The following is a 56143-nucleotide window of genomic DNA, read 5'->3' on the forward strand; positions in this document are numbered from 1 at the left end:
GTGCTCGATCCACGGGTGTTCGCCGCCGGCGTGCAGCTGGTCCGTGCCGGCATTCCCCTGCAGGTGCTGCTCGAACAGTTCGCCGCCATCCGCCAGCGCCTGCAGCCGGTCGCCAACGGCATCGTGCAGATGATCGTCGCGCATCTGGTCAACCCCTTGCTGAGCACCAGCCTGCCGCATGTCGAGCAGTTGCAGGGGCTCAACCAGCAACTCCTGCAACTGCGTCCGCTGGTCGAGCAAGTGGTCGATAGCGAGTTGGCGCGGGCGCTGCACAGTTCGGCGAACCAGGAGCTGGGCGAGCGGGTCAGCGAACTGCTGGCCGGCTTTCTGCAACCCTCAAAGCAGCCCTAGAGCCAGCAGCCCCGCCAACAGGGCGATGGCGATCACAGCTAGTGGCCTGTGTGGTTAGTTCAATTAGTCAATTTCGGCGTCTGAGGCCCTGATACTGCGTTGCTGCTCCTCGCCATAGCCCTGCTATGACTCGTCGCAGCGCCTGGTTTCAGAACCTCAGTCATCCGAACTTGAGTTAACCAACTAACCGTACAGGCCACTAGATGCTGTTCTCAGCGGGCTCAACGCAGGGGCAGATGGCGGCTCAGCAGTGCGCGCAGGGCGGCCGGCTTGACCGGTTTGGCCAGGTAGTCGAGGCCGGCGGCATGCACCTGGGCGATCAGCTCGGGGCGGCCGTCGGCGCTGATCACCACGCCTGGCACCGGTTCGCCGAGCTTGGTGCGCAACCAGGCCATCAGCTCGGTGCCGGTCTCACCCTCGTCCAGGTGGTAATCGACCAGCGCCACCTGTGGGCGCACGTCCTCGTCGAGCAGGTGTTCGCATTCCAGGCGGTTGCGCGCCGTCCACACCTGGCAGCCCCAGCGCGACAGCAGGCTGTGCATGCCGGTGAGGATGCTGTCCTCGTTGTCGATGCATAGCACCTGGGTGCCGCTCAGGGCCTGGCCATTGAGCTCGGCCGGGACGCTCTTGGCTAGCGGCACGGCACTCTTGGCCAGCGGCACGCTGACGCTGAACACGCTGCCCTTGCCCGGCCAGGAACGCACTTCCAGGCGATGGCCGAGCACTCGGCAGAGGCCGTCGGCGATTGCCAGGCCGAGGCCGAGGCCTTTTTCCGCGCGGGTCTGGTGGCTGTCGAGGCGCTTGAATTCCTCGAAGATCACCTTGCGCTTGTCCTCGGGGATGCCCGGGCCGCGGTCCCAGACTTCCAGGCGCAACTCGCCGCCGCGGCGGCGCACGCCGAGCAGCACATGGCCCCTGGCGTAGCGGAAGGCGTTGGTGAGGAAGTTCTGCAGGACCCGGCGCAGCAGCTTGATGTCGCTGTCGACGCGCAACTGGCTGCCGCGCAGGCGGAAGTCCATGCCCTGTTCCAGGGCCAGCACCTTGAACTCGGCGCCGAGGGCATCGAACAGGCTGTTGAGCGGGAAGGGCGTGCGCTCCGGGGTGACGCGGCCGTTTTCCAGGCGCGAGATGTCCAGCAGGTCGCTGATCAGGTCTTCGGCCGAACGCAGCGAGCTGTCCAGATGGCGCACCAGTTCCTGAGCCTCGTTGGGCAGGGCGTCCGGCTGGTGGGCGAGGGCGGCGGAGAACAGCCGCGCGGCGTTCAGCGGCTGCATCAGGTCATGGCTGACGGCGGCGAGGAAGCGGGTCTTCGACTGGTTGGCGGACTCGGCCACGCCCTTGGCGGCGCCCAGCTCCTGGTTCAGCTGCGATAGCTCCTGGGTGCGCTCGCTGACCCGCTGCTCCAGGCCTTCATTGGCGTCCTTGAGCGCCTGCTCGGCTTGGCGGAAGGCGGTGATGTCGGTGAAGCTCATGACGAAGCCGCCGCCGGGCATCGGGTTGCCGATCAGCTCGATCACCCGGCCGTTGGGGAACAGCCGCTCGGAGGTGTGGGCGTTGCCCTGGCGCATCCAGTACAGGCGCTTGTCGATGTGTTGCTCGACTTCGCCGGGGCCGCACAGGCCGCGCTCGGCGTTGTAGCGGATGATATCGGCGATCGGCCGGCCGACGCTGATCAGGTCGTCCGGGTATTCGAACAGTTCCAGATAGCGGCGGTTCCAGGCCACCAGGCGCAGCGACTGGTCGACCACGCTGATGCCCTGGGTGATGTTCTCGATCGCCCCCTGCAGCAGGGCGCGGTTGAACTGCAGCACCTCCGAGGCTTCGTCGACGATGCGTACCACATCCTCGACCTGCATCTCGCGGCCCTCGATGGCCGCCTTGACCACCGCGCGGGTCGACGAGGCGCCGAGCACGCCGGCCAGCAGGTGCTCGGTATGGGCGATCCATTCGCTATTGGCCGGCTGATTGGGGTTGAAGCCCTTGCCCTGGCGGTAGGCGTAGCGCAGGAAACTCTGCCGCGCGCGCTCCTCACCGACGAAGCGGCTGGCCAAGGTCAGCAGGTCTTCGACCTGGACCGCCAGCAGGCTGCGGTTGCTGGGTTTGCTGCCGGCGAACTGGCCGATGAAACGCCCGGCCTGCCAGTGCTCGGCGACCCGCGTGCGCGAGAAGTAGGAGACCCAGCCGAACAGCAGGAAGTTGCAGGCCAGCGACAGCACCACGCCACGGGTCAGCGGATCGACGTGCCAGCCGATCGGCTGGTAGAGCAGGGCATGCAGGCCGGGGAAGCTGTCCAGCGACCAGCCCAGGCCACGGGCCACCAGCGGCAGTACCAGGGTGTAGAACCACATCAGGGAGCCGGCGGCGAGGCCGGCGAATACGCCGCGGCGGTTGGCCTGTTTCCACAGCAGGGCGCCGAACATGGCCGGGGCCAGCTGGGTGACGGCGGCGAAGGAGATCTGGCCGATGGTCGCCAGGCTGGCATTGGAGCCGAGCAGGCGGTAGCTGACGTAGGCCAGCAGTAGGATCAGCACGATGCTGACCCGCCGCGCGGTGAGCATCCACTGGCGGAACAGCTCGAACGGCCGCTCGGCGTTCTGCCGGCGCAGCAGCCAGGGCAGCAGCATGTCGTTGGAAACCATGGTCGACAGCGCCACCGCCTCGACTATGACCATGCCGGTGGCCGCCGAGGCGCCGCCGATGAACGCCAGTAGCGCCAGCGCCGGATGCGCCTCGGCCAGCGGCAGGCTGATGACGAAGGAGTCGGGAATGATCCCGGCCGGCAGCAGCATCTGCCCGGCCAGGGCGATGGGGACCACGAACAGGGCCGCCAGCAGCAGGTAGAGTGGGAATACCCAGCGCGCCACCCGCAGGTCCTTGGGTTCGATGTTTTCCACCACGGTGACGTGGAACTGTCGCGGCAGGCAGACGATGGCCATCATCGCCACGCCGGTCTGCACCAGCATCGCCGGCCAGTTCAGCGTCTCCGCCCAGAACCCTTCCAGCGCCGGGCTGCCCTGGGCCTGGCTCAGCAGGTCGTCGAGACCGTTGTACAGGCCGTAGGTGACGTAGGCGCCGACGGCGAGAAAGGCCAGCAGCTTGACCAGCGACTCGAAGGCAATCGCCAGCACCATGCCACGGTGGTGCTCGGTGACATCCAGGTTGCGGGTGCCGAAGAGGATGGCGAACAGCGCCAGGATCAGCGAGACGATCAGCGCCGTGTCCTGGGCGCGGGTGCCGGTGGAGTCGGCGCCGGCGCCGGTCAGCAGGTTCACGCCGAGGACGATGCCCTTCAGCTGCAGGGCGATGTAGGGCAGCACGCCGACCAGGCAGATCAGCGCCACCACCACCGCCAGCGCCTGCGATTTCCCATATCTGGCGGCGATGAAGTCGGCAATCGAGGTGATGTTCTCCTGCTTGCTGATCATCACGATCTTCTGCAGCACCCAAGGGGCGAACAGCAGCAGCAGGATCGGCCCCAGGTAGATCGGCAGGAAGGCCCACAACTGCCCGGCCGCCTGGCCGACGGCGCCGAAGAAGGTCCAGCTGGTGCAGTACACCGCCAGCGACAGGCTGTAGACCCCGGCGCGGATCGACGCCGGCATGGGCGTACGCCGGCGGTCGCCATAAAACGCGATGGCGAACAGGATGGCCATATAGGAAAGGGCGACCGCTGCGATCAGCCCGCCGGACAGCGACATGCGTACTCCAGGTAAAAGCGCTTGGGGTGGCCCCAGGTCAAGCAGGGTGCCTGGCGAATCCGTGCCGCTGGACTGCGGAGGCTCGTCTAGTCCGGCAATCGGCCGGGAATCTCAGGCGCCTGTTCACGATCTGCTGCGCGTCGGCCATACGGCGTTAAAAATGGCCTCGGGATGCTCATTTACCGCTCGTAAACTCCGCTCCCTTGGCCATTTTTGCCTTGTCTGGCTCTAGCTCGCGAGATCGTGAGCAGGCTCTCAGGCTCCCAACAGTGTCGCACCAAAGTACAATTCAGTCAGGGCGACTAAGGTAGAAGGCGCCCAGTGGGGGTTTTGCCCCGTTTGCACGACGCCGAAGCGTCAATGAGGAAGTTCATGTTCAAGCCGCAATTGATCGCACTGCAGCGTGGCGCGCTGCGTCTGGAACCCATGGTCGATGGCGATATCCCGGCGCTGGTGGAGCTGGCCGAGGCCAATCGCGACGAGTTGGGCTATATGAGCGGGCCGTTGCGCCTGGACTGGTATCGTAGCGCGCTCAACGATCAGCGCAATGGCCTGGCCCTGCCACTGTGCATCCGCCTCGGTGATCGTCTGGTCGGCACCACGCGCTATGCCGAGTTTCTCAACACCTTGCCGGCCGCCGAGATCGGTTGGACCTGGTTGGAGCGCGGCCAGCACGGCACCGGCCTGAACACCACGATCAAGTACCTGATGCTGCGCCATGCCTTCGAGAGCTGGCGCATGGTCCGTGTGCAGTTGAAAACCGCCGGCAGCAACCTGCGCTCGCAGCGCGCCATCGAGAAGCTCGGCGCGGTGCGCGAGGGTGTGCTGCGCAATCACCGGCGCCTGGCCGACGGCCGCCTGGACGACACCGTGATGTACAGCATTACCGACGGCGAGTGGCCGGCGGTGAAGCAGCAGCTGGAGGCGCGCTTCGGCGCCTGAGGCATGGCGGCGGTCGATAAGGAGCGCACGCGCTTCTGGCGGGCTGAAGGGCTGGGTGGCGTCGAGTTGTTGCATGCGCGTTACATCGAGCAGCGTTTCGCCCCGCATGTGCACGAGGGGTTCGTCTTTACCGTGATCGAGCATGGCGCCCAGCGCTTTCGCCATCGCGGCAGCGAGCATCTGGCGCCGGTCGGCAGCATGGTGCTGATCAGTCCGGACGAGGTGCATACCGGCTCCAAGGCCCATGAACAGGGCTGGCGCTACCGGGCCTTCTACCCGGATATCGAGCGGGTCAGCGGGGTGCTGGCGGAGCTCGAGTTGGGGCGCAATGGCTTGCCGTCGTTCGCCGCCAGCGTGCTGCAGGACCCGCAGATGGCCCTGGTGTTTATCGGCCTGCACCGCCTGCTGGACAGTGGCGCCAGCGCGTTGCAGCAGCAGACCGCCTGGCGCGAGGCGATTCTCCTGCTGTTCCAGTGCCATGCGCGGATTCCCGCAGCGCCAGCGCCGGGGCAGGAGCCACAGGCCGTGGTGCGGGCCAAGGAATTGCTCGCCAGCCGCTTGCTCGCGCCACCGTCGCTGGAGGAGTTGGCCGCCGCGGTGGCCTTGTCGCCGTTCCATTTCTCCCGGGTATTCCGCCGCGCCACCGGCCTGCCGCCGCATGCCTGGCTCCAGCAGCGCCGGCTGGAGCAGGCGCGGACGCTGCTCAAGCAGGGCTGCGCGCCACTGGCGGTGGCCATGCAGCTGGGCTTCGCCGACCAGAGCCACCTGAGCCGCCAGTTCAAGCAGGCTTACGGCGTGGCACCCGGCGAATACTGCAAGGCCTGCGGCCGTTCGTAGGCGCGCGATTACGTAGGATGGGTTGAGCTTGGCGATACCCATCGATCCGCGCCGCATGGGTATCGCCAAGCTCAACCCACCCTACAAGCGCCGCACGTGCCGGCGGCTCCCGTAGCAAGATCGTTCAAGACGGCCCTGTCTTGCCGCGCTAACCTCCTGTGCTCTAGGAGGCCCCATGTCCCGTCAACACGAATTCCTGCAAGGCGCGCGCGATATCGTGCCCCTGGTGGTCGGTGCGATCCCGTTCGGCATCATCTTCGGCACCCTCGCCGGCGCCTCTGGCCTGTCGACCTGGCAGACGCTGGGCATGTCGCTGCTGGTGTTCGCCGGTTCGGCGCAGTTCATCGCCATCACCCTGCTCGGCGGCGGCGCAGGCCTGGCGGTGCTGCTGCTCACCACCTTCGTGGTCAACCTGCGCCATGCCTTGTACAGCGCCACTCTGCAGCCCTTCGTCCGCCACTTGCCCAAGCGCTGGCGCATGCCGCTGGCGTTCTGGCTGACCGACGAGGCCTTCGCCGTGGTCCAGCATCGCTATGCCGAGCGCGATGCTTCGGCGCACAAGCACTGGTACTACCTGGGCGCGGCGCTGACCATGTACCTCAACTGGCAACTGTGCACCCTGGTCGGCGTGCTGTTCGGCCAGGCGGTGCCGAACCTGGCAGCCTGGGGCCTGGATTTTGCCATGCTCGCCACCTTCATCGGCATCGTCGTGCCGATGCTGAAGAACCGTCCGCAGGTGGCGGCGGCACTGGTCGCCGGCGCGGTGGCGCTGCTGTGTAACGACCTGCCGTACAAGTTGGGTTTGATGGCGGCGGCGCTGGCCGGTATCGCCGTGGGCATCGTCCTGGAACGGCACGAAGCCTGGAAGCAGGAAGAGGAGTGGCTGTAATGCAGACCTGGTTACTGATCCTCGGCATGACCGCGATCACCTTCGCCATTCGCTACAGTCTGTTCGCCTGGCCCGACCTGCGCTTCCCGCCCGTGGTGCGCCAGGGCCTGCACTACGTGCCGACCGCGGTGCTCACCGCCATCGTCGTGCCCGGCATGCTCATGCCGGATGGCCGGCACCTCGCCCTGGCGCTGGATAACGCCTACCTGCTCGCCGGCCTGGCGACCATCCTGATCGCCGCGCTGAGCCGTCATCTGCTGACGACCATCGTCGGCGGCCTGCTGATGTTTTTCCTGCTGCGCTGGGCTTTGGGCCAGCTGCCTATTTGAGCCGTGTGAATAATTGTTATTTGACATGGCTTCTTATTTACGCCTGAGAGCCTTTCGCGTAATTTGCCCCCTTTTTTGCTGGCCAGCGCATGGCCGCTGATTGGGGAAGACAAGTTATGCAGTCTGTCGGCAAACCTTCGCGCCTGGCTCTGGGCGTGGCTCTGGCGCTCAGTTCACTGACTCTTTCGGCGGCCGAGACCCTGGAACTGGGTAACGTCGAAGTGGTGGGGGACTGGCTCGGCGATGCTGCCGACCAGGATGTGCAGAACCACCCGGGGGCCCGCACCGTGGTGCGCGAAGAAACCATCCGCGAAAGCGGCGCCAGCAATGTGCGTGAAGTGCTGCGCCGGGTGCCCGGCCTGCAGGTGCAGGACAGCAACGGCACCGGCGGCAGCGACATCTCGCTCAACGTCGGCAGCCGCGGCCTGACCTCGCGGCTGTCGCCGCGGGCGACCATCCTGCAGGACGGCATCCCGCTGGCGGTCGCGCCCTATGGCCAGCCGCAGCTGTCGCTGGCGCCGACCTCCATCGGTAATCTGGAAGCGATCGACGTGGTGCGCGGCGGCGGTGCGGTGCGCTATGGCCCGCAGAACGTCGGCGGCATCATCAACTTCGTGACCCGCGGCATTCCCGAGGAGTTGGTGCGCGAGTTCAGCTACCAGACCGAGTCGGCGCCGGCCCAGGGGGGCTTCCTCAATCGCAGCAACGCCTTCATCGGTGGTACCGCCGACAACGGCCTGGGCGTGGCCCTGCTGTATTCCGGCGTGCGTGGCGACACCTACCGCGATCACAGCGACGAGCAGATCGACGACGTGATGCTGAAGACCAGCTACAAGCTCAGCGACATCGACGAACTGTACGCCAGCCTGCAGTACTTCGAGGCCGATGCCGACATGCCGGGCGGCCTGACCGCCGCCGAGTTCGACGCCGACCCGTTCCAGAGCAGCCGGCCCTTCGACCGCTTCGACGGCGAGCGCAAGCAGGGGGTGGTGAAGTACACCCGTACCCCGGACGCTGACCGCAAGTTCGAGCTGACCAGCTTCTACAACACCAGCCACCGCGGTAGCACCCTGACCAACGGCAACCCGCGCAGGATGACCTGGTTGCGCCAGTTCCCGCGTGATTACGAGGTGTTCGGCATCGAGCCGCGCTACTCGCAACTGTTCCTGGTCGGTGAGAGCAGCCACGAGCTGGGCGTCGGCTATCGCTACATGGAGGAGGATTCGTCGGAGAAGCGCTACGACCGCAACTTCGCCGCCGGCGGCAACCCCTGGGCAGCCAGGAAGGTCCTCAATACCTCCAACAGCGCTGCGACCGAGGCCCATGCCGCCTATGTCGACGACCGCATCGATATCGGCCGCTGGACCCTCACCCCGGGGGTGCGTTACGAGCAGGTACGGGTCAGCTCGCACAACCGGCTGACCGACGAGCACCGCCAGCAGCGCTTCAGCGAGCCGCTGCCCTCGCTCAATGCCCTGTATCACCTGTCCGATGCCTGGAAGCTGTACGCCAACTACAACACCTCGTTCGGCAGCATCCAGCACATCCAGCTGTCCCAGGACGACAACCTGACGGCGGAGAAGGCGCACACCTACGAACTCGGCACGCGCTACCAGGACCGCTTCTGGAGCGCCGAACTCACCTACTTCCACATCAAGTTCGACGACCAGCTGGAAATCGTCCCCGGCTCGTCGCCGAGCGCCTGGGCCAACGCCGGCGAGACCCGCCACCGCGGGGTGGAAATGGCCGGCAGCTATGAGTTCGCGGCGCTCGATCCGCGCCTCGCCGGGTTGTCCGCCTATGCCTCGCTGGCCCTGACCAAGGCCACCCGCGAGGAAGGGCTGAACCAGGGCAACGACCTGCCGTTCTACTCTCGCGAGATCGCCACCCTCGGCCTGCGCTACAGCACCGGATCCTGGACCTGGAACTTCGACGGCTACGCGCAATCGCGGCAGTTCGCCGATGCGGCCAATACCGATGCGGAAAGCGCCAACGGCTCTATCGGCGAGATCCCCGGCTTCGGCTACTGGAACGGCCGCGGCGAGTATGCCTTCGGTCCGCAACTGGCCAACCTGAAGCTGGCGGCGGGGGTGAAGAACCTGTTCAACCGCGAGTACTACACCCGTTCCACCGACAATAACCTGGGCAAGTACCTGGGCCAGCCACGCACCCTGTACCTGCAGACCAGCGTCAGTTTCTAAGCTCCGTTCGGTCGAACCAGCGGGCGCCCACGGGCGCCCGTTTTTGCATCTCCACGCAAAAATGCCGCTGACCTGTGGCTTGCTGCATGCTCAGGCAGTCCAATGGGGACGGCCGCTGCGGCCTCAGACAGGTGCATAAGGGACCATGACCACACACTCGCAGTTCGCTTTGCTGGGCAAGAAACGTTTCCTGCCGTTCTTCGTTACCCAACTGCTCGGCGCCTTCAACGACAACATCTTCAAGCAGTCGCTGATCCTCGCCATCCTCTTCAAGCTCAGCGTTGCCGGCGACCGCACGGTGCTGGTCAATCTCTGCGCGCTGCTGTTCATCCTGCCGTTCTTCCTGTTCTCTGCGCTTGGCGGCCAGTTCGGCGAGAAGTTCGCCAAGGATGCGCTGATCCGTGCGATCAAGTTGGCCGAGATCGTCATCATGTTGGTCGGCGCGGCGGGCTTCCTGCTGAACAATCTGTGGCTGATGTTCCTCGCCCTGTTCGGCATGGGCACCCACTCGGCGCTGTTCGGCCCGGTGAAGTACTCGATCCTGCCGGCGGCGTTGCGCGAGGAGGAACTGGTCGGCGGCAATGCGCTGGTGGAAATGGGCACCTTCCTGGCCATTCTCGCCGGCACCATCGGCGCCGGCATCATGATGTCCGGGCAGGCCTATGCGCCGCTGGTGGCGACGGCGATCGTCGCGGTGGCCTGCGCAGGCTACCTGGCCAGTCGCGGCATTCCGCGTGCGGCGGCGGCGCTGCCGTCGTTGCGGCTGGACTGGAACATCTTCCGCCAGTCCTGGGCGATCCTGCGCCTGGGCCTCGGCCAGCGCCCGGCAGTGTCGCGCTCGCTGGTCGGCAACTCCTGGTTCTGGTTCCTCGGCGCCATCTACCTGACGCAGATCCCGGCCTACGCCAAGGAGTGGCTGCACGGCGACGAGACCGTGGTGACGCTGATCCTCACCGTATTCTCGGTGGGCATCGCCCTCGGCTCGATGCTCTGCGAGCGACTGTCCGGGCGCAAGGTGGAGATCGGCCTGGTGCCGTTCGGCTCGATCGGTCTAACCGTGTTCGGCCTGTTGCTCTGGTGGCATTCCGGCGGTTTTCCGCAACAGGCCGTGGCGCACGACTGGCTGGCGGTGCTGAGTCACGGCCAGGCCTGGTGGGTGCTGGGCGATATCCTCGGAATCGGTGTGTTCGGCGGCTTCTACATCGTGCCGCTGTACGCCCTGATCCAGGCGCGCACCGCCGAAAGCGAGCGGGCGCGGGTGATCGCCGCCAACAACATCCTCAATGCACTGTTCATGGTGATTTCGGCGATCGCCTCGATCCTCTTCCTCAGCGTCGCCGGGCTGTCGATTCCGCAGCTGTTCCTGGTGGTGTCGTTGATGAACATCGCGGTGAACAGCTACATCTTCAAGATCGTCCCCGAGTTCACCATGCGCTTCCTGATCTGGCTGCTCAGCCACTCCATGTACCGGGTCGAGCACCGCGGGCTGGAGCGCATCCCGGACGAGGGCGCGGCGGTGCTGGTGTGCAACCACGTGTCCTTCGTCGATGCGCTGCTGATCGGCGGCGCGGTACGCCGGCCGGTGCGCTTCGTCATGTACTACAAGATCTACCAGCTGCCGGTGCTCAACTTCGTATTCCGCACCGCCGGCACTGTGCCGATTGCCGGGCGCAGCGAGGATCTGCTGATTTACGACGCGGCGTTCAAGCAGATCGGCGAGTACCTGCGCGCTGGCGAATTAGTGTGCATCTTCCCCGAGGGCAAGCTGACCGGCGACGGCGAGATCGATGAGTTCAAGAGCGGCATCGCGCGTATCCTCGAGGAAAACCCGGTGCCGGTGATTCCCATGGCGCTGCAGGGTTTGTGGGGCAGCTTCTTCAGTCGGGATCCGGGCAAGGGTTTGTTCCGCCGCCTGTGGTCGCGCATCACTCTGGTGGCGGGCACCCCGCTGACGCCGGAACAGGCCAGCCCGTTGGCGTTGCAGGCGCAGGTGGCCGAGCTGCGTGGCCGCATGCGCTGAGTACAGAGACAAAAAGCCCGCCGATTGGCGGGCTTTTTGTTGGCTCGGGTTCAGTGGCTGAGCTTGAGGCCAAGCAGGCCGGCGACGATCAGCGTTACGCTGGCCAGGCGGATCAGCGCCATGGACTCGCCGAACAGGATGATCCCGGCGATTACCGTGCCGACCGCACCGACACCAGTCCATACCGCATAGGCGGTGCCCAGCGGCAACTCCTTCATCGCCAGGCCGAGCAGGCCGAGGCTGACCAGCATCGCGGCGATGGTCAGGGCAGTGGGCAGGGGGCGGGTGAAGCCATCGGTGTATTTCAGGCCGACGGCCCAGCCGACTTCGAACAAGCCGGCGAAGAACAGAATGATCCAAGACATGGGAACCTCCACAGCAAGAACAATGCTAGGGGTCGTCCCCGCTGGGTCACTCGATGAGTGGTGAGGTCGTCCTCACGAGAGAGGCTGATTTTGCCAATTGCTGTCCGTTGAGGCAAGTTTAAATGCCCCGTTTCGGTGCGAAGGGTGGGCGCCGCCGAGGACGACAGCGCCCGCTGGGCTTAGATGCCTTGCGGAATCTCTTCGCCGCCGAGCGCCTCGAACAGCGCCGGGAGGAACTCGCCGAACGTCAGCATCATCAGGGTGAAGCTGGCGTCCTGTTGGCTTAGCGCGTCATCGCCACCGTCCTGCTCGGCCTGCTCGGTGAGCAGATCCTCGAAGCGCAGGCGTTTGATGATCAGCTTGTCGTCGAGGACGAAGGACAGCTTGTCCTGCCAGGCCAGGGACAACTGGGTCACCAGCTTGCCGGCGGACAGGTGCAGTTGGATCTCTTCGCTGGTCAGGTCCTGGCGCTTGCAGCGCACCACGCCGCCGTCTTCGTCGGTGTCGCGTAGTTCGCATTCGTCGAGCACGGTGAAGTCGGCGGCGGCCTGCTGGGTTTTCACCCAGTCGGTGAGGGTGGCGGTCGGCGCGATTTTCACCGACAGCGGGCGCACCGGCAGCGAGCCGATGGCTTCGCGCAAGGTGGAGAGCAGATCTTCGGCGCGTTTCGGGCTGGCGGCATTGAGCAGAATCAGGCCCTGCTTGGGCGCAATGGCGGCAAAGGTGGCCGAGCGGCGGATAAAGGCGCGAGGCAGGAAGGCCTGGATGATTTCATCCTTGATCTGATCGCGTTCCTTCTTATAGACCTTGCGCATCTGCTCGGCCTCGATCTCGTCGACTTTCTCCTTCAGTGCTTCCTTGACCACGCTGCCGGGCAGGATGCGTTCTTCCTTGCGCGCGGCGATCAGCAGGAAGTCCTGGCTGACGTGCACCAGCGGCGCATCTGCACCCTTGCCGAACGGCGCGACGAAACCGTAGGTGGTCAGCTCCTGGCTGGCGCAGGGGCGGGCGGGTTTGCTGGCCAGTGCTGTCTCGAGAGCCTCGGCATCGAAAGACATATCCTGGGTGAGGCGATAGACGAGCAGGTTGCGAAACCACATGACGGGCGAATCTCCAATGACGCAAAGCGCGCATTATTCCCCCCCTCGCGGTGATAGGCCAACCCTGAGCTAAGCCTTTGGTGCATCAGTAAAAATTATTTTAAAAAGGTGCTTGCCAGGATCTGGGGCGCTCCGTAGAATGCGCGCCACACCGAGAGTGAAGGGTGATTAGCTCAGCCGGGAGAGCATCTGCCTTACAAGCAGAGGGTCGGCGGTTCGATCCCGTCATCACCCACCAATCCTTCTTAGTGTTACGCGCAGCGGTAGTTCAGTCGGTTAGAATACCGGCCTGTCACGCCGGGGGTCGCGGGTTCGAGTCCCGTCCGCTGCGCCATTTTCCCTCCTCGTTTCACCTCTGCTTTATCTTCGCTTAAACCCTAAAAAGCCTACCAAATACCTGAACTTATTCGGGTTTTCTCGTTCTCATCACCATAGCCAGTGATTGTGGTGGCCTGTTAAGCTCGCGCTTTCACTCGATGCCTTTGGCGCACAGACAAGGAAATAGCATGAGACAACATCGTTTAGCGGCGGCGGTGGCCCTGGTTGGCCTGGTTCTCGCGGGTTGCGACAAGCAGGCCAGCGTGGAACTGAAGACCCCGGCGCAAAAAGCCTCCTATGGCATCGGCCTGAATATGGGCAAGAGCCTGGCGCAGGAAGGCATGGATGACCTCGATTCCAAGGCTGTGGCTCAGGGCATCGAAGATGCCATCGGCAAGAAGGAGCAGAAGCTCAAGGATGAAGAGTTGGTTGAGGCTTTCGGTTTCTTGCAGAAGCGAGCCGAAGAGCGGATGGCCAAGCTCAATGAAGAGTCAGCTGCCGCCGGCAAGAAATTCCTCGAAGAGAACGGCAAGCGCGAAGGCGTAGTGACCACCGCTTCCGGCCTGCAGTACGAAGTCGTGAAGAAGGCCGACGGCCCGCAGCCCAAGGCCACCGATGTGGTGACCGTGCATTACGAGGGCAAGCTGACCGACGGCAAGGTGTTCGACAGCTCTGTCGAGCGTGGTAGCCCGATCGATCTGCCGGTCAACGGCGTGATTCCAGGCTGGGTCGAAGGTCTGCAGCTGATGCACGTTGGCGAGAAATACAAGCTCTATATCCCGAGTGAGCTGGCCTACGGTGCGCAGAGTCCGAGCCCGGCAATTCCGGCCAACTCGGTGCTGGTGTTCGACCTCGAGCTGCTGGGGATCAAAGATCCGGCGGCACAGCAACAATAAGCCGCAGTGATTGCACGACAACGCCCCGTTTCGACGGGGCGTTGTCGTTTCAGGGGGATATAAAACGAACCCGCGTGTGCCCGGCGCATCTGAGCGAGAGAGGAGTAGCAGTTGAGGTGTTACGGTTATGCACATTGGACGTACGTTCCGTATTGGATTTACTAGATCTCCTAGTGCGGCTTTTATTCTTTTTTAAAATATTGATTTTATTGATTTTTTTGCTGTGTTTAAAAAATGCCCGATCTGACCGGGAGCCGCATGGGCCGGGCATTTGCTCGACAAATTCAGGATTTGCTAACAGATTTATCCACAGCTTTAGTGGATAACCTGCTCAAGCCCTTTAGCTCGGGGCTAGCGAGGCATTGCGATGAAAGCGCCATGGAATTTCAGTAGTTACCTACCAATCGCGCAGCGTTTCCTTGCGCGGGGTCGACTACCGCTACTGCTGTTGGCGGTAGCACGAAAGAGTCTGCGGCAGGGGCGGCGCCTGACTGGCGTCAAGGAAGATTTGCAGTTACTGCAGGCACTCTGCGTCGCCTGGTGGCGGGGCGAATACCGGGCGATCAGCCGGCAAGCGCTGCTGGCGGTGGTCGCTGCGCTGCTGTACTTCCTGTCGCCACTGGATGCCATACCCGATCTGCTGTTCGGCGTAGGCTTTGTCGATGACCTCGCTGTGCTCGCTTGGCTGATGAGTACCTGGCGGCAGGAGCTGGATGCCTTCCGCGTCTGGTGTGCCGTCCAGTCGCCGGAACAGCAGGCGGCTTTGCATGTGTTACCGGCGCCAGAGCGCACCGAGCGCGGGGGATAGATGCACGGGCGCTGCTGCCATCACGTCTGATAGCGGATTTGTCCTGTTAAGATGGGCGCTTGCAACGGATGGTTGGGAAAAAGATGAACGTGCAAGTGATCATGCGTGACGGCGAAGCTGAATACGCCGTGCTGCCTTGGGCTTATTACCAGGAGCTGCTGCAGGCAGCTGGCCGAGCTCCGCAAGCTGAGCCCGTCCAAGCGCCTGGCCTTTCTGCCCGGCCAACCCTGGCCCAACTTGGTCTGCTGCGTGAGCAAAAGGGCATGACTGCCGAGCAATTGGCCCAGGCGGTGGGGATCAGTCCGCATTACTTGGCTATGATCGAAAAAGGTGAGCGTCAACCAGATGCGGCAATCCAGCGAGCCTTGGCCTGGAGTCTGGGTGTGGATGGTTGGGGGAGCGAGACTTGAGCGTACGTATTAGCCGTCAGCATTGGCAGGCGCTTCTAGACGAGCTCGAAGATGCGCGGCGGCAACGCCACTTATTGACCTATCGGGCCTTGATCGAGCGTTTGGAGCTGCCCACTCCCGCCATGCAGACGCTCACGGCCGCCTTGGAGCATCTGGCTGCACTGGATGCCCGGGCCGAACGGCCGTTGCGCAGTGCGCTGGTCATCAGTCAAGGCGCCAGCCGGTTGCCACGCCCCGGCTTCTTCGACAGCGTAGTCCGCCTCGGCCGTTTCGCCGGCCCTTCCGATGGAGTGGCGGCGGCTTCCTGGCATGCGGCAGAAGTGGTGCGGGTATTCGAGTTCAGCTATCCCGAGGAGTTCTAAATGTGGCTGTGGGATCTGCGCGCACGCCTCGGCTATTTCTGTGCCCGTCGCCTGTTCCGCTGGTCCTGGCTGGTTAAACAGCCGCGCGCCTGGCAGTGGATGCAGGGACAGTTCGCCCGCATGGCAGCCTTGGGTGATCGCTCGGCACAAAGTTTCTACGGTCATCTCCTGCTGTTTCGCGGCCAGGGCTTCGGCTCGCGCGAGGAGGGCATTCGTTTGCTGCGTCTGGCCGCGACGGCCGGCGATGCCAAGGCAGCGTATCAACTCGGTGTCCTGAGTCTGGCCGGCGATGGTCGCCAAGCCCCTGATGGTCTCGAGGCCGCGCGCTGGTGGGCGATGGCGGCTGGCGCCGGGCATCCGCTCGCGAGCCGGCGGTTGGCCGAACTCTACCGTCAGGGTGGTCATGGCTTGCAGGCTGATCCGCAACAGGCTGCACACTATGCGGCCCGTGCCGAGGAGTTGGGGCTCTAGCCTAGGCCGAGAGTTTCTGTGTATCGATGATATGCAGGCTGTAACCCGGCAGGGCCTTGGCGTGGCGCTTGGCTTCCGAAGCCAGGCTGGCCAGCTGACTGGCATCCAGCTGTGGGCAGCTTTCCGGATGCAGTTGGACCACCCCCAGTGACAGCGATAGCAGCTGATACTCCTGGCGCTGGCCCTGGCGATTGTGCGCGATGATGCAGCCTGCCTCGAGATGTTCGGCTTTATAGAAATGCCGGCATTGCCCCTGAAAGTCCTCCAGCAGCTTGTTCAGGCGAGCCCGCCAGTCTTGCGAACCCAGTACCAGCAGAAAGTCGTCGCCGCCGATATGGCCGACGAAGTCGCGCGCCGGGTCGACCCGTTCGCTCAGGCACTGCGCGAGGCAGAGCAGTACTTCGTCGCCCTTGGCATAGCCATACAGATCGTTGAACGGCTTGAAACTGTCGATATCCACGTAGCAGATCACGGCTTGGCGGTTCTGTTGCAGTAGGCGGGTCAGGCACAGCTGGATCGGCACGTTGCCGGGTAGCAGGGTCAGCGGGTTGGCGTGGCGCGCCTGCTGGATCTTTAGTTCGGTGATCAGCTTGAGCACGTCGATCACCCGGCCGAGACCCAGGTAGCGGCCGTGCTGGGTAATGATGAAGTCTTCCTCCATGCGCTGCCGTGCCCGGCTGGTCAGCAGGCGGCTGGCCTTCTGCAGGGATTGTCCCTGTTCGATGGCGAGAAAGTCCGTGTTCATCAAGCGGCTGATCGGTTTGCGTGCCAGCAGGTCGGTGGCGAAGGGTTTCAGCAGGGCCTCGGAAAGTGAGTGGCGATGCACGATGCCGACCGGTTGCTGCTGTTCGTTCAGCACCGCCAAGGAGTTCAGATTGGCCTGCTGGCGGAAGGCCTCCAGTACCTCGGCGATCGGCTGGTCCTGGGCGACGGCGGGTTGCTCGTTGAGCAGGGCCGAGAGATCGCTGCCTTCCTCGCTGAGGGGCACGCTAGTGGCTTGCAGTTTCGGCAGCAGGCTGCGCGCCTCGCGGACCGGTTGTTCCAGTGGACGGCTGAGCAGATAGCCTTGAACCAGATCCACCCCCATTTCCGCCAGCACCGCTAGCTCTTCCGGTAGCTCGATGCCCTCGGCAATGACTTGCGCTCGCGAGGCTTTGGCCATCTTCAGGATGGAGTCGACGAACTCGCGCTTCACCGCGTCCTGATGGATGCCGTCGATGAAGTGGCGATCGATCTTCACGTAGTCCGGGCGCAGCTCCGACCACAGGCGCAGGCTGGAGTAGCCGGCGCCCAGATCGTCGAGGGCGATGGAGAAGCCCATGGCACGGTAGTGGTGCAGGGCGGTGTCGAGCAGGGCGAAGTCTTCGGTGGGCGATTGTTCGGTCAGTTCGATCACCACCCGGCTCGGCGCAATGCCGAAGTTCTGCAGCAGCTGTAGGGTGCGCCCAGGCTGGTGGCTGGGCTCCAGCAAGGATTCCGGGGAGACGTTGAGAAACAGCTTGCCGTCGAGCTGCTGCTCGCTGAAGCGGCGGCAGGCGCTTTTACGGCAGGCCAGTTCCAGTTCACTCAGGCGGCCGGCGTGACGGGCGACGCCGAACAGGTTGATGGGGGAGTGCAGCGGGCTGTTGGAGGGGTCGCGGGTCAGCGCTTCGTAGCCGAGAATGCGTCGCTCGGAAAGTGACACTATGGGTTGGAACAGGCTGTGCAGGTCGCCGTGAGCGAGGATCAAACCCAGTACGCTCAACTGCTCGGTGACGGTCATGGAGGGTCTCAGTCTGCTGGAAAAACAAAGGGGCCGATATCGCTATCAGCCCCTTATTTCACGACAGATTGGTGACGCTATGATGTCAGTGCTTGGCGACCGCCGAGTTCAGACCGAGGAAGTCGAGCATGATCTGACCGCTTTCCACCAGGTAGGCGTCGTCTTCCGGTTTGAGCTTGTCGTCCTCGCTCGGCAGGGCGTCTTCGTCCTCTTTTTTCAGCTCCTTCAACGGTTCTTCACCCTTGGCCTTGCGGCGGGTGTTTTCCATCGTCAGCTGCTGGGTTTCGATCTCGGTATGCAGGGCGCGACGCTGGGTCTCGTTGAGGCTGACCTTGGTTTCGTGCAGCAGCTTCTGCGCTAGCGCCAGGCGGTCGCGGGTGAAGACGAAGTCCGGGTTCTGCGCCGCGCGGGCATCGTGGCGGGCCTTCAGCTCGGTAAGGAAGGGCTTGAACGGATCGCTTTCCGGTTTGATCGCCGGGCGGATGCTGTCCCAAGGCATGGCTTCCGGTAGTGCGCTCTCACCGATTTCCTTGGTGTCGACCACCGCCGGATACTCGATGTCCGGAATCACCCCTTGGTGCTGGGTGCTCTGCCCGGAGACGCGGTAGAACTTGGCCAGGGTCAGTTTCAACTCGCCGTGGTTGAGCGGCTGGATGGTTTGCACCGTGCCCTTGCCAAAGGTTTGCCCGCCGAGGATCAGCGCACGGTGATAGTCCTGCATGGCGCCAGCGAAGATTTCCGAGGCCGAGGCCGACAGGCGGTTGACCAGCAGGGCCAGTGGGCCGGTGTAGTAGGCGCCCGGGTTGTCGTCGGCGAGCACGTCGACGCGGCCGTCACTGTTGCGTACCAGCACGGTGGGGCCCTGGTTGATGAACAGGCCGGTCAACTCGGTGGCTTCTTGCAGGGAGCCGCCGCCGTTGTTGCGCAGGTCGATGACGATGCCATCGACCTTGTCTTTCTGCAGTTCGCCGATCAGGCGTTTGACGTCACGGGTAGTGCTCTTGTAGTTCGGGTCGCCAGCGCGGAATGCCTTGAAGTCGAGGTAGAAGGCTGGGATTTCGATCACCCCGAGGCTGTACTGGCGGCCTTCATGGTCGAGTTTGAGAATGGATTTCTTCGCCGCCTGATCCTCCAGCTTGACCGCCTCGCGGGTGATGGCCACCACCTTGCTGGTCTGGTTGTTGGGTGCATTGCTGGCTGGAATCACCTCCAGGCGCACCACCGAGCCTTTCGGTCCGCGGATCAGTTTGACCACCTCGTCCAGGCGCCAGCCGATCACGTCGACCATTTCGCCGTTGCCCTGGGCCACGCCGATGATCTTGTCGGCTGGAGCGAGCAGCTTGCTCTTCTCGGCCGGGCCAGCCGGTACCAGGCGCACGATCTTGACCTGATCGTTGTCGCTCTGCAGCACCGCGCCGATGCCTTCCAGCGACAGGCTCATGTTGATGTCGAAGTTTTCCGCGCTGTCTGGCGACAGGTAGTTGGTGTGCGGGTCGTAGGACTGCGCGAAGGTATTGATGTAGGCCTGGAAGATGTCTTCGCTGCGGGTTTGCTCGAGGCGCGACAGTTGATTCTTGTAGCGCTTGGTCAGCAGTTCCTGAATGGCCTTGGGCTCTTTTCCGGCGATTTTCAGGCGCAGTACTTCATCCTTGACGCGCTTGCGCCAGAGATCGTCCAGTTCGGCCGAGTTTTTCGCCCAAGGGGCCTTCTCACGGTCGGTCTGCAGGCTTTCGTCGACGCTGAAGTCCATCTTGTCGATGCCCTTGTTGAGTTCGCCGAGGGCGAAGTCCACCCGCTGCTTCACCCGATCCAGATGGCGTTTGTAGATAAGGAAGCCTGGATCGAGGTCGCCGCTTTTCAGCAGGTCGTCGAATTTGCTCCGCCATTTGTCGAATTCGGCGATGTCCGCGGCAGTGAAGTAGCTGCGCGCCGGGTCCAGCAGCTTCAGGTAGCTGTCGTAGATGATCACCGAGCGCGCGTCGTTGAGTGGCGGCTTGCTGTAGTGATGGCGCTTGAGCAGCTCCACCACGTTGAGGCTGGCGATCACCTGCTCGCGGTCAGGCTGAAGGCTGCCCCAAGGGTTTGCGCTGCTGGTGGCGGCAAAGGCCGACGCGGCAGTGAAACCCAGGAAGAGAGCTAGGGTGGTGCTAGGGAGGAAGCGCTTCATGCTGATTCGACGTGATGGCGGTTGATAACGCATATTAGGCCGTCTTTGAGTGCGACGGTTCAATGGCAGCCGTCGCTTAATGCAGAAAGCCCAGCGTCCTGCGCCGGGCCCAGTCTTAAATCACTATGGAGGCAGCGTGAAGGCATTGCAAGGCGTTGAAGGACGCGTGGAGTGGGGCGAAAGGGCCAGCCCAGCCTGTGATGTCGGGCAGGTACGGATTCGGGTGGCGGCCGCCGGGCTCAATCGGGCGGATTTGCTCCAGCGTGCTGGGCTTTATCCGCCGCCGCCGGGGGCCAGCGACATCCTTGGTCTGGAGTGCTCGGGAGTGATCAGCGAGGTCGGTGCAGGCAGTGCTTGGCAGGTCGGTGATCGGGTCTGCACCCTGCTGGCCGGCGGTGGTATGGCCGAGGAGGTGGTGGTCGACGCCCGGCATGTGCTGCCGGTGCCGGAAGGCTTGAGCCTGGCGGAGGCGGCGGCCTTGCCGGAGGTGTATGCCACGGCCTGGCTGAACCTGTTCCAGCTGGCCGCGCTGAAGCCGGGGGAGAAGGTTCTGTTGCATGCCGGCGCCAGTGGTGTCGGCTCGGCGGCGATCCAGCTGTGCAAGGCCTTCGGCAATCCTTGCTGGGTGAGTGTGGGTTCGGCCGAGCGGCTGGCCTATTGCGAGGCGTTGGGTGCCCAGGGCGGGGTGATCCGCGGCGAGGGCCTGCAAGGCCTGCGCGATTTCGGGCCGTTCGATCTGATCCTCGATCCGGTTGGCGGCAACTACGCCGCGCTCAATCTGGAGCTGCTGGCCCGCGACGGCCGCTGGGTGAACATCGGTCTGATGGGCGGACGCAAGGCCGAGCTGGATCTGGCGCTGCTGCTCGGCAAGCGCCTGCAGCTGATTGGCTCGACCCTGCGCACCCGTGACGATCGGTTCAAGGCCGATCTGCTCGGCGATCTCGGTCAGCAGGTCTGGCCATTGTTCGCCGAAGGGCGGCTGCGCCCGCAGTTGGAGCGCAGTTTCCCGATCGAGGAGGCGGAAGCGGCCTTTGCCGAGTTGGCGACCAACACGGTGGCCGGCAAGTTGGTGCTGGTGATCGACTCCAGCCTGATTTGAGCGGCGCGAGTCAGCGCCAGAGGAGGACCGGCCAGCCGGCCTCCTCGGCGTGCTGGCGCAGCACCGGGTCGGGGTTTATCGCGTGGGGGCGGCCGACGCGCTGTAGCAGCGCCAGGTCGTTGCGTGAGTCGGAGTAGAAACTGGCGCCTTCCAGGCTTTCCTCATGCTCAGCCAGCCAGGCCTGCAGGCGGGTGACTTTGCCCTCACGGTAGGTCAGCACGCCTGTGGTGCGGCCCGTGTAGCAGCCATGCTGCTCTTCCAGATCTATGGCCAGCACCTCGTCGATGCCCAGGCGTTCGGCGATGGCGCTGACCAGGAAGTGCGCGGAGGCGGAGATCACCAGCAGTCGGTCACCGGCCGCGCGGTGTTCGGCCAGGCGCTTGCAGGCATCGCTGTAGATCAGTGGCTCGATCACGTCCTCGACGAAGGGTTCGACTACATGCGCCACTTCTTCGGCTGTGCGACCGACCAGCGGCGAGAGACTGAAATCCATGTAGTCCTCCATGGCCAGCTTGCCTTCGGCATACAGGTTCATCAGTTCGTGTTCGCGGGCGAGGAACGACTCGCCGTCGACCCATTCGAGGTCGGCCATCTGTTTGCACCAGAGGCTGGCGCAGTCGCCGTCAATCAGGGTTTCGTCTAGATCGAAGATTGCCAGGGGCATGGTGTCACCTTGTATTTCTGTCGTGGATGCGCAGGCCAGTCTCAGAACCTGTCTCGGATCTGCTGCGCGTCGGCCAAACGGCGTTAAAAACGGCTTCGGAAGCCGCTTGCGGCTAACGTACTTTAGTGCGGCCCCGAAGGGGCGAGCGAAGCGAGTCATGCTCATTTACAACTCGTAAACTCCGCTTCCTCAGCCGTTTGACTCGCTATGCTCGCCCTTTGGGCCAGCCTTCGGCTGTTACTCCCGTTGGTCGTTGCGCCTTGTTTGACTCTAGCTCGCGAGATCCGAAACAGATTCTTAGGGCAGCACAGGGCTGGCATAGAAGGCGGTCAGGACTTTCACCAGGTGGGCCAGGTCATGGCTGCCGGCCAGTTCGCGGATCGAGTGCATGGCGAAGGTCGGCAGGCCAATGTCGACGGTGCGCACGCCAAGCTGGCTGGCGGTGAGCGGGCCGATGGTCGAGCCGCAGCCCATGTCGCTGCGGACCACGAAACTTTGTACCGGCACTTCGTTTTCCAGGCACAGATGCCGGAAGAAGCCCGCGGTTTCGCTGTTGGTGGCGTAGCGCTGGTTGGTGTTGATCTTGATCACCGGGCCGGCATTGAGTTTCGGGCCGTGGTTGCCATCGTGCTTGTCGGCATAGTTGGGATGCACGCCGTGGGCATTGTCGGCAGAGACCAGCAGGGATTTCTGGATGGTGCGGGTGAAGCTGTCGCCGGCCGGCAGCAGGCGGCGCAGCACTTGCTCGAGGAACGGGCCATCGGCGCCGCAGGCCGAGCAGGAGCCGACCTCCTCGTGGTCGGTGCAGACCAGCACGCAGCTTTCCTCGCCATCGGCATGCAGCAGTGCCCGCAGTCCGGCATAGCAGGACAGCAGGTTGTCCAGGCGCGCGCCGGCGATGAAGTCGGCGTTCAGGCCAATCACCGCGGCGCTTTGGGTGTCGTAGAAGCTCAGCTCGTAGTCCAGCACCGCGTCGGCGTTAAAGCCATGCTCGCGGGTCAACTGCTCGGCCAGCAGGGCACGGAAGTCGTAGGGCTCGTGGCCGGCGACCTGAGCGAGGATCGGCGGCAGTTCGGTCTGCGGGTTGATCGCCCAGCCCTGGTTGGCCTCGCGGTTGAGGTGGATGGCCAGGTTGGGAATCACCGCGATGGGCTGCTGGAAGTCAATCAGCTGGCTTTCCACCTTGCCGTCACGGCGAAAGGTGACGCGCCCGGCCAGTGACAGGTCGCGGTCGAACCAGGGGGCCAGCAGGGCGCCGCCGTAGACTTCCACGCCCAACTGGAGGAAGCCGTGGCGCTGCAGTTCCGGTTGCGGCTTGACCCGCAGGCAGGGGCTGTCGGTATGCGCGCCGACCAGGCGCATGCCGCCTTCCAGCAGCGGGCGCTTACCGAGGCGGAAGGCGATCAGCGAGGAATCGTTGCGGGTGACGTAGTAGCGTCCACCGGCCTCGGTATGCCAAGCCTCGCGCTCGTCGAGCCGACGGAAACCGGCGGTTTCAAGGCGTTGGCAGAGACTGGTGGTGGCATGGAAGGGGGTCGGCGAGGCCTTGAGGAAGTCGATCAGGCCTTGGTTCAGATCTTCGGGCATACGGCACTCCAAGCAGCGATGGCCGGAGTTTACCGCATCCCGTTGCTCAGAATGGTGCCGGGCAGTCGAAGCGCAGGCGCTCGCCGCTGTGCGGGTGGGTAAAGGCGAGCATGCTGGCGTGCAGGCACAGCCGCTCGTGGGCGGCCAGGGCCTCGGGGTTGGCGTACAGGCGGTCGCCCAACAGCGGGTGGCCGATGGACAGCATGTGCACGCGCAGCTGGTGCGAGCGGCCGGTGATCGGGGTCAATTCGACCCGGCTGTAGTCGCCGCAGCGCTCCAGCACGCGCCAGAAGGTCAGGGCATGGCGGCCATGTTCGTGGCAGACCACGTGGCGCGGCTTGGTCGGCGGGTCGTAACGCAGCGGCAGATCGATGCGTCCGCTGTCCAGTTCCGGCTCGCCCCAGCACAGTGCGGTGTAGGCCTTCTCGGTTTCGCGGTCATGGAACTGGCGCGACAGCTCGCGATGGCTGTCGGCATCCCGGGCCAGCAGGATCAGCCCGGAGGTTTCCCAGTCCAGGCGATGGACGATGCGCGCCTCGGGGTAGCCGTTGTCCTGCAGGCGGGTGATCAGGCAGTCCTTGTTGTCATCCGCTCGGCCGGGCACCGAAAGCAGCAGGGTGGGCTTATTGACCACCAGGATGGCAGCGTCCTGATGCAGGATCTCGACGTTCGATAGAGGCATGGGTATTCCACCAATAAAAACGGCGGCCTAAGCCGCCGCTTCCCTCGCTCCGGCCCTCTCCCGATGGGAGAGGGCAGACCTTAACGGTCCGGCAGGGTGATGTTGAGTTCGAGGATCGAGCAGCTGCCTTGGTTTTCCAGGGCAACCTGCACCTGATCTGAGTCGATGTTGACGTACTTACGGATCACTTCCACCAGTTCCTGCTGGAGGGCGGGCAGGTAGTCCGGCTTGCTGCGTTGACCACGTTCGTGGGCGACGATGATCTGCAGGCGCTCTTTGGCGATCGAGGCGGTGGATTCCTTCTTGCGTTCTCGGAAGAAGTCAAAAATATTCATTAGCGTGCTCCAAACAGGCGTTGAAGCAGGCCTTTTTTCTGCACATCAAGGAAACGGTGCTCGACTTCCTTGCCCAGCAGGCGATCGACGGCATCGCTGTACGCCTGGCCGGCGTCGCTCTGGTCGTCGAGGATCACCGGGACGCCCTGGTTGGAGGCTTTGAGTACCGCCTGGGATTCCGGAATCACGCCGAGCAGGCGGATGGCGAGGATTTCCTCGACGTCCTCGACGCCGAGCATCTCGCCCTTGGTAACGCGTTCGGGGTTGTAACGGGTCAGCAGCAGGTGTTCCTTGATCGGTTCTTCGCCGTTCTCGGCGCGCCGCGATTTGCTCGCCAGCAGGCCGAGCATGCGGTCGGAGTCGCGTACCGAGGAAACTTCCGGGTTGGTCACCACCACGGCTTCGTCGGCGAAGTACATCGCCAGGTGCGCGCCTTTTTCGATACCCGCCGGCGAATCGCAGACCACGTATTCGAAGTTCTCGCGCAGCTCGTTCATGACCTTTTCCACGCCTTCCTTGGTCAGCGCGTCTTTGTCACGGGTCTGGCTGGCGGCGAGGACGTGGAGGTTTTCCAGGCGCTTGTCTTTGATCAGTGCCTGGGTCAGGGTCGCTTCGCCGTTGACCACGTTGACGAAGTCGTACACCACGCGGCGTTCGCAGCCCATGATCAGATCGAGGTTCCGCAGGCCGACGTCGAAGTCGACGATGACTGTCTTGTGCCCGCGCAGAGCTAGGCCGGTGCCGATGGCGGCGCTGGTGGTGGTTTTACCCACGCCACCCTTGCCGGAAGTGACTACGAGGATCTTGGCCAAGGTGATTCACCCCTAATGGAAAAGGTTTTCAGGTCCCTGAAAATGAGCGGCAGTATCCGTTAAAGGCGGGTGATGTTCAACACATCACCCGACAGGCTGACGTGCACTGCGTCGCCCCATAAAGGGTCGCGCCGCAGGTCTTCGGCAACCTTGTATTGGCCGGCAATCGAGAGCATTTCCGCGCCCATTTGCTGGCAGAAGATGCGCGCCTTGGTGTCGCCTTTGACCCCAGCCAGGGCGCGGCCGCGCATCGGTCCGTACACATGGATGTTGCCGTCGGCGAGAAGTTCCGCTCCGGCACTGACCGGCGCGACGACCACCAGATCGCCGCCCTGGGCATATATCTGCATGCCGCCGCGCACCGGCGTGGTGATCACCTTGGTCGGTTTGATCGGCGGCTCGGCCGGCTTTTCCACTTTCTTGCGCGCGGCGAGGTTTTCCACCGGCTCGACCAGTCGCTCGCGCGCGCCGGAGGGCGGCAGCACCGGCAGGTCGAGGGCATTGGCGGCGGCGATGTCGTCCTCGCGGTGGGCGCGGATGGCCAGGGTGCGCAGGCCATGGCGGCGGCAGATGGCCATCAGCTCGCCCAAGTCGAGCGCACCTTCGCCTTCCGGCAGCTTATCCAGCGCCAGGACCAGCGGGATATTGCTGAAGAAGTTCGGCGCCTGGGCCACTTTGGCCGCCAGTTGCGCGTCGAGGCGGGCGAGGTCGTTGTGGGCCAGTTCCAGTACCGTAATGGCCAGCATGCTGCCCTTGAGCTGGAACACGGGGTCTTGGTCGAGAAGGTCGGTTTGGCTCATGTTGGGCTAGAGGGCCTGAATTGACTGAAGCGGGATTAGCCGCGACTTATAGCGAGAACGCCGGTGGGCCGCAAGCCGCGTGCCGCGTGTAGAATGCCCGGTTGTGTCGTTTGTCCGGAAGCTGAGATGGATCGTCCGCGTTTTCGTAGCTATTTCCTGCATCCGCGTTTCTGGCTTATGTGGCTGGGGCTGGGTTTGCTGTGGTTGCTCGTCCAATTGCCTTATCCGCTGCTGCTGCGCCTTGGTCGGGGCCTGGGTGTGTTGATGTACAGCCTGGCGGTGTCGCGCCGGCAGATCGCCGCGCGCAACCTGGAGCTGTGCTTCCCCGAGTTGTCGGTGGCCGAGCGCAAGCGGCTGTTGCAGGAAAACTTCGCCTCCACCGGCATTGCCTTCTTCGAGATGGCCATCAGTTGGTGGTGGCCGAAAAAGCGTCTGCGCCGGCTGGCCCACATCGAGGGGCTGGAACATCTCAAGCAGGCGCAGGCCGAAGGGCAGGGCGTGATCCTCATGGCCGTGCACTTCACCACGCTGGAGATTGGCGCGGCGCTGCTCGGCCAGCAGCACACCATCGACGGCATGTATCGCGAGCACAAGAATCCGCTGTTCGATTACCTGCAGCGCAGCGGTCGCGAGCGGCACAACCTGGACGCCACGGCCGTCGAGCGTGACGATGTGCGCGGCATGCTCAAGCTGCTGCGTGCCGGTCGGGCGATCTGGTATGCGCCGGATCAGGACTATGGCCCGAAGCAGAGCCTGTTCACGCCACTGTTCGGCATTCAGGCGGCGACGGTGACTGCCACCAGCAAGTTCGCCCGCCTGGGCCGGGCGCGGGTGCTGCCCTTTACCCAGCTGCGCCTGGCCGACGATTCGGGCTACCGCCTGGTGGTCCACCCGCCATTGGCGGACTTCCCCGGCGAGAGCGAAGAGACCGATTGCCTGCGCATCAACCAATGGGTGGAAAGCGCCATCCGCGCGTGCCCCGAGCAGTACCTGTGGGCGCACCGGCGCTTCAAGACGCGCCCCGAAGGCGAGCCGAAGCTGTACAGGAAGCGCCAATAGCGACCGTCTACACTCGCAAAAAACTAGGGACAGTACCTATGCCTGATGCCGCCAGTTCCGCGCAGCCCGTGACCGGGCTGATTCTTTCTGGTGGCGGCGCGCGGGCGGCCTATCAAGTCGGGGTGCTGGCGGCGATTGCCGAATTGCTGCCTGATGCCGGGCACAACCCGTTCCCGGTGATCGTCGGCACTTCGGCGGGGGCGGTGAATGCCGTGGGGCTGGCGTGCGGTGCCTTGCACTTCTGCGAGTCGGTCCAGCGCCTGACCGCGGTCTGGCGCGCGTTCCATACCGAGCAGATCTACCGCAGCGATTGGGCCGGGGTGCTGCGTCAGGCCAGCCGCTTCGTCACCCAGCATGTGCTCGGTTTTGCCGGCCATGCGCCGGTGTCCTTGCTCGACAGCTCGCCGCTGGGCGAACTGTTGGCGCGCGAGCTGGATTTCTCTGGGATCGCCGCGGCGGTGCGTCAGCGCCGGCTGCGCGCGGTGGCGGTGACGGCGTTTGGTTACGAGTCGGGGCAGGCGGTGACCTTCTACCAGGGGCGCGCGACTATCGACCCCTGGCTCCGCCATCGCCGCGTCGGTGTGCCGACCCGCCTGCGGCTCGAGCATTTGCTGGCCAGCGCCTCGATCCCGCTGATCTTTCCCCCGGTGAAGGTCAACCGCGAGTATTTCGGCGACGGTGCCATGCGTCAGGCGGCGCCGATCAGTCCAGCGCTGCATCTGGGCGCCAATCGAGTGCTGGTGATCGGTGTCAGCGGCAACCCCTTGGAGGGTGACGCCAATGCCAGGGTGGTGCGCCCGCGCAGCGGCAAGCCGCCGAGTCTGGCGCAGATCGGTGGGCACTTGCTCAACAGCAGCTTCATCGACAGCCTGGAAAGCGATATCGAAATGGTCAAGCGGCTCAACCTGATGAGTCACTTGTTGCCAGTCGATGCTCCAAACGGCCTCGGCCTAAAGCCGGTGGAGGTGCTGGTGATTGCGCCCAGCCAGCCCTTGGATCAGATCGCCGCCCGCCACCGCGCCGAACTGCCGCGGCCGCTACGGCTGTTCCTCGCCGGCCCCGGTGCCACCCAGGCGAGTGGCGCCGGGGTGCTCAGCTATCTGCTGTTCGAACCGGGGTATTGCAACGAGCTGATCGAGCTGGGTTATCGCGATGCTCAGACCAAGCGCGCCGAATTGCAGCGCTTTCTTGGCCTGGACGCATAGTCCCCCTGGTTTTCAGGCCGCCAGCACACCATCGCGATAATCCCGCAGCGCCTGCTCGATCTCCTCGTGACTGTTCATCACGAACGGGCCGTATTGCACGATCGGCTCGCCCAGCGGCTTGCCGGCGATCAGCAGGACCTTGGCGCCGGCCATGCTGCTCAGCTGCAGCTCGCCGTCATCGGCCAGGCGCACCAGTCGACTCTTGCCGACCTTGTGGCCGTTGACTTCCAGTTCGCCCTCGTAGACATACAGCATCAGCCGATGGCCCTGGGGCAGGCGCGGGGCGATGGCGCTGGCGGCCGGCAGGCGCAGGTCGAACAGCTGCGGCTCGGTGTGCTGGCGTTGCACCGCACCGTCCTGCTGGTGCTGGCCGTCGTCGAAACGACCGGCGATCACCACCACTTCGACGCCATCGGCGCGCTGCAGGCGCGGGATCTCCCAAGGGGAGAAATCGCGGTAGCCCGGCGCGCCAAGCTTGTCCTTGGCCGGCAGGTTGAGCCACAGCTGGAAGCCGCGCATCACGCCTTCCTGCTGTTCGGGCATCTCGCTATGGATCACCCCATGGGCGGCGGTCATCCATTGCACGCCGCCGCTCTGCAGCAGGCCGACATTGCCCAGGTGATCCTCGTGGCGCATGCGCCCTTCGAGCATGTAGGTGATGGTCTCGAAGCCGCGGTGCGGATGTGGCGGGAAGCCGGCGATGTAGTCGTCGGGGTTGTCCGAGCCGAATTCGTCGAGCATCAGAAACGGGTCGAAACGCTCGAGGCCGCCCCCGCCAATCACACGGGTCAGGCGCACGCCGGCGCCGTCGGAAGCGGGTTGGCCGGGTTGCACGGCGAGTACGGAACGCAGCTGGGTCATGACGGCACCTCCTGAAGGGAATGTGCTCATGCTAGGGCGATTAATCGAATTTAATAGTGCTGAATTCGCAACATATTCATCGTAAAAATAGATTGATGTGTCGGCTTCAGTCCACAAAAAAGCCGCCCCGGCCGGCGGCGCGGGGTGGCTCTGTAGGAGGTCACTCGGCGATCTGCAGCTTGCGCGCCTCGGTGTAGACGTAGCGGATCTTCTCGTACTCGAACGGCGAGTCGGTCTGGCCGTAGCGGAAGTTGGTGCTGTGGCGCTTGTCCACCGCCCGCAGCAGGCTGATTTCCGGGTGGTCGCTGCTGGTTTCCGGCACGTTGAGGAAGTTGATCTCGTAGTCGGCCACGTAGTCCACCACCAGGCCGCCGGTGTCGCGCAGGTTGGACGGGCCAAGCAGCGGCAGCATCAGGTAGGGGCCGCTGGGAGCGCCATAGAAGCCGAGGGTCTGGCCAAAATCCTCGCTCTGCTTGGGTAGGCCGAATTTGGTTGCCGGATCCCAGAGCCCGACCACACCGATCGTGGTGTTGACCAGCAGGCGCCCGGTGGTTTCCAGCGAGCGCTGGCCCTTGAACTGCAGCAGGCTGTTGAGCAGGTTGGGGATGTCGCCGAGGTTGCTGAAGAAGTTGCTCACGCCGCTGCGGACGAAATGCGGAGTGACGTAGCGGTAGCCACGCACCACCGGCAGGAACACCCATTCGTCGAAGCGGTAGTTGAAGTGGTAGACCCGTCGGTTCCAGCCTTCCCAGGGGTCGTAGACATGCAGCGCGTCGAGGCTCGAGCGCTCGAACTCGCGCTGATCGAGGCCGGGGTTGAACTGCAGGTGTTCGATCGGCCGGGTAAAGCCGTCCTCGTCGGTGCTGTGCTCGGCATGGGCCAGGCTGCTGGCGAGGAGCAGGGCAAGCAGAAAGAAATTCTTAGCCACGGAAGAACTCCAGCATGTCTTGGGCGTTGACGCGGTAGTTGAGGTTGCCGCAGTGGCCGCCGTGCGGGTAGAGGGTCAGTCGCTTGCCCAGGCTGCGGCGCAGGAAGCCGAGGTCGCCGGGGCCGAGGATCACGTCGTCGGCGTTGTGCATCACGGCAATCTTGTCGCTGCTCTTCAGGTAGTCCTCGAGGGCGTACAGACTGACCTGATCGATCATTTGCAACAGGCTGCCGCCATCGGTGCGCGCCCGCCACATCGGCACCAGCTGTTCGCCGATATAGCAGTCGAAGTCGCATTGCAGGGCGCGCGTGAGGAAGGGCGCGAGGCTGGTGCCTTCCTTGATCGGATAGTTCGGCGGGGTGATCAGGCCGCGGCGGTTGATCAGGTCCGAGGTGAAGGCGAGGTCGGCCGAGGAGAAGCGGAACGAGGTGCCGATCAGCATGGCCATCTGCTCGTCCGACAGATGCTGCTTAGACTGCTGGAAGTCATAGAGCATGGCATCGTTGATGTCGATGTAGCCCTTCTGCTGGAAGTAGCGGGTCAGCTTGTTCAGCACCAGTTGATAGAAGGTGGTGGTGTCGTCGATGCCCTTGACCTTGGTTTGCACCAGGCGATCGAGGTTGGTGATCGAGGTGTAGAGGTTGACCGGCGGGTTGAGCAGCAGCACACGCTTGAAGTTGAAGCTGCGCCGGGTCTCGTCGAGCTTGCTGACGAAGGCGGCTTCCAGGGCGCCGAGGCTGTAGCCGGTGAGGTAGAAGTCGGTGATCGGCAGGTCGGGATGCTGGGCGCGCACGGCCTGCATGACTCGATAGAGGTCGTCGGCATCCTCGGCGGAAATTCCCGGCGTGGCGTGCCGGGAGGCGGCGGCCATGAAGTCGTAGCTGGTCGGCGACGACAGTTGCACCACGTGGTAGCCGGCCCCATAGAACAGCTTCTTCAGATATTCGGCGAGGGTGCTGGAGTAGGGGGCGCCGGTGCCGGCGATGACGAATACCAGCGGCGCCGGCTGGTCTTGCTTGGCCAGGCGGTAGCGCAGCTTGGTGACCGGCCAGAAGTTCTCCGGCAGCTCGAACTCGCGCTCCGGGCGCAGCTTGAGGGCGTAGTCGGCCTGATCGATATCGTCGTCGGCGGGCAGCTCGGGGCGCAACTCCGGCGGCGTGGTGGCGATAGTCGCCTCGAACGGGTTAGTCAGCGGATAGCCATAGCTGGCTGCATCCAGTTCGGCGGCCGACAACGGCACACTGAGGACGAGACCTCCGAGAAGGCTGGCGAGACGAGAAAGGCCGGACATGGCTAAGTCCCTTTAGACGATAAAGTGCTGAGTAAATACATTGGTTATGACAACTGCAAGTGCCGGCCGACGCATTGCGGTGGATTTCTGTAGCGGCACTATTGCCCACCACATACAGACTGAGCCGGGATTTTGCCGTTGAGGGGGCGGATCGGTTTTACGCTGTCGGCGCCAATAGCTCCCGCCCCCTACTGTGCGCCGGGGCTTTCGCGCGGGCGTGCGAACCTCGGTGGGGCAAAGGATTTAGGCTTGCATACGGCCAGAGGGGCATTATCCTGAGCGCCGTTTTCACACACCGGAGCCCTCCATGTCCCGCCGCTTGCCCCTGATATTGCTACTGATCGCGCTGTCACTGTGGCTGGCTGCCAGTTATGGGCTGCGTTATGCGCTGATGGAGGATGCTCAGTGGGTCGGCCTGTGCGTCGATGAGGCGCAGCGCTGGGAGTGCCAAATGCGCGCCAACCTGGGGCTGTTGATCCACTTCCGGGTCATCGCCTGGGCGGCCCTGACCGGCGCCCTGGTCGCGTTTTTCCTGCCTGGGCGGGCGGGGCGGACTGTGGCGGTCGTGGCGCTGTTCTTCGCTTTGCCGGCCCTGGTGCTGTACAGCGCCAGTCTGGCGGTATTCGCCCTGGTGATCGCCGCCCTGCGAGTGGTGCGGGCACCCGTCGCGGTGGCCTGAAGCGACGGAATAAGAAAAGGGATGACAGTGTCATCCCTTTTTTATTGGGCGCCGCACCTGCGCGTTAACTGTTCGGCCACGGCAGCGGCGCACCGATCAGGCGGCCCATGGCGCCGTGGATGCCCAGTTCCTTGAGCGCCGCCAGTTCGCCGGGGCTTTCCACCATCTCCGCGATCAGCGGCAGGTCGATGCTGTTGGTGGCGCGGAACATCGCTTCGATGAACAGGCGCTTGTCACTTTCCTGGTCGATGGCGCGAATATAAGTGCCGTCGATTTTCAGATAACTCAGTCCCAGGTGGGTGAGGTTGCCGATCAGGCTGAAGCGGCCGCCGAAGTGTTGCAGGCCGAGACCATAGCCCGCCTCGCGGATGGCCTGACTCAGGCGCTCCAGCTCGGCCGCCGGCGGCAGGTGGCGTTCGTCGGCCTCCAGGGTCAGCAGGCTCGCCTGTTGCGGGTGCGCCTTGAGCAGGGCCAGCAGGCGTTCGCGGCTGGCGGCTTCATGCAGGGTCGCCGCCGACAGGCTGAGGGCGATCGGCTGCGGGTGTTGGGCGAGATGGGCGAGGCTGTGTTCGAGCATCGCCAGGTCGAAGCGCGCGGCCCAGCCGAGGCGTTCGATCCAGGGCAGGAAGCGGCCGGCGGCGATGGCTTCGCCTTGCGGATCGAGCAGGCGCGCGAGGACTTTCTGGTGCAGCAGCTTGCCGTTGCCCGCACATTCCACCACGGGCTGGAAATACAGCTGCAGCTTGCTCTTCTGCAGGGCGTCATCGATCCAACTGCGCCAGTCGTTCAGCCCCTGGCTGGGCAGGGTATTGAAGTCATCCAGGCGCTCCCAGGGTTTGCTTGGGGTGCTTTGGGCTTGGGCCAGGGCCTGGTCGGCGCGACCGATGACCTGGCCGACCGCTTCGCCGGGGCGGAAGGCGGCAATGCCCAGATGCGCCACCGGCGTGCAGTCGCTGGCGCCGGTCTGGCGCAGGTTCTCCAGGGCATCGCTGAGCTGCTTGGCCAGGCGCTCGGCATCCTCGCCGACCAGGCCGGGGGCGAGCAGGGCGAATTCGCCGCCGCGGCTGCGCGAGGCCAGCCAGTCGCTGCGGCTGGGCTGTTCGAGCAACTGCTTGAGCTGCTCGCCGATGGCGCCGATCAGCGCATCGGTGCGCTGCCCGCCCAGGCGCTGGTTGAGACCGCCGAGATCATTGACCCGCAGCAGCAGCAGGTAGCCGGCGGCGTTCTGCTCGCTGGCGATCAGCTGGTTGGCCAGGCTGATGTCGAACAGGCGGCGGTTGGCCAAGCCGGTGAGGCTGTCCTGATAGGCTTCCTCGCGTAGTTTCTCGCTGCGCGCGGCCTCCTCGGCGAACAGGGTCTTGAGCTTCTCGACCATCTGATTCATCGCCTGCACCACGCGTTTGAGCTCCGGTGTGCGAGGCACCTTGGGCAGGCTGAGGAACTCGCGGCGGCTGATGGCCTGGGCCTGCTGGACCATGTCGTCCAGCGGTCGGAGTTGGGTGCGCAGCAGCCAGCCACCGAGGATGGCACTGACCAGCCCGCACAGCAGCAGCCAACCAAGGCTGCCGATGGCGCTGTCCCAGAGTTTGGCCAGGGCGAATTGCGGGTGGCTGAGCACTTCGACCCGCGCCGCCTGTTCCCAGCCGCGCATGATCAGCGCGTCGCCGCCCTGCGGCGCGAGGTTGACCAGTTTGACGAACCAGCGTGGCACCTGGTCCGGCGTAGTGGTGGTGCGCCGCTCGACGACCACTTCATCGCCGGGGATGCGCACCACGCGGATGGTGGCGAAGTAGCCGCTGTCGAAGATCGAGCTGACCATCAGTTCGATCATCGCCGGATCGTCGACATGCGGGGTCAGCGACAGGCCGAGGGCAGTGGCGGCATCCTGGGCGTGGGAGCGCAACTGGCTGCGCAACTGCTCGCGCGAGTTTTCCACTCCGGAAATGAAGCTGCCGGTGAAGGCCACCACCAGAAACAGGCAGATGGCGATGAACAGTTGCTTGAGTAATGACATGAGGCCTCCTAGCCAGCACCGATGGCAAAGCCTTCGGCGCGCATCTTTTGCAGCAAGTCCTGCCAGCGCGAGAGTTTCTTGGTGTCGCTCTTCTTGCCCGCGGTGCCCGGCAAATAGAGGCCCTCGGCATTGAAGGCATATACCGGCAGCAGGTCTTTGCGTTGCGAAGCGGGACGGATTTCGCCGATCAGGTTATCCAGCACCAGCGGTTCGGCACCGGGGCTGGCGTAATAGGTCAGCACCATGTGCGCCTGGTTGTACTGGATCGCCTTGACGTAGGTGATGCGCAGCTTCTCGCTGGGGATGCCGAGGCGGCGCAGGGTGAAGTATTTGGCCAGGGAATAGTCTTCGCAGTCGCCGGCGCCCTTGACCAACGCCTCGAGCGGCGTGGCCCAGTAGTCATTCTGCCGCCAGTTACGGCTGTCGTCGACGAAGCGCAGTTGGCGGTTGAAGAAGCCGTTGACCGCGCGCAGCTTGTCCGCCTCCGGCAGCTCGCTGCTGGCATCGATCAGTTGGCTCCAGGCTTCGATGCGGGGTTTCGCCTGACCCAGGTTGCCATAGCGCTGCTCGGCGTTCTGCAGGATCACGGCGAAGTCCCAGTTGGCCAGGACGCTGGCCGCCACGAACAACAGGCCGAGCAACAGCCCAAACCCCAGACCAGCCGCTGGCGGGCGCTCGTGCCATCCTTGAGGGCGCTGCCGTGGCTGCATGGACTACCTCTGCCGAAGATGCAGTCAGTCTAGGCGGCCCGTCAGGGTTTTGCCGTTGCCAGAAGGGTTATTCGTGGGTGAGGCGAGGGGGTCAACGGTTTGGCAGGGTCTTCTGCTTGAGGATGTACAGGCTGACCAGCACCGCACTGGTGAGCATGAAGGCGCGCGCCCAGGGCAGCGGCACCAGGTAGCAGGAGAGGGCGATGCTCGCCCACATCAGGCCGATGGCGTAGACCTTGCCCTTGAGCGGGATGCCCTGGCCGTTGAGATAGTCGCGGATCCACGGGCCGAGCTTGGGGTGCTCGACCAGCCAGTGGTAGAAGCGTTCGGAACTGCGCGCGAAGCAGGCGGTGGCCAGCAAGAGGAAGGGCGTGGTCGGCAGCACCGGGACGAAGATGCCGATCACCCCCAGCACCACGCTCAACCAGCCGATGGCCAGCAGGGCGTAGCGCAGGGAAACATTACGGCTTAGCTGCATTTCCTGCGCCATAGACCGACCTTAGTGATGACGGGGTTTGAGCAGCGCAGGTTTCTCTTCAGGTGCGTTGCACAGCAGGAACAGGGCGGTGAGCAGTTCCGGGATCTGCGCGATCATCTCGTCCATCAGATGACGATCGCGGGCGATATCGCTGAACTCCGGTTGCTCATCGAACAGCCCGGAGCCGACCATGATCGGCAGCAGCAACTCGCTGACTTCGTCCTCGGCATCCTCGAACCATACCGCTTCGCGCAGGAACACGCCTTCCATGAAACCGATGCACCAGCCGCGGATGTCCGAGTCGTCCGGCTCGTCGCCGAGGTCGAGTTCGCAGGGCAGTTCCAGGTCGTCGTCGGCGCCCAGCAGGCGGGTGATATGCGCCTTCAGCTGGATCAGCGTGGCTTCGGTCTCTACCCGCTCGGCGTCGTCGCGGTAGTGCGGCGGCTCGGCGAACAGGGCGTCGATCCACTCGCGCTCCGGTACCTGCTCCGGGCAGATCGACAGCGCGGTCAGGTAGCCGTGGGCGGCCACGTAGTCCAAGGCTTCCTCATGCAGTTCATCGGCATCGAGAAAGGCTTGCAGGCGGGTCAATTGCTCGGCGAAGGACATCGTGGGGCTACCTTGAAGGGGTTATCAAGGCTGGATTTTAGCCCGGATACAGCGACGAACGCCCGCATCGCGGGAATTTTTTCACCTGTGCGGCCCTGAGTTCGGCCGTTCGCCGCTGCTGGCGATGGGCGTCGACCTCTGCTGGCGAGCGCTCGCGTATACTGCGCGGCTTTATCGGGGCACCTGTCCGGGCCGATTGGGCGGACGTTAACCGAGGCCTGGGGGACGGGTCTGCCTGCGCCGATTTTCCGAACCTGGGGTTTCTATGCTCGCACCGGCTCTACGCATCCTCAAAGACGTTTTCGGCTACGACAGCTTCCGTGGTCGCCAGGCGGCGATCATCGAGCGGGTGGCGAGCGGCGGCGATGCCCTGGTCTTGATGCCCACCGGCGGCGGCAAGTCGCTGTGCTTCCAGGTGCCCGGCCTGTTGCGCGAAGGGCTGACGGTGGTGGTCTCGCCGCTGATCGCGCTGATGGACGACCAGGTCGCCACGCTCGACGAATTGGGTGTGGCCGCCGTGGCGCTGAACTCCAGCCAGAGCGCCGAGGAGCAGCGCAACATCGCCGAGCGCCTGCGCCGTGGCGAGATCAAGCTGCTCTACCTGGCCCCTGAGCGGCTGGTGCAACCGCGCATGCTGGGTTTCCTGCAACAGCTGAAGATCGCCCTGTTCGCCATCGACGAAGCCCATTGCGTGTCGCAGTGGGGGCATGACTTCCGGCCCGAATACCTGCAGCTGGGCCAGCTCGCCGAACTGTTTCCCGAGGTGCCGCGCATCGCCCTGACCGCCACGGCGGACATGCGCACCCGCGAGGAGATCGTCCAGCGCCTGCATCTGCAGAATGCCGAGCGTTTTCTCTCCAGCTTCGACCGGCCGAACATCTTCTACCGCATCGTGCCCAAGGATCAGCCGCGCAAGCAGCTGCTCGGCTTTCTCGCCGAGCGCAAGGGCGATGCCGGCATCGTTTATTGCCTGTCGCGCAAGAAGGTCGACGAAGTCGCGGCCTTCCTCAGCGAACAGGGTTTCCCGGCGCTGCCCTATCACGCCGGTCTGGCCAGCGATCTGCGCGCTTATCACCAGAAACGTTTCCTCAACGAGGAAGGGCTGATCATGGTGGCGACCATCGCCTTCGGCATGGGCATCGACAAGCCCAACGTGCGCTTCGTCGCCCACCTCGACCTGCCCAAATCGCTGGAAGCCTATTACCAGGAAACCGGCCGCGCCGGCCGCGATGGTCTGCCCGCCGACGCCTGGATGGCCTATGGCCTGCAGGACGTGCTGCTGCTCAAGCAGATGCTGCAGAACTCCGAGGGCGACGAGCGCCACAAGCGCCTGGAGCAGCACAAGCTCGACGCCATGCTCGGCCTCTGCGAGCTGGTCGCCTGCCGGCGCCAGGCGCTGCTGGCTTATTTCGACGAGGAGCTGGCGCAGCCCTGCGGGCATTGCGACAACTGCGTCGACGAGGTGCAGACCTGGGACGCCACCGAGCCGGCGCGCCAGGCGCTGTCGGCGATCTACCGCAGCGGCCAGCGCTACGGCGTCGGTCATCTGGTCGACATCCTGCTCGGCCGCGACAACGACAAGGTGCGCGGTCTCGGCCATCAGCACCTGTCGGTGTTCGGCGTCGGCAAGGCGCTGGCCGAAGGCGAATGGCGTTCGCTGTTCCGCCAGCTGGTCGCCCGCGGCCTCGCCGATGTCGATCTGGAAGGCTATGGTGGCCTGCGTTTGAGCGACAGCTGCCGGGCGCTGCTGCGCGGCGAGGTCAACCTGCAGTTGCGCCGCGATCTCAAGCCGCAGCAGGCCGGCAAGACAGCGACCAAGAGCGCCGCCAGCCAGCTGGTGCGCGGCGACGAACGCGACCTGTGGGAAGCCTTGCGCGCGCTGCGGCGCAAGCTGGCGGAAGAGCATGCGGTGCCGCCGTACGTCATCTTCCCCGACTCCACCCTGCTGGAAATGCTCCGCAGCCAGCCCGGTTCGCTGGCCGAGATGGCCCAGGTCAGCGGCGTCGGCGCGCGCAAGCTGGAACGCTACGGCGCGGCCTTCCTCGAGGTGTTGAATGGCGCGGTGGAGACGCCCACGGTGGTGGTCGATCTGCGCCACGAGCTGATCAGCCTGGCCCGCGCCGGCATGACCCCGACGCAGATCGCCGGGCAGCTCAAGTGCAGCGAGAAGAATGTCTACAGCCTGCTGGCCGAGGCCATCGGCCGCCAGCAGCTGTCGCTGGAACAGGCCCTGGACTTACCGGAAGACCTGCTCGGCGAGATCCAGGACGCCTTCCTCGACGGCGAGGGCGAGTTGCCGCCGGTGGCGGCGCTGAGCGAGCAGTTTGCCGGCCGCGTGGCGGAAGGTGTGCTGTATTGCGTGCGGGCGGCGCTGCAGGCGGAATTCGAGGTCTGAGAACTTGTTTGGGATCTGCTGCGCGTCGGCCATACGGCGTTGAAAATGGTCTTGGCTCGCGAGATCCAAGCAGGTTCTGAACCCTGGGCTCGCCAATCGGCTGACGTAGCCAAACGACAAACTTGTGACGTTCGTCCCAAGCGGATATGGTGTCACTAGGCCTCCAGAAGAAGAGGTAAGAGTGACAACCCACCAAGCCTGGCTGGACGATGTCCGTCCCAATCCCTATGCCGATCAGCTCGCCAGCGGCTTTCGCCGCTTGCGCTTCGTCCGTCCGCTGGAGCGCGAATACCGCCTCTACATGCAGGATGACGCCTTCGACCTCAAGCGCATCGCGCTCGGCGTGGGGTTGCTGGTGTGGCTGGCGTTCGCCGCTCTGGACTTCTTCCTGATCGCGACTGGCGAGCGCTGGTGGATGTTGACGATCCGCCTCGGCGTGCTGGCCTTGCTGCTGGTCTGCGCTCTGCTGCTGGCGCTGCGCCGGCATACCCATCTGCTGGTGCCGCTGAGCCTGACTTGCATCCTCGCCCCCGGGCTCGGCGCCGCCGCGGTGGTGGCGGTCGCCCACACGGTCGACCCCAGCTATCCCTACGAGGGGCTGTTGCTGATCTGCATGGCCGCCTATTTTCTGGTCGGTTTGCGCCTGTCCGAGGCGCTGGCCAGTTCGCTGGTGGTGCTGCTCGGCTATGTCGGCTTCGAACTGCTGTCCGGTTTGCCGATTCCTCGACTGATCAACAACGTCTTGTTCCTACTGTTCGGCAACCTGATGGGGCTGGTGGGCTGCTACCTGCTGGAGTACAAGTCGCGCGAGCATTTCCTCATCAGCCGTCTGATGCGCGTGCTGGCCGAGCGCGACAGCCTGACCAGCCTGCACAATCGGCGCAGTTTCAACCGTCAGCTGGAGCGCCTGTGGCGCCAGGCCCAGCGCGAGCAACTGAGCCTGGCGTTGCTGCTGTGCGATATCGATCACTTCAAGGCCTACAACGACTGCTACGGCCACCAGGCCGGCGACGGCGTGTTGCGCCGCGTCGGCGCCGTGCTCAGCGACGCGGCGCGGCGGCCGCTGGACATGGCCGTGCGTCTCGGTGGCGAGGAGTTTGCCGTGCTGCTCTACGGCATCAGCCAGGAGCAAGCGCTGCAACATGCGGAGGAGCTGCGCGCGGCGCTGGCGGCGCTGAACATCCGCCATGAGCGTTCCGAAACCGCGGCCATGGTGACCATGTCCATTGGCGTCGCCAGCATGAGTCCGGGCGACGGCGGCGAGTTCAGCCTGCTCTATGAGCATGCCGACCGGGCGCTGTACGAGGCCAAGGCGTTCGGCCGCAATCAGGTGGTGGCGTGATCGACAAGCTGATTCAGGCCAATGGTCAGCCGCACTACGGCCTTTTCGCGCAGGCGCCTGGTGAAATCAATTACCGCGATTTCGACTTCCGCTCGCCCATGGGTCGACGTCTCGGGGCGCTGGCCAAGTGGCGGCGTTTTCATCAATTCCAGTATTTCGGCCTGATCAGCGAACAACTGATCGGCGGCTGCGCCCTGGCCAATCTGAGCCTGGCGGGGATCGGCTTCGTCTACCTGTTCCATCCCGCCAGCGGGCGGATGATCGAGCGCCAGTTCAAGCTGCCGCTGGGTTTCGGCACGCGCTTTTCGCAGCGACCGAACGACGGTGTCTGCGAGCTGCGCAGCGGGCGCAACCGCCTGCGTCTGGAAAACCACGGCGCGACGCTGGAGAAGCGCCTGCTGGTGGAACTGGACGACGGCACCCACATCGATGCCGGCTTCAGCGAAGCGCAGCCTGCCTTCCAGCCGATGTGCCTGAATACGCCGACCGCGGTGAATGGCTGGGTCTATGCGCAGAAGGTCGCCGGCGTGCGTTGCACCGGGCAGGTGCGCAGCACCCTCGGTGACTTCGACCTGGCTGCGCTCGAGGCCTTCGCCCATCACGATTGGTCGGCCGGCTACATGCGTCCGGAAACCTGCTGGAACTGGGCCTGCCTGTCTGGCCGAGCGGGTGCGCAGCGGGTCGGCTTGAACCTGTCCTGCGGGGTCAACGAAACCAGCTTCACCGAGAACTGCTTCTGGCTCGATGGCGAGCTGATCAAGGTCGACACGGTGCGCTTCGACTTCGACCGCGACCAGCCATTGCGGCCCTGGCGCATGGCTTCCTTCGATGGTCAGGTGGAGCTGCAATTCGAGGCGCGGGGCCTGCATCAGGAGCGGATGAACCTCGGCGTGATGGCCAGCAACTTCAAGCAGATCTTCGGCCAGTTTCGCGGGGTATTGCGACCGCGCCGGCGTCCGGAGGTGGTGATCGACAACCTGTGGGGCTTTGTCGAGGATCAGTACGTGAAGTGGTGAGAGCCTTGCCCTGCACTTTGCGGTTGTGGTTAGCTCGCTAATAATTAGCTTCAGCGATTTTCCAGAGCCTTACCCGATGCCTCAGTTCGATCAACACCGTTTTGGTATGCAGTTGGCCCACCTATCCCGCGCCTGGCGCGCCGAGCTGGATCGGCGTCTGGCCGGGCTCGGGCTGTCACAGGCACGCTGGCTGGTGCTGATGCATCTGTCCCGTTTCGCGGAACTGCCGACGCAGCGCGAGCTGGCGCAGAGCGTCGGTGTCGAGGGGCCGACCCTGGCACGCCTGCTCGACAGCCTGGAGACTCAGGGGCTGGTCTGCCGTCAAGCGGTCGCGGAAGACCGGCGTGCGAAGAAAATCGCCCTGCAGGCCAAGGCCCTGCCGCTGATCGAGCAAATCGAAGCCATCTCCAGCCAGTTGCGCGAAGAGCTGTTCACCGGCATCGATCAGGACCAGCTGATTCTCTGCCAGCAAGTGCACGCGCGGATCATCAGCAATCTCGAACGGCTCTGAAAGCGTTCGGCAGGCTTGTCGCCAAATTCCTGACTGGCTAGCGCCGGCGATTTCGCCGACCAGCGGATTGTCACTTTATTGACTGTCTGCGCGCTGGAGCGTGTATCATGCCCTCGCGCATATGATGCCAAATCGCCATAACTTCGGCAGTCCCGGCATCAGCGTCCATACTCAGTCACTGGCCGGGCAACAGGATCGTTCCCCGCCGCAAGGTTTTCGCTGCAACGTCTGTTCGCGCCGCTCAAGGAAGGCTCCGTAGAAGGAGAGCGGGCGCAGCGTGCGAGCCGGAATATAGGGAGGTCGCATGGCTCGGGTTCGTCAACTCCTGCTCACGCTCGCTACAGGGTCTCTGCTGTACCCCGGCATGGCGTCGGCTTTAGGGCTGGGCGACATCAGCCTGCATTCGGCACTCAATCAGCCGCTCGATGCACAAATCCAACTGCTCGAACCCGGCGATCTGAGCAGCCATGAGGTGATCGTCCGCCTGGCGTCGCCAGACACCTACGAGCGCCTCGGCGTCGAGCGCTTCTTGTTCCTCAATGACCTGCGTTTCACCCCGGTTCTGCGCGGCCGTGGCAGCGTGATTCGCGTGGTGTCGAGCAAACCGGTGCGCGAGCCGTATCTGAATTTCATCGTCGAAGTGGTGCGCCCCAACGGCCATCTGCTGCGCGAATACACCTTGCTGCTCGATCCGCCCGGGTCGGCGGCCTACAACGCGCTTGCCGCGCCGCAGCCACTGCCGGCGCCCGTGGCTCAGGCGCCGCGCCGCGAGCCGACGCCGCGTCCGGCGCCGGCTGCCGTGCAAGGCAAGCAATATGCGGTGCGGGCCGGCGACAGCCTGTGGAGCATCGCCCGCCGCGTGCGCGCGGCCGACAGCCCGCTGTCGTTGCCGGAACTGATACAGGGCATCCATGCGCTCAACCCCAGAGCCTTCGTGGGCGGTGACAGCGATCGCCTGATCGCCGGCAAGACCCTGCTGCTGCCCGACGCTGCCATGCCGCATGAAAGTGCCGCTGCGGTTGTTACCCCGGCCGAGCAGAATAGTGAACCGGCCGCGGCGAGTGCGCCGCCGCCCGCGCCTGCGGACACCGCCAGCCTGCAGCAGCTGAGCGAGGCGCAGCGGCGTCTGGAGCAGGAGTTGGCCAACCAGGCCACGGAAAACCTGCAGCTGCAGCAGGGTATCGCCGAGTTGCACCTGAAACTGGGGAGTCTCGAGCAGCAGCTGAGCAGCAAGGACCAGCAGGTTGCCGAGCTGCAGGCCCAACTAGCGCAAGCAGATCGGCAGGCACCTGCGGGCAGCCAGGTTGAGGCACCCGCCAGTACTGCGGCAGCCCCGGCCGTTGCCCAGCAACCTGCGGCGCCGGCGTCGAAGGGCTTCAGCCTGGCCTGGCTGGGCGCGTTGCTGGCGTTGTTGGTCGGTGCGCTGTTGCCCCTGCTGCTGCGCCGCCGCCAGCGTGCCCAACCGCAGCCGGCCGAGCCCATGCCCCAGGCGCCGGTCACCGCCGAAGAGCCGTTGCTGCTGGAGCAGATCCGGCCTGCGACTCCCACTCTGGCCGTGGCGCCGGTGCGCAATCCGGCGGCGCCGACCGATGCCATCGAAGGCGCCGATCTGTACATCGCCTACGGCCGCTACGGGGCGGCGCTGAGCCTCTTGCGCAAGGCTGCGCACAAGCAGCCGCAGCGCACCGAGGTGCAACTGCGCCTGCTGGATGTGCTCGGGCAGATGGGCGATGCGGCCGGTTTCAGCCGCCAGCTCGCGGTGCTGGCTGGCCTGGGTGTCGGCACGGCGCTGATTGAGCCAATCCAGGCCCGTTATCCGCAGTTGGAGAGCGCCGCACCTGGCGCCGAGTTGGACGATGCTGTGCTGCTGCCCGACGAGCCGCCCGCCGCCGCAGCTCAACCCGCGGAAGCGGCGGACGAGTTTCCGCTCAACCTCGATGATCTGACCCTGGATGCCGACTGGGATCTGGTCAGCCCCTTCGCCAGCGAGCAGACACCGCGCGGAAAGTCCGCGACAGAGCGGTCCGTGTTGCTCGATGCGGACTTCCACTCCAACCTCGATGAGCTGCCCGAGGTACAGGAACTGACGATGGATGCGGACAGCCTCAGTCCGTTTGGCGAGCCGCTGCTGATCGATGCCGTGCCGAGCGATGAAACGCTGGACGAGGAGTTTCTCGACGTATTCGCCGACCCCGAGCTGAACCAGGCGCAGGCGCCCAGCGGCGACCTCGAACACCTGGCCGGCGATCAGTCCAACATGGCCAAGCTCGACCTGGCGCTGGCCTACATCGACCAGGGCGACATGGACAGCGCCTGCGACATCCTCAATGAGGTGATCAGCGATGGCAACCTGCTGCAGAAGCAGGAAGCGCGAGCTCTGCTGGCGCGCATCGCCTGATTGGCTTGCCCCGCCAGCAAACGCCGCGCCGGAGACTGTGCGGCGTTTTGCTGTCTGGGGCCAGTAGCCTGGATGCAACCCGGGGAAGCAGGCCACTCCGCCCAGCACCCAGGTGTCCGGCCCGGCGCCGAACGCCTTGTCCAGCTGCAATTGCCATTGCCGGTAGCCGGCATCCGAGCCGAGTGACTCGTCGTACTTGCGCAGGTCGCGGCAGAGGCCCTCGCCGCTATAGGGGAAGTTGACGTTGTCGAGGGTGCCGAAGGAATACTTCAGTTCGTAGTCACCCCTGGTTGCGAATGCCTTGCTCTTCCGGGGCCTTCAGCACGCCGATATGGCTGAGCCCGCGGGCGGCGCCGCCGGACAGTGGGATCAGCAGCAGAGCAGACACGCATAACGCTTCCTTGATCATTCCCGGATATGGGCCGTGGGCGGGCGTTATTATAGGTGTCCGCCCCATGCCAGAGCCTTCGCCATGCCCAGCGCTGCACTCAGTAAACCCGAGATCGTCATCACCTACTGCACCCAGTGCCAATGGCTGCTGCGCGCCGCCTGGCTGGCGCAGGAGCTGCTGTCCACCTTCGCCGACGACCTCGGCAAAGTCAGCCTGGAGCCGGGCACCGGCGGGGTGTTTCGTATCAGCTGTGATGGCGTGCAGCTCTGGGAGCGCAAGGCCGACGGCGGCTTCCCCGAGGCCAAGATGCTCAAACAGCGGGTGCGAGACCAGATCGACCCCGAGCGCGATCTCGGCCATAGCGACCGACGAGCGGAATAGCGGGATTCCCGACCATTGCCCTGGGTCAAGGGATGCGGGCCTGGCTTCGGTAGCCTGAGCTGTATCCCAACCTCCCAGGACTGGCCATGAGTATCATCGTTACCGGTGCCGCCGGCTTTATCGGCAGCAACCTCGTCAAGGCGCTGAACGAGCGTGGCGAAACCGAGATCATCGCGGTGGACGATCTCACCGAAGGCGACAGGTTTCGCAACCTGGTCGACTGCGAGATCAGCGACTACCTGGACAAGCGCGACTTCCTTGCCCGCTTCGCCCGCGGCGACTGCGGCGTGGTGCGCGCGGTGTTCCATCAGGGCGCCTGCTCCAGCACCCTGGAAGGCGACGGCCGCTTCATGATGGACAACAACTACCGCTACAGTTGCGAGCTGCTCGACGCCTGCCAGGCGCTCAGCGTGCCGTTCCTCTACGCCTCGTCGGCGGCGGTGTATGGCGGCGGCCAGGTGTTCCGCGAAAGCCGCGAGTTCGAGCGGCCGCTGAACGTCTATGGCTACTCCAAGTTCCTCTTCGACCAGCGCGTGCGCCGCCTGCTGCCGCAGACCCGCAGCCAGATCGTCGGGCTGCGCTACTTCAACGTCTACGGCCCGCGCGAGACGCACAAGGGGCGCATGGCCTCGGTGGCGTTCCATTGCTTCAAGCAGTTCCGCGAGAACGGCAAGGTCAGGCTGTTCGGCGATTACGACGGCATCGCCGGCGGCGAGCATCGGCGCGATTTCGTCTCGGTGGAGGATGTCGCCAAGGTCAATCTGCACTTCTTCGAGCGGCCGCACAGTTCAGGGATCTTCAACCTCGGCTCCGGCGTGGCGCAGCCGTTCAACGACGTGGCGGTGAGCATGGTCAACAGCCTGCGCGCCCAGGACGATCTGCCGCCGATCAGCCGCGAGGCGATGGTCGAGCAGGGTGTGCTCGAGTACAGCGAATTCCCCGACGCCCTGCGCGGCAAGTACCAGAGCTTCACCCAGGCCGGCCTCGAACTGCTGCGCGAGGCCGGCTATCACCAGCCGTTCCTGCGCGTGGAGCAGGGTGTCGAGCGCTATTGCCGCTGGTTGCTGGCGCAGCCGCAAGCCGTGGTTTGAGCCCTGGAGGGTGGAGAGCCGCGAGGAGTGCCTGAACGCCGCTCGTAGGATGGGTTGAGCCTGCAATACCCATCACCCGCGCCGATGGGTATCGCTGCGCTCAACCCATTCTACGGGGCTGAACCGCTCAGACCACGACTGGCTTGGCTTTGCCGGCGCTGGCCAGGCGCGCAGTCAGGACGCTGGCCATGACGATCAGCACGCCGCCGGCCAGCATGCGCAGGGTCGGCTGTTCGTGGAACAGCAGCCAGGCGATGCTGATGCCATAGACCGGCTCGAGGGCGAAGATCACCGAGGTGGTGCGGGCCTTGAGCACCCGCAGGCTGGCGACGAACAGGCCGTGGGCGAGGCCGGTGCAGAACACCCCGAGCAGGCCGATCCACAGCCAGTCGGATGCTTGCACTGTGGGAAGGGTGCTGGCGGCGAAGGGCAGCAGGCAGACGGCGATGGTCAGGTTCTGCCAGAGCGCCGCCTGCACCGGGTCGAGGCCGCGGGTGCTGACCCGGTTGAGCAGTGACAGCAGGGCGAACAGCAGGCCGGACAGTATCCCCCAGAGCAGCCCTTGAGTCGCTTCGCTGGCCAATTCGAAGTGCGGCGTCACCAGAACCAGGCCCAGGCACACCAGGCCGACGCTGAGAAACTCCTGCCAGTGCAGGCGTTCGCGGAACAGCAAGCCTTCCAGCAGCAGCGTGAAGGCTGGGAAGCTGGCGAAGCCGAGGGTGGCGATGGCAACCCCGGAGATCTTCACCGAGTGAAAGAAGGTCAGCCAGTGCGCGCCCAGCAGCAGGCCGCCGAGGCTCAGCAGCAGGTGCTGACGCAGGCTCGGCCGCGGACCGCCGCTGCCGCCGATCAGGCGGGCGAATAGGCCGAGGGCGAGCACGGCGAACAGCGCACGACCACAGGTGATCATCAGCGGGCTGGTCTGCGCCAGTTTGCCGAGCACGCCGGTGAGGCCGAACAGGAAGGCCCCGAGGTGGATGGCCAGCAGGGCGTGGCGCTGTTGCATCAGCTGTTCTTCCGGGCGCTCGCCAGCTTCAAGCCAGGCGTGCGCCATTGGGCAAAGGGTTGTCGAAGCTGGCCAACACCACCCGCTCCTGTTCGTCATAGGCACCGGTGACCAGCACCTCCGAGCGTACTCCGGCGATGGCTTTCGGCGCGAAATTGCACACGCACAGGACCTGGCGGCCGATCAGCGCGTCGGCCTGATAGAGCGCGGTGATCTGCGCGCTGGAGGTCTTCAGCCCCAGCGGGCCGAGGTCGACTTCCAGCACATAGGCGGGCTTGCGCGCCTTAGCATTGGGGTAGGCCTTGCGGATGGTGCCGACGCGCAGTTCGACGCGCTCGAAGTCCTGCCATTCGATGTTCTGCATAGCGATCCCTGTCGGTGACTGAATGTCCGCAGTCTAGGAACGGCGTCCGGCTTTGTCTGTCGCCGGGCTAGCGCGATTTGTCGCGCGCCTCGCGGCGCAACTCGCGCGGGGTGGCGCCGAGCTGGCGGACGAGGGCGGCGGTGAAGGCGCTCTGTGAACTGTAGCCGACCCGGCTGGCGATCTCGCCGACCGCCAGTTGGGTGTCGCGCAACAGTTGCGCGCCCAGTTGCAGGCGCCGTTGGCGCACGTAGTCCATCGGCGTTTGCCCGCTTTCGGCGAGGAAACGGGCATGGAAGCGCGCGCCAGACAGCCCGGCCAGGCGCGCCAGGTCGGCGACCTGCAGTGGGTGGGCGGCATGCCTGTCGATATGCGCATCCAGTGCGGCCAGCGGCAGGCGGGCGGCGGTCGCGGGCCTGGGCGTGTCGGCGCTGAGGCTGGCGAGCAGCAGGGCGGCACCCTGACGGGCGATCACCGGATCGTCGATCGGGCCGGCGGCCAGCCAGTCGACCAGCTGATGCTGCGCCGGGCCCAGGTTGTGGGTATGCGGCCGTTCGAGCAGACGCAGGCCGTTGTCGGCATGCACGCCTAGGCTGTCGCACAGCCAGTTGGCGGACGGTACGTCGAGCACCAGGCACAGGCTGCCGCCGGGGCTGCCGCAGGCATGCCGGGTGGCGGCCGGCACCACGGCCAAGCTGTGGCGCAGCACCTGGCTGCCGCGCCCGTCCATTTCGAGCTCCAGGCGGCCGCTGAGGCCGAACACCAGTTGCGCGTGGGCATGGCTGTGGGCGATCAGCTCATGGCTGTAGTGACGCAGAGAGAGGATCGAATTCATCGCGGTTTCCTCGACCAAGGCGTGCAGTCTACCCGCTGGGCGGCGTGCGTGGCGCTGTCATCAGGCTGTCGTTTGACGGTCATGCGGCGTTCACCGTGGGCGGGCAAGCTCGGCGAAAACCCGCTGGAGTCCCTTCATGAGCAGCGCAGAGTTGAGCAAGCCCGGCCGCAAGCAACGCGTGCGCACCCTGTGGATCTCGGATGTGCACCTCGGCACCCGCGACTGCCAGGCCGAGCACCTGGCGACGTTCCTCAAGCGCTACCAGGCCGACAAGGTTTACCTGGTCGGCGACATCATCGACGGCTGGCGCCTGCGCAGCGGGGTGTTCTGGCCGCAGGCGCATACCAACGTGATCCGCCGCCTGCTGACCATGAGCAAGCGTGGCACCGAGGTGATCTACGTCACCGGCAACCACGACGAGTTCCTGCGCGGCTACTCCAGCCTGGTGCTGGGCAATATCCAGCTGGTCGACGAGGCCGAGCACCGCACCGCCGACGGCCGCCGGCTGCTGGTGATCCATGGCGACCAGTTCGACGTGATCACCTGCTACCACCGCTGGCTGGCGTTTCTCGGTGACTCGGCCTACGAGCTGACGCTGACCCTCAACCGTTGGCTCAACCACTGGCGGCGGCGTTACGGCTATGGCTACTGGTCGCTGTCGGCCTACCTCAAGCAGCGGGTCAAACGGGCGGTGAACTTCATCAGCGACTTCGAGCAGGCAATCGCCCACGAATGCGTCAAGCGCGGCTTCGACGGCGTGGTCTGCGGGCACATCCACCACGCCGAGATGTGCCGGGTCGGCGAGGTCGAGTACCTCAACTGCGGCGATTGGGTGGAGTCCTGCACGGCGCTGATCGAGCACCTGGATGGCAGCATCCAGCTGTACCGCTTGGCCGAGGATCAGACTCGACAGCAGGCGGAACTGGCGGCGCTGGCTTGAGGCCTGTCAGGCCGGCGCTGTTGGCCGGGTGCAGCCGCAGGCCAGTGCTCAGCCGTAGCGCACCGCTTCCAGAAAGGCGATGCGCCGGCCGATGTCGTGGATGACCCGAGCGCTGGCGATGTCGTTGTAGTCGATGCCCAGCAGCAGAGCGAATAGCTGCGCGTCGCGGCGATAGTGCGGCCGCCAGTCCAGCAGCCCCTCGAGATAGCCGATGCCGGCGATGCGGGTGCGGAAGTTGCCGAGCAACAGCTTGCCGCCGGGCTTGAGCGCATGGAACAGCCGCATGGCCAGTTGCACGCCGGTGCGATCCTCGAGATGGTCGCAGAGGCCCGCGGAGTACACCAGGTCATATCGGCTCAGTTGCAGTTGGCCGCTCAACAACTGCCCCAGGCTGCCATGGCAGGTCCGCACGCCGCGCGGGCCGTAGGCCGCATCCACGACTCGCAGGCACTCCTTGTCCGGGTCGAACACCAGGATTTCGCCGAACTGGCCATGCCGAACCGCCCGCGAGAGCTCCGCCTCGCGGAAGTGGCCGCCACCGATGCACAGAATTCGCGCCTCTGCGCCGCGGCGCAGGCAGGTGTCGTCGATGGCTCTGGCGATCATCCGCCGCCGGCAGCGCAGGGCGCGCGCGGCAGGCGAGTTGGTGGCGTAGTCGAACAGCTGCTGCCGGCGCCCATCCGGCGCATCGTCCAGTGCGCCGTTGTCGATGCCGTACAGATAGTCGAGCAGCACGGCATTGCCCAGGCGTTGCGGCGTAGCCTGCAGCTGTCGTTGAGGGAAGGGCACGACATTGTCTGGCGGGAGCTGAGGGTGGGGGGATGATTTCGGCTGCATGATCTCGTCCACGTCTCTACACCTTTGCTAACTGCGCGGGGTGGCCCGAAAGGGTGGGTGCTTTACCCGACAAGCTAGTGCTTCGAGATCGGTCTGCCATCATTCAGATGAATGAAAGCCGGCGGATATTTTGCTTAAGGCGACAGCCGGACGCGTTGACCGCCGCGCTCTGCCGTGCGGCTTGCGTGGCCGCCAGCAAAGGTTGAGGGAGGCTCAAGGACAGCTGCCAGTGGCGCAGACGCCTGTGAAATGGCGGCTTCAGCTGGGCAGGCTGTAGCGCCGAACGCCGTCGGCTCAGCCGTGATTGATGCGCAGGAACAGATTCACCAGTTCCGTCTGCCGCTCGGTCTCAGTCTTGCGGAACAGCGCGCGCAGCTGGCTGCGCACGGTGTTGATGCTCACCCCCAGCTTGGCGGCGCAGTGCTCCGGGCTGAGACCCTGGGCCAGCAGTTCGGCCAGGCGGCGTTCGGCCGGGGTGAGCTGGAAGATTTCCGCCAGCAGTTGGCCGCGCGGTTCGTTGTGCAGCAGGGCGACCAGCGCCAGCGGTTTCACCTGCACCGGCGCGAACGCCGCATGGGCCGGCACCGGGGTGATCAGCAGTTCGCTGCCGCCGCTGTCCGGCAGTTGCAGCCAGCCCGCGCGGGCCGGCCCTTGGTGCTCAGTCGCACGGCGGATCAGCAGCTTCAACTGAGGCTCACGCGTTTTCGCCTTCAGCAGGCCATGCTTGACTTGCAGCGGGCAGCCGAACTGGCCGAGGCGCCGCTCCGCCGCACTGTTGTGGTAGAACACCCGGCCACTCTCGTTGACCAGCCACAGCGGGGTGCGCTGCTGGTCGAGCAGCAGGTCGCGGTGTTGCCGCTCCAGCACCAGAGCGTTGATTTGACTGGCCATCTGGCCGGCGAGGACCAAATGGGGAGTCAGGCGTTGCAGGAGTTCGCGCTGTTTGGCGCTGGTCAACCTGGCGTCCCGCTGAGTCAGTAGACTCAGGTAGATGCCCACCTGGCCCCGCTCGTGGAGTTTGAGGCACGACGTGCTGTGCAGGTTGAAGGGACGGTACAGCTCCTGGTAGTAGGGGTCCCTGCTCATCCGCTCCAGCCCCAGGTCGCGGATGTCGTGGTACCAGTAGCCAACTGGGCTGTCTGCGGTGAAGTCGCGGCCGGGATCGAGGTTGCAGTAATAGTTGTTGTAGGACTCGATGCTGGCTGGGTCGAGCAGATTGACGCCGGTCAGCTGGGGGCCCATCTGGTGCTGGTCCCAGAACAATAAGGTGCCCTGCTGATGTCCGGTAGCGGGCATCAGGCGCTCCAGCAGGGGCTGCCAGGCGGATTCGTCCAGCACACACTGGTAAATGAGCGCGACCAGTTCGTCATACAGCTTTTCTTGGCGACTCATGGCGATTGCCCACCTGTCTGCGTGGAGCCTGTTGGCGCGAGGGCGCCATTTCTGGCCCCGGGCCATCATTGCCAATGCGCAGGGCATGCGCAACTTGCAGGGGATGAATGACGTCTGTCGGCGCCGATTGCCTGAACTTTAGGCATGCCGGTCGGCTAGCCAGTGGCCGTCCGCCGATGCCCAGCGAGATGAAGATTCGGGCGTCTGTCGATTTCCTCGCCGGCCGTTCGACTACTGTTCAGAACCACACTTTCGGTTCGCAGCTAGCCGCATGGCGCACCCGGCATGCGGCCCCCTGACCCTATAAGGAGAAACGACGATGCGTTTTATGGTGATAGTCAAGGCCACCCAGGATTCCGAGGCCGGCGTGATGCCCAGCGAGGAGCTGCTGGCGGCGATGGGCCGCTATAACGAGGAACTGGCTGCCGCGGGTGTGATGCTTGCTGGCGAGGGTCTGCACCCCAGCGCGAAGGGCGCCCGGGTGCGCTTCTCCGGCAGCCAGCGCAGCGTGACCGACGGGCCCTTTATCGAAACCAAGGAGCTGATTGCCGGCTTCTGGATCTTCCAGGTGGCTTCGCTGGAGGAGTGCATCGACTGGGTCAAGCGCTGTCCCAATCCGATGCCCGGCGAGTCCGAGATCGAGATCCGCCAGGTGTTCGAGGCCGAAGATTTCGGCGCCGAGTTCACCCCCGAACTGCGCGAGCAGGAAGCGCGCCTCCGTGCACAGATCGCCGACAAGACGTGAGCCGGGAGGTGATGCCGGCAGTTTCCATTGCCGGCCTGGCGGCCGGTCGGTGGGTTACGCCTTCGGCTAACCCTCCCTATGCGAGGCCATATAACACGCAACTAGGGGATAGCTTTAGACAAGGGTGCCGAATATGCGGCGGCATCTGAGCGCACCACTCTGTAATAAATTCGTTACGGAGACTTGGCGGCGAGATGGACAAACGGTAGTGCTGAGAGTGGTGTAAGGAATACTTGCCGGAAGTGGGGTTGTGCGCCTATTTGGCGCCCTGCGGGCGGCTTGAGGGCGGCCTGAACCTCGGTTGTTATGAAGTTATCCACGTCGCCGCTGATGCTGGCGACGAGCCGATAACAACAACCAGGAGGTTGGATGAACGCCGTGGTCAAGATCGAGCAACACAATCCTATCGGTACCGACGGCTTCGAGTTCGTCGAATACACCGCGCCGACGCCAGAAGGCATTGAGCAGCTGCGCCAGCTGTTCACCGCCATGGGTTTCACCGAAACCGCCAAGCATCGTTCCAAGGAAGTTTTCCTGTTCCAGCAGAACGACATCAACTTCGTCCTCAACGGCAGCCCGACCGGGCATGTGCGCGAATTCGGCCTTAAACATGGGCCGAGTGCCTGCGCCATGGCCTTCCGGGTGAAGAATGCGGCGCAGGCCGCCGCCTATGTCGAGTCCCAGGGCGCCACGCTGGTCGGCAGCCATGCCAACTTCGGCGAGCTGAACATTCCCTGTGTCGAGGGTATCGGCGGCTCGCTGCTGTACCTGGTTGACCGCTACGGCGACAAATCCATCTACGACGTCGACTTCGAGTTCATCCCGGGCCGCAGCGCCAATGACAACGCCGTCGGTCTGCGCGAAATCGACCACCTGACCCACAACGTCAAGCGCGGGCAGATGGACACCTGGGCCGGCTTCTACCAGCGCATCGCCAACTTCCGCGAGATTCGTTACTTCGACATCGAGGGCAAGCTCACCGGCCTGGTCTCCCGGGCGATGACCGCACCGTGCGGCAAGATCCGCATCCCGATCAACGAGTCGGCAGACGAGCATTCGCAGATCGAGGAGTTCATCCGTGAGTATCACGGCGAGGGCATCCAGCACATCGCCCTGGCCAGCGACGACATCTACGAGACGGTACGCAAGCTGCGCGCCAATGGCGTGGACTTCATGCACACGCCGGACACCTATTATGAAAAGGTCGACCAGCGCGTCGCCGGCCACGGCGAGCCTACGGCCACGCTGCGCGAGCTGAGCATCCTGCTCGACGGCGCGCCGGGGGATGACGGCATCCTCCTGCAGATCTTCACCAACACGGTGATCGGCCCGATCTTCTTCGAGATCATCCAGCGCAAGGGCAACCAGGGCTTCGGCGAGGGCAACTTCAAGGCGCTGTTCGAGTCGATCGAGGAAGACCAGATTCGTCGCGGCGTGCTGAAGGCGGACTGAAGGACGGAACCCCGTAGTGTGGGTTAGCGGCGCAGTGTGCGGACTCGAATCAACCGCAGGACCCGTGCGCCGCGTAACCCACCGAGCGGAGTTTGAACCTGGCTGCTGGGTTACGGCGCGAAAGGCAGAAGGGTAGGACTGAAGGCCCCTGCTACGCGCCTAACCCACCCTACGTTAGCTTTGGAGGCCTCCCTGATGAGCCGCAAATGGATCAGCTTTCCCATCCGCGAGGGCGACTGCTCGCGCCAGGCGCACTGCGACCTGCCGACCGGCACCTACGAGCGCGAGATGGGCCGCGAGGGCTTCTTCGGCCCGACCGCGCACCTGCACCACAAGCATCCGCCGACCGGCTGGGTCGACTGGCAGGGGCCGTTGCGCCCGCATGCGTTCAACTTCAACCGGATCGCCAGCGAGCGCGACTGCCCGCTGCAGGCGCCGCTGGCGTTGCACAACGGCGACCTCAAGCTGCGCGTGTGGAAGACCCACGGCGCCATGCGCCATCTGGTGCGCAACGCCGACGGCGACGAGCTGCTATTCGTCCACGAGGGCGCCGGGCACTTCTACTGCGACTTCGGCCATCTGGAATACCGCGACGGCGACTACCTGATGATTCCGCGCGGCACCGCCTGGCGAATAGAGCCCGTGCAACCGACCTTTATGCTGCTGATCGAGAGCACCGACGGCGCCTACATGCTGCCGGAGAAGGGTTTGGTCGGCCCGCAGGCGATCTTCGATCTGGCGGTGCTCGAGCACCCGCGCCTGGACGATGCCTTCAAGGCGCAGCAGGACGAGAACCCCTGGCAGGTGCGGATCAAGCGGCGCAACCAGATCAGCACCGTGACCTATCCCTACAACCCGCTGGATGTGGTCGGCTGGCATGGCGACAACACCGTGGTGCGCCTCAACTGGCGCGACATCCGCCCGCTGATGAGCCATCGCTACCACCTGCCGCCGTCGGCGCACACCACCTTCGTCGCCAACGGCTTCGTGGTCTGCACCTTCACTCCGCGCCCGGTGGAGAGCGACCCCGGCGTGCTCAAGGTGCCGTTCTTCCACAACAACGACGACTACGACGAAGTGCTGTTCTATCACCGCGGCAACTTCTTCAGCCGCGACAACATCGAGGCGGGGATGGTCACCCTGCATCCCTGCGGTTTCCCCCACGGCCCGCATCCGAAGGCGCTGAAGAAGAGCCAGGAGAATCCGGCGACCTTCGCCGACGAGGTGGCGGTGATGATCGACGCCCGCCATGCCCTGGAGATTGGCGAGGCGGCCGCCGGCGTGGACGTGCCCGAGTACGTGAATTCCTGGCGGGCGCCGGGGGCGTAGCGCCAGGCTCACGCCGGACAACTCCCTCACTCATTTATGGGAGAGGGGAGAACAACACAGAATCTCAAGAAGGTTGAACGATGAAACTCGCATCCCTGAACCAAGGCCGTGACGGCGTGTTGATCGTGGTGTCTCGTGATCTCGGTCGCGCGGTGAAAGTCCCGCAGATCGCCGCCACTCTGCAAGCCGCGCTGGACGATTGGGCGAATACGCGTCCGCGTCTGGAGGCGGTCTACCAGCGCCTCAACGATGGCCTGGAGGAGGGTGCCTTCGCCTTCGAGCAGAGCGCCTGCCACAGCCCGCTGCCGCGTGCCTTCCACTGGGCCGACGGAAGCGCCTATGTCAACCATGTCGAGTTGGTACGAAAGGCGCGTGGGGCGGAGATGCCGGAAAGTTTCTGGCACGAGCCGCTGATGTATCAGGGCGGTTCGGATACCTTCATGCCGCCGCATGCGCCGATCGAAATGGCCGATGAGGCCTGGGGCATCGACCTCGAGGCGGAAATTGCGGTCATCACCGACGACGTGCCGATGGGCGCGACGCCGGCCGAGGCCGCCGGGCATATCCAGCTGCTGATGCTGGTCAACGACGTGTCGCTGCGCAACCTGATCCTCAGCGAGCTGGCCAAGGGCTTCGGCTTCTACCAGAGCAAGCCATCGTCGAGTTTCTCGCCGGTGGCGCTGACTCCCGACGAGTTGGGCGATGCCTGGAAGGATGGCAAGGTGCATCGGCCGCTGGTCTCGCACATCAACGGTCGGCTGTTCGGCCAGCCGGATGCCGGGGTCGACATGACCTTCAACTTCCCCACCCTGGTGGCCCACGCCGCCAAGACCCGGCCGCTGGGCAGCGGCAGCATCATCGGTTCGGGCACGGTGTCCAACTACGACCGCCTCGTCGGCTCCAGCTGTCTGGCGGAGAAGCGTATGCTGGAAATCGTCGAGAGCGGCGAAGCGACAACGCCGTTCCTCAAGTTCGGCGATCGGGTGCGCATCGAGATGTTCGACGACCAGGGCCAGAGTATTTTCGGCGCCATCGACCAGACTGTGGAGAAATACCAGCCCTAAGCGACAAGTTCGCAGGATGGGTTGCCGTTGTCGTAGCTCGGATGCAATCCGGGCTACGTTTGGCGCTGAGGTCCTTTGCGAGCCGTAGGATGGGTTGAGCTTGCGATACCCATCAACCTCGCCGATGGGTATCGCAAGCTCAACCCATCCTACAAGTCTGCAAAACAAGGGAGACTGTCGATGCTGACGCTCTATTCCTACTGGCGCTCCAGCGCCGCCTACCGGGTGCGCATCGCCCTCAACCTCAAGGGCCTGGCCTATAAGCAAGTCCCTGTGCACCTGGTTCGCGATGGCGGCCAGCAGCATGCGCCCGAGTACCTGAAGCTCAACCCACAGGGCCTGGTGCCGCTGCTGGTGGATACCGGCAACGGCGGCGCCGAGGCGCGTATCGCCCAGTCGCTGGCGATCCTCGAATACCTCGACGAGGTGTTCCCGGTGCCGGCGCTGCTGCCGGGCGATCCCGCGCAGCGCGCCCAGGTGCGCGCGTTGGCGCTGCATATCGCCTGCGACATCCATCCGCTCAACAACCTGCGCGTGCTGCAGTACCTGACCGCCGAGCTGGGCGTTGCCGATGCGGCGAAGGAGGCCTGGTACCGGCACTGGGTCGAAACCGGCCTGGCCGCGCTGGAACAGGGCCTGGCGCGACTGCCCGGTCGTCTTTCCCTCGGCCAGCGCCCGGGCTATCTGGAAGCCTGCCTGATTCCGCAGGTGTACAATGCCCGGCGTTTTAACTGTGACCTCAAGCCATACCCACGCATCCTCGACGTCGTCGCCCGCTGTGAAAACCTGGACGCCTTCCGCAACGCGGCGCCCGAGCAACAGCCCGATGCCGAATAGGGGCCAGGCCGATCGGCCAACCTGAATTCCGCAGCCATAAGCATGCGGGTCCCATCTCGTCACAGCTAAAAACAACAAAGG

52 protein-coding genes and 2 tRNA genes (1 of these 54 cut by a window edge) are annotated in these 56143 nt (G+C 64.6%); 31 read left to right on the plus strand and 23 right to left on the minus strand.

The window, feature by feature from the left end:
- Window positions 1–351, plus strand: the 3' portion of a protein-coding gene (locus D3880_RS07355; RefSeq protein ID WP_119892829.1) for a MerR family transcriptional regulator. Its footprint begins 471 nt before the window's first position; 351 of the gene's 822 nt are visible here — the last part of the coding sequence; the start codon falls outside the window, past its left edge; its stop codon occupies window positions 349–351.
- 221 nt (window positions 352–572) lie between these two features.
- Here D3880_RS07355 and D3880_RS07360 read toward each other — a convergent pair whose 3' ends face one another.
- Window positions 573–4049, minus strand: a complete 3477-nt coding sequence (locus D3880_RS07360; RefSeq protein ID WP_119892830.1) for a hybrid sensor histidine kinase/response regulator — start codon at window positions 4047–4049, stop codon at window positions 573–575.
- A gap of 372 nt (window positions 4050–4421) precedes the next feature.
- On the opposite strand from D3880_RS07360, the gene D3880_RS07365 reads away from it, so the two are divergent.
- The 6 genes from D3880_RS07365 (at window position 4422) to D3880_RS07390 (ending at window position 11267) form a co-directional block, all read left to right on the plus strand.
- Complete coding sequence (locus D3880_RS07365) at window positions 4422–4991, plus strand: GNAT family N-acetyltransferase (RefSeq protein WP_119892831.1); 570 nt, start codon at window positions 4422–4424, stop codon at window positions 4989–4991.
- Window positions 4992–4994: 3 nt separating this feature from the next.
- On the plus strand, window positions 4995–5828 hold the full coding sequence (locus D3880_RS07370) for a helix-turn-helix transcriptional regulator (RefSeq protein ID WP_119892832.1): 834 nt from the start codon (window positions 4995–4997) through the stop codon (window positions 5826–5828).
- A 175-nt stretch (window positions 5829–6003) separates the two neighbouring features.
- Window positions 6004–6717 carry an AzlC family ABC transporter permease gene (locus tag D3880_RS07375; protein ID WP_119892833.1) on the plus strand — a complete coding sequence of 238 codons (714 nt, stop codon included), beginning with the start codon at window positions 6004–6006 and terminating at the stop codon, window positions 6715–6717.
- Window positions 6717–7046, plus strand: coding sequence for an AzlD domain-containing protein (locus tag D3880_RS07380; RefSeq protein WP_119892834.1), 330 nt, complete (start codon window positions 6717–6719; stop codon window positions 7044–7046). The genes D3880_RS07375 and D3880_RS07380 overlap by 1 nt, the downstream gene beginning before the upstream one ends.
- Window positions 7047–7162: 116 nt before the next feature.
- On the plus strand, window positions 7163–9247 hold the full coding sequence (locus D3880_RS07385; protein WP_119892835.1) for a TonB-dependent receptor family protein: 2085 nt from the start codon (window positions 7163–7165) through the stop codon (window positions 9245–9247).
- A gap of 145 nt (window positions 9248–9392) precedes the next feature.
- On the plus strand, window positions 9393–11267 hold the full coding sequence (locus tag D3880_RS07390) for an MFS transporter (RefSeq protein ID WP_119892836.1): 1875 nt from the start codon (window positions 9393–9395) through the stop codon (window positions 11265–11267).
- A 50-nt stretch (window positions 11268–11317) separates the two neighbouring features.
- Here D3880_RS07390 and sugE read toward each other — a convergent pair whose 3' ends face one another.
- Together sugE and rdgC are read right to left on the minus strand one after the other, a co-directional pair.
- Entirely contained in the window at window positions 11318–11632 is a 315-nt protein-coding gene (sugE, locus tag D3880_RS07395) for a quaternary ammonium compound efflux SMR transporter SugE (RefSeq protein WP_119892837.1), read from the minus strand.
- Window positions 11633–11811: 179 nt separating this feature from the next.
- Window positions 11812–12732 (minus strand): recombination-associated protein RdgC, encoded by a 921-nt coding sequence (gene rdgC, locus D3880_RS07400; RefSeq protein WP_119892838.1) that lies wholly within the window; start codon window positions 12730–12732, stop codon window positions 11812–11814.
- 162 nt (window positions 12733–12894) lie between these two features.
- On the opposite strand from rdgC, the gene D3880_RS07405 reads away from it, so the two are divergent.
- The 7 genes from D3880_RS07405 (at window position 12895) to D3880_RS07435 (ending at window position 15997) form a co-directional block, all read left to right on the plus strand.
- A tRNA-Val gene (locus D3880_RS07405) sits at window positions 12895–12970 on the plus strand.
- Between the two features lie 19 nt (window positions 12971–12989).
- Window positions 12990–13066 (plus strand) — tRNA-Asp (locus D3880_RS07410).
- Window positions 13067–13238: 172 nt separating this feature from the next.
- Window positions 13239–13946 (plus strand): BamJ family beta-barrel-assembly machinery protein, encoded by a 708-nt coding sequence (locus tag D3880_RS07415; protein WP_119892839.1) that lies wholly within the window; start codon window positions 13239–13241, stop codon window positions 13944–13946.
- A gap of 367 nt (window positions 13947–14313) precedes the next feature.
- Window positions 14314–14754, plus strand: coding sequence for a YkvA family protein (locus D3880_RS07420; RefSeq protein ID WP_119892840.1), 441 nt, complete (start codon window positions 14314–14316; stop codon window positions 14752–14754).
- A gap of 83 nt (window positions 14755–14837) precedes the next feature.
- On the plus strand, window positions 14838–15164 hold the full coding sequence (locus D3880_RS07425) for a helix-turn-helix transcriptional regulator (protein WP_119895690.1): 327 nt from the start codon (window positions 14838–14840) through the stop codon (window positions 15162–15164).
- Window positions 15161–15526 (plus strand): hypothetical protein, encoded by a 366-nt coding sequence (locus tag D3880_RS07430; protein WP_119892841.1) that lies wholly within the window; start codon window positions 15161–15163, stop codon window positions 15524–15526. Before D3880_RS07425 ends, D3880_RS07430 begins: the two co-directional genes overlap by 4 nt.
- Complete coding sequence (locus tag D3880_RS07435; RefSeq protein WP_119892842.1) at window positions 15527–15997, plus strand: SEL1-like repeat protein; 471 nt, start codon at window positions 15527–15529, stop codon at window positions 15995–15997.
- A gap of 1 nt (window position 15998) precedes the next feature.
- Here the strand turns inward: D3880_RS07435 and D3880_RS07440 are convergent, their stop codons facing one another.
- Together D3880_RS07440 and D3880_RS07445 are read right to left on the minus strand one after the other, a co-directional pair.
- A complete protein-coding gene (locus D3880_RS07440) occupies window positions 15999–17759 on the minus strand; it encodes a bifunctional diguanylate cyclase/phosphodiesterase (RefSeq protein ID WP_119892843.1) in 1761 nt (586 codons plus the stop codon).
- A gap of 85 nt (window positions 17760–17844) precedes the next feature.
- Window positions 17845–19926, minus strand: a complete 2082-nt coding sequence (locus D3880_RS07445) for a carboxy terminal-processing peptidase (RefSeq protein ID WP_162934953.1) — start codon at window positions 19924–19926, stop codon at window positions 17845–17847.
- A 136-nt stretch (window positions 19927–20062) separates the two neighbouring features.
- Here D3880_RS07445 and D3880_RS07450 point away from each other — a divergent pair, with 136 nt between their 5' ends.
- Window positions 20063–21025, plus strand: coding sequence for an NAD(P)H-quinone oxidoreductase (locus D3880_RS07450; RefSeq protein WP_119892845.1), 963 nt, complete (start codon window positions 20063–20065; stop codon window positions 21023–21025).
- A 10-nt stretch (window positions 21026–21035) separates the two neighbouring features.
- Here D3880_RS07450 and D3880_RS07455 read toward each other — a convergent pair whose 3' ends face one another.
- The 6 genes from D3880_RS07455 to minC all read right to left on the minus strand — a co-directional run bounded on the left by D3880_RS07455 (window position 21036) and on the right by minC (window position 25905).
- Complete coding sequence (locus D3880_RS07455; RefSeq protein WP_119892846.1) at window positions 21036–21689, minus strand: HAD family hydrolase; 654 nt, start codon at window positions 21687–21689, stop codon at window positions 21036–21038.
- 297 nt (window positions 21690–21986) lie between these two features.
- On the minus strand, window positions 21987–23276 hold the full coding sequence (locus tag D3880_RS07460; protein ID WP_119892847.1) for a M18 family aminopeptidase: 1290 nt from the start codon (window positions 23274–23276) through the stop codon (window positions 21987–21989).
- 46 nt (window positions 23277–23322) lie between these two features.
- A complete protein-coding gene (locus D3880_RS07465; protein WP_119892848.1) occupies window positions 23323–23958 on the minus strand; it encodes an RluA family pseudouridine synthase in 636 nt (211 codons plus the stop codon).
- Between the two features lie 80 nt (window positions 23959–24038).
- Window positions 24039–24293 carry a cell division topological specificity factor MinE gene (gene minE / locus D3880_RS07470; protein WP_119892849.1) on the minus strand — a complete coding sequence of 85 codons (255 nt, stop codon included), beginning with the start codon at window positions 24291–24293 and terminating at the stop codon, window positions 24039–24041.
- Entirely contained in the window at window positions 24293–25105 is an 813-nt protein-coding gene (gene minD / locus D3880_RS07475) for a septum site-determining protein MinD (RefSeq protein WP_119892850.1), read from the minus strand. Before minD ends, minE begins: the two co-directional genes overlap by 1 nt.
- Before the next feature lie 59 nt (window positions 25106–25164).
- Window positions 25165–25905, minus strand: coding sequence for a septum site-determining protein MinC (gene minC, locus D3880_RS07480; RefSeq protein WP_119892851.1), 741 nt, complete (start codon window positions 25903–25905; stop codon window positions 25165–25167).
- A 126-nt stretch (window positions 25906–26031) separates the two neighbouring features.
- Here minC and D3880_RS07485 point away from each other — a divergent pair, with 126 nt between their 5' ends.
- Together D3880_RS07485 and D3880_RS07490 are read left to right on the plus strand one after the other, a co-directional pair.
- On the plus strand, window positions 26032–26964 hold the full coding sequence (locus tag D3880_RS07485) for a lipid A biosynthesis lauroyl acyltransferase (RefSeq protein ID WP_119892852.1): 933 nt from the start codon (window positions 26032–26034) through the stop codon (window positions 26962–26964).
- A gap of 38 nt (window positions 26965–27002) precedes the next feature.
- A complete protein-coding gene (locus D3880_RS07490; protein ID WP_119892853.1) occupies window positions 27003–28169 on the plus strand; it encodes a patatin-like phospholipase family protein in 1167 nt (388 codons plus the stop codon).
- A 12-nt stretch (window positions 28170–28181) separates the two neighbouring features.
- Here D3880_RS07490 and D3880_RS07495 read toward each other — a convergent pair whose 3' ends face one another.
- The 3 genes from D3880_RS07495 to D3880_RS07505 all read right to left on the minus strand — a co-directional run bounded on the left by D3880_RS07495 (window position 28182) and on the right by D3880_RS07505 (window position 31249).
- Entirely contained in the window at window positions 28182–29030 is an 849-nt protein-coding gene (locus D3880_RS07495) for a pirin family protein (RefSeq protein ID WP_119892854.1), read from the minus strand.
- 160 nt (window positions 29031–29190) lie between these two features.
- Window positions 29191–29940: an MlaA family lipoprotein gene (locus D3880_RS07500; RefSeq protein ID WP_238474440.1), complete on the minus strand. Its 750-nt coding sequence runs from the start codon at window positions 29938–29940 to the stop codon at window positions 29191–29193.
- A gap of 10 nt (window positions 29941–29950) precedes the next feature.
- Window positions 29951–31249 carry an alpha/beta fold hydrolase family protein gene (locus tag D3880_RS07505; RefSeq protein ID WP_119892856.1) on the minus strand — a complete coding sequence of 433 codons (1299 nt, stop codon included), beginning with the start codon at window positions 31247–31249 and terminating at the stop codon, window positions 29951–29953.
- 307 nt (window positions 31250–31556) lie between these two features.
- Between D3880_RS07505 and D3880_RS07510 the strand changes: the two genes are divergently transcribed.
- Window positions 31557–31928, plus strand: a complete 372-nt coding sequence (locus D3880_RS07510) for a hypothetical protein (protein WP_119892857.1) — start codon at window positions 31557–31559, stop codon at window positions 31926–31928.
- 64 nt (window positions 31929–31992) lie between these two features.
- Here D3880_RS07510 and lapD read toward each other — a convergent pair whose 3' ends face one another.
- The 4 genes from lapD to D3880_RS07530 all read right to left on the minus strand — a co-directional run bounded on the left by lapD (window position 31993) and on the right by D3880_RS07530 (window position 35739).
- On the minus strand, window positions 31993–33942 hold the full coding sequence (gene lapD / locus D3880_RS07515; RefSeq protein WP_119892858.1) for a cyclic di-GMP receptor LapD: 1950 nt from the start codon (window positions 33940–33942) through the stop codon (window positions 31993–31995).
- Window positions 33943–33950: 8 nt separating this feature from the next.
- Window positions 33951–34652 carry a cysteine protease LapG gene (lapG, locus tag D3880_RS07520; RefSeq protein ID WP_119892859.1) on the minus strand — a complete coding sequence of 234 codons (702 nt, stop codon included), beginning with the start codon at window positions 34650–34652 and terminating at the stop codon, window positions 33951–33953.
- A 91-nt stretch (window positions 34653–34743) separates the two neighbouring features.
- Entirely contained in the window at window positions 34744–35130 is a 387-nt protein-coding gene (locus tag D3880_RS07525; RefSeq protein WP_119895691.1) for a YbaN family protein, read from the minus strand.
- Window positions 35131–35151: 21 nt separating this feature from the next.
- Window positions 35152–35739 (minus strand): UPF0149 family protein, encoded by a 588-nt coding sequence (locus tag D3880_RS07530; protein WP_119892860.1) that lies wholly within the window; start codon window positions 35737–35739, stop codon window positions 35152–35154.
- 265 nt (window positions 35740–36004) lie between these two features.
- Here D3880_RS07530 and recQ point away from each other — a divergent pair, with 265 nt between their 5' ends.
- The 7 genes from recQ (at window position 36005) to rfaD (ending at window position 45264) form a co-directional block, all read left to right on the plus strand.
- Window positions 36005–38134: a DNA helicase RecQ gene (gene recQ / locus D3880_RS07535; protein ID WP_119892861.1), complete on the plus strand. Its 2130-nt coding sequence runs from the start codon at window positions 36005–36007 to the stop codon at window positions 38132–38134.
- Between the two features lie 181 nt (window positions 38135–38315).
- The gene (locus tag D3880_RS07540; RefSeq protein WP_119892862.1) at window positions 38316–39476 is read left to right on the plus strand and encodes a GGDEF domain-containing protein; all 1161 of its coding nucleotides are present in this window, start codon (window positions 38316–38318) and stop codon (window positions 39474–39476) included.
- Entirely contained in the window at window positions 39476–40492 is a 1017-nt protein-coding gene (locus D3880_RS07545) for a DUF2804 domain-containing protein (protein WP_119895692.1), read from the plus strand. Before D3880_RS07540 ends, D3880_RS07545 begins: the two co-directional genes overlap by 1 nt.
- A 76-nt stretch (window positions 40493–40568) precedes the next feature.
- The gene (locus tag D3880_RS07550) at window positions 40569–41003 is read left to right on the plus strand and encodes a MarR family transcriptional regulator (protein ID WP_119892863.1); all 435 of its coding nucleotides are present in this window, start codon (window positions 40569–40571) and stop codon (window positions 41001–41003) included.
- Between the two features lie 364 nt (window positions 41004–41367).
- On the plus strand, window positions 41368–43401 hold the full coding sequence (locus D3880_RS07555) for a motility hub landmark protein FimV (protein ID WP_119892864.1): 2034 nt from the start codon (window positions 41368–41370) through the stop codon (window positions 43399–43401).
- Between the two features lie 472 nt (window positions 43402–43873).
- A complete protein-coding gene (locus D3880_RS07560; protein WP_119892865.1) occupies window positions 43874–44173 on the plus strand; it encodes an Rdx family protein in 300 nt (99 codons plus the stop codon).
- Between the two features lie 86 nt (window positions 44174–44259).
- Complete coding sequence (gene rfaD, locus D3880_RS07565) at window positions 44260–45264, plus strand: ADP-glyceromanno-heptose 6-epimerase (protein WP_119892866.1); 1005 nt, start codon at window positions 44260–44262, stop codon at window positions 45262–45264.
- 127 nt (window positions 45265–45391) lie between these two features.
- Here the strand turns inward: rfaD and D3880_RS07570 are convergent, their stop codons facing one another.
- The 3 genes from D3880_RS07570 to D3880_RS07580 form a co-directional block, all read right to left on the minus strand.
- Window positions 45392–46270 (minus strand): DMT family transporter, encoded by an 879-nt coding sequence (locus D3880_RS07570; RefSeq protein WP_119895693.1) that lies wholly within the window; start codon window positions 46268–46270, stop codon window positions 45392–45394.
- Between the two features lie 28 nt (window positions 46271–46298).
- The gene (locus D3880_RS07575) at window positions 46299–46634 is read right to left on the minus strand and encodes a tRNA-binding protein (protein WP_119892867.1); all 336 of its coding nucleotides are present in this window, start codon (window positions 46632–46634) and stop codon (window positions 46299–46301) included.
- A 67-nt stretch (window positions 46635–46701) separates the two neighbouring features.
- Window positions 46702–47466 (minus strand): AraC family transcriptional regulator, encoded by a 765-nt coding sequence (locus D3880_RS07580; RefSeq protein WP_119892868.1) that lies wholly within the window; start codon window positions 47464–47466, stop codon window positions 46702–46704.
- Window positions 47467–47602: 136 nt separating this feature from the next.
- Between D3880_RS07580 and D3880_RS07585 the strand changes: the two genes are divergently transcribed.
- A complete protein-coding gene (locus D3880_RS07585) occupies window positions 47603–48406 on the plus strand; it encodes a UDP-2,3-diacylglucosamine diphosphatase (RefSeq protein WP_119892869.1) in 804 nt (267 codons plus the stop codon).
- A gap of 48 nt (window positions 48407–48454) precedes the next feature.
- Here the strand turns inward: D3880_RS07585 and D3880_RS07590 are convergent, their stop codons facing one another.
- Complete coding sequence (locus tag D3880_RS07590) at window positions 48455–49195, minus strand: class I SAM-dependent methyltransferase (protein ID WP_162934955.1); 741 nt, start codon at window positions 49193–49195, stop codon at window positions 48455–48457.
- Between the two features lie 342 nt (window positions 49196–49537).
- Window positions 49538–50635 (minus strand): helix-turn-helix transcriptional regulator, encoded by a 1098-nt coding sequence (locus D3880_RS07595; protein ID WP_119892871.1) that lies wholly within the window; start codon window positions 50633–50635, stop codon window positions 49538–49540.
- A gap of 319 nt (window positions 50636–50954) precedes the next feature.
- On the opposite strand from D3880_RS07595, the gene D3880_RS07600 reads away from it, so the two are divergent.
- From D3880_RS07600 to maiA, 5 genes are all read left to right on the plus strand, one after another.
- Window positions 50955–51380, plus strand: coding sequence for a YciI family protein (locus D3880_RS07600; protein ID WP_119892872.1), 426 nt, complete (start codon window positions 50955–50957; stop codon window positions 51378–51380).
- Between the two features lie 369 nt (window positions 51381–51749).
- Window positions 51750–52832, plus strand: coding sequence for a 4-hydroxyphenylpyruvate dioxygenase (gene hppD, locus D3880_RS07605; RefSeq protein ID WP_119892873.1), 1083 nt, complete (start codon window positions 51750–51752; stop codon window positions 52830–52832).
- A gap of 195 nt (window positions 52833–53027) precedes the next feature.
- Window positions 53028–54161, plus strand: coding sequence for a homogentisate 1,2-dioxygenase (locus D3880_RS07610; protein ID WP_119892874.1), 1134 nt, complete (start codon window positions 53028–53030; stop codon window positions 54159–54161).
- An 80-nt stretch (window positions 54162–54241) separates the two neighbouring features.
- Window positions 54242–55225 (plus strand): fumarylacetoacetate hydrolase family protein, encoded by a 984-nt coding sequence (locus tag D3880_RS07615; protein WP_119892875.1) that lies wholly within the window; start codon window positions 54242–54244, stop codon window positions 55223–55225.
- Between the two features lie 180 nt (window positions 55226–55405).
- Window positions 55406–56062 (plus strand): maleylacetoacetate isomerase, encoded by a 657-nt coding sequence (maiA, locus tag D3880_RS07620; protein ID WP_119892876.1) that lies wholly within the window; start codon window positions 55406–55408, stop codon window positions 56060–56062.
- The last annotated feature ends 81 nt before the right edge of the window (window positions 56063–56143 follow it).

Source organism: Pseudomonas cavernae, assembly GCF_003595175.1.
GTDB lineage: Bacteria > Pseudomonadota > Gammaproteobacteria > Pseudomonadales > Pseudomonadaceae > Aquipseudomonas > Aquipseudomonas cavernae.

Excerpts from the sequence above, each read along its gene's own strand:
- D3880_RS07445 (WP_162934953.1), bottom strand. The coding sequence starts at position 19,926 with ATGAAGCGCTTCCTCCCTAGCACCACCCTAGCTCTCTTCCTGGGTTTC.
- minC (WP_119892851.1), bottom strand. The coding sequence starts at position 25,905 with ATGAGCCAAACCGACCTTCTCGACCAAGACCCCGTGTTCCAGCTCAAG.
- hppD (WP_119892873.1), top strand. The coding sequence starts at position 51,750 with ATGAACGCCGTGGTCAAGATCGAGCAACACAATCCTATCGGTACCGAC.
- D3880_RS07580 (WP_119892868.1), bottom strand. The coding sequence starts at position 47,466 with ATGAATTCGATCCTCTCTCTGCGTCACTACAGCCATGAGCTGATCGCC.
- D3880_RS07425 (WP_119895690.1), top strand. The coding sequence starts at position 14,838 with ATGAACGTGCAAGTGATCATGCGTGACGGCGAAGCTGAATACGCCGTG.
- D3880_RS07525 (WP_119895691.1), bottom strand. The coding sequence starts at position 35,130 with ATGCAGCTAAGCCGTAATGTTTCCCTGCGCTACGCCCTGCTGGCCATC.
- D3880_RS07485 (WP_119892852.1), top strand. The coding sequence starts at position 26,032 with ATGGATCGTCCGCGTTTTCGTAGCTATTTCCTGCATCCGCGTTTCTGG.
- D3880_RS07380 (WP_119892834.1), top strand. The coding sequence starts at position 6,717 with ATGCAGACCTGGTTACTGATCCTCGGCATGACCGCGATCACCTTCGCC.
- D3880_RS07570 (WP_119895693.1), bottom strand. The coding sequence starts at position 46,270 with ATGCAACAGCGCCACGCCCTGCTGGCCATCCACCTCGGGGCCTTCCTG.
- D3880_RS07455 (WP_119892846.1), bottom strand. The coding sequence starts at position 21,689 with ATGCCCCTGGCAATCTTCGATCTAGACGAAACCCTGATTGACGGCGAC.
- D3880_RS07375 (WP_119892833.1), top strand. The coding sequence starts at position 6,004 with ATGTCCCGTCAACACGAATTCCTGCAAGGCGCGCGCGATATCGTGCCC.
- D3880_RS07385 (WP_119892835.1), top strand. The coding sequence starts at position 7,163 with ATGCAGTCTGTCGGCAAACCTTCGCGCCTGGCTCTGGGCGTGGCTCTG.
- D3880_RS07390 (WP_119892836.1), top strand. The coding sequence starts at position 9,393 with ATGACCACACACTCGCAGTTCGCTTTGCTGGGCAAGAAACGTTTCCTG.
- D3880_RS07585 (WP_119892869.1), top strand. The coding sequence starts at position 47,603 with ATGAGCAGCGCAGAGTTGAGCAAGCCCGGCCGCAAGCAACGCGTGCGC.
- D3880_RS07615 (WP_119892875.1), top strand. The coding sequence starts at position 54,242 with ATGAAACTCGCATCCCTGAACCAAGGCCGTGACGGCGTGTTGATCGTG.
- D3880_RS07560 (WP_119892865.1), top strand. The coding sequence starts at position 43,874 with ATGCCCAGCGCTGCACTCAGTAAACCCGAGATCGTCATCACCTACTGC.
- D3880_RS07365 (WP_119892831.1), top strand. The coding sequence starts at position 4,422 with ATGTTCAAGCCGCAATTGATCGCACTGCAGCGTGGCGCGCTGCGTCTG.
- D3880_RS07600 (WP_119892872.1), top strand. The coding sequence starts at position 50,955 with ATGCGTTTTATGGTGATAGTCAAGGCCACCCAGGATTCCGAGGCCGGC.
- rfaD (WP_119892866.1), top strand. The coding sequence starts at position 44,260 with ATGAGTATCATCGTTACCGGTGCCGCCGGCTTTATCGGCAGCAACCTC.
- D3880_RS07495 (WP_119892854.1), bottom strand. The coding sequence starts at position 29,030 with ATGACCCAGCTGCGTTCCGTACTCGCCGTGCAACCCGGCCAACCCGCT.
- D3880_RS07550 (WP_119892863.1), top strand. The coding sequence starts at position 40,569 with ATGCCTCAGTTCGATCAACACCGTTTTGGTATGCAGTTGGCCCACCTA.
- D3880_RS07555 (WP_119892864.1), top strand. The coding sequence starts at position 41,368 with ATGGCGTCGGCTTTAGGGCTGGGCGACATCAGCCTGCATTCGGCACTC.
- D3880_RS07420 (WP_119892840.1), top strand. The coding sequence starts at position 14,314 with ATGAAAGCGCCATGGAATTTCAGTAGTTACCTACCAATCGCGCAGCGT.
- D3880_RS07530 (WP_119892860.1), bottom strand. The coding sequence starts at position 35,739 with ATGTCCTTCGCCGAGCAATTGACCCGCCTGCAAGCCTTTCTCGATGCC.
- D3880_RS07415 (WP_119892839.1), top strand. The coding sequence starts at position 13,239 with ATGAGACAACATCGTTTAGCGGCGGCGGTGGCCCTGGTTGGCCTGGTT.
- recQ (WP_119892861.1), top strand. The coding sequence starts at position 36,005 with ATGCTCGCACCGGCTCTACGCATCCTCAAAGACGTTTTCGGCTACGAC.
- D3880_RS07465 (WP_119892848.1), bottom strand. The coding sequence starts at position 23,958 with ATGCCTCTATCGAACGTCGAGATCCTGCATCAGGACGCTGCCATCCTG.
- D3880_RS07360 (WP_119892830.1), bottom strand. The coding sequence starts at position 4,049 with ATGTCGCTGTCCGGCGGGCTGATCGCAGCGGTCGCCCTTTCCTATATG.
- D3880_RS07610 (WP_119892874.1), top strand. The coding sequence starts at position 53,028 with ATGAGCCGCAAATGGATCAGCTTTCCCATCCGCGAGGGCGACTGCTCG.
- D3880_RS07575 (WP_119892867.1), bottom strand. The coding sequence starts at position 46,634 with ATGCAGAACATCGAATGGCAGGACTTCGAGCGCGTCGAACTGCGCGTC.
- D3880_RS07490 (WP_119892853.1), top strand. The coding sequence starts at position 27,003 with ATGCCTGATGCCGCCAGTTCCGCGCAGCCCGTGACCGGGCTGATTCTT.
- lapD (WP_119892858.1), bottom strand. The coding sequence starts at position 33,942 with ATGTCATTACTCAAGCAACTGTTCATCGCCATCTGCCTGTTTCTGGTG.
- D3880_RS07370 (WP_119892832.1), top strand. The coding sequence starts at position 4,995 with ATGGCGGCGGTCGATAAGGAGCGCACGCGCTTCTGGCGGGCTGAAGGG.
- D3880_RS07435 (WP_119892842.1), top strand. The coding sequence starts at position 15,527 with ATGTGGCTGTGGGATCTGCGCGCACGCCTCGGCTATTTCTGTGCCCGT.
- D3880_RS07595 (WP_119892871.1), bottom strand. The coding sequence starts at position 50,635 with ATGAGTCGCCAAGAAAAGCTGTATGACGAACTGGTCGCGCTCATTTAC.
- D3880_RS07505 (WP_119892856.1), bottom strand. The coding sequence starts at position 31,249 with ATGTCCGGCCTTTCTCGTCTCGCCAGCCTTCTCGGAGGTCTCGTCCTC.
- minE (WP_119892849.1), bottom strand. The coding sequence starts at position 24,293 with ATGAATATTTTTGACTTCTTCCGAGAACGCAAGAAGGAATCCACCGCC.
- lapG (WP_119892859.1), bottom strand. The coding sequence starts at position 34,652 with ATGCAGCCACGGCAGCGCCCTCAAGGATGGCACGAGCGCCCGCCAGCG.
- maiA (WP_119892876.1), top strand. The coding sequence starts at position 55,406 with ATGCTGACGCTCTATTCCTACTGGCGCTCCAGCGCCGCCTACCGGGTG.
- D3880_RS07510 (WP_119892857.1), top strand. The coding sequence starts at position 31,557 with ATGTCCCGCCGCTTGCCCCTGATATTGCTACTGATCGCGCTGTCACTG.
- sugE (WP_119892837.1), bottom strand. The coding sequence starts at position 11,632 with ATGTCTTGGATCATTCTGTTCTTCGCCGGCTTGTTCGAAGTCGGCTGG.
- D3880_RS07440 (WP_119892843.1), bottom strand. The coding sequence starts at position 17,759 with ATGACCGTCACCGAGCAGTTGAGCGTACTGGGTTTGATCCTCGCTCAC.
- rdgC (WP_119892838.1), bottom strand. The coding sequence starts at position 12,732 with ATGTGGTTTCGCAACCTGCTCGTCTATCGCCTCACCCAGGATATGTCT.
- D3880_RS07460 (WP_119892847.1), bottom strand. The coding sequence starts at position 23,276 with ATGCCCGAAGATCTGAACCAAGGCCTGATCGACTTCCTCAAGGCCTCG.